Genomic DNA, 51,422 nt, shown 5'->3' on the forward strand with positions numbered 1-51,422 from the left:
GCCTATCCCTAATCCAGCCGCATACGGTCCACTGGTATTCGACATCACCCGTGGAGGGACCTGCGGTTACGTCGGGATGTGATCGTGTCGTGGCGGGCGGAAGGCTCCTGCAGAGTCGATGAACTCCTGGTTCATGCTCTTCACCCTCCGCCACGGCCGCTGAACAGTTGCGACGCTTATGACCGGACCTCGCTGACAAGCATCTCCGCGATTCTCCGGTCCACCTCGGATTCCACCCTCCGCTGGAGCCCACGCACCCCGTCTCCGGCTGCGTCTTCCTGAACCAACTGCTCCAGCTCCGCCCACCGAAACACAGCAGGTTCCGCCTCAGCCGGCACACCAGTCCACCGTGACGGCAGCACAGCCACCGGCGATACCGGACCGCCACGCCTGACGACGTTCACCAACACGAACGCGCCCAGCACCCAGCCGCAGCCCGCGAGCCCACCGACAATGATCGCCCACTCACGACCGAGCACTTCTGCCAATGCAGTCAGCACCACCACCGACACAAATCCGCCGACCAAACCGCGCACAGCCTCGCGCACAAGCACCGCCGGCCGATACCGCCGAACCACCTGAAGGCGCCCGGTATGCGTCTCTTCGACAGACAGCTCTGTCTCCATCGTTCGCATCCGCATGAAATCCATCGCCAGTCCTCCCGTTCCTTCAGAACACGATCGAGGCGATCGCCAGAGTCCACCCGAACAGCAGCAGCAGCGTCGCGACCGCGAACACCAGCCGCCCGCGATGCCCCCTCAGGAACATCGGCAGGCTCTCGTCCGCGTCATCCTCAGCCGGAATGTTCTTATCCACGTACTTCCGCCACGCGTCGTGTGCCCGCGCCTTCCGCCGCCCGAACCAACCCCGGCGACGCAGCGAATCGTCGTCTTCGTCGACCCAGACCTCGACAGCTTCGTCCGGTGCATCGATCGGCATGTCCTCGTCTGCCCGCTTGCTCATCACTGACCCCTCTCCTTCGTGTTCGCCCGCTCCGCTTCGATCACACCGAAGGCCACACTCAGCAGCGCTCGCGTCGTGGCCAGGTACTGGCGGCTCGTGTCGTACGTCCACCCGGTCTTCTTCATCACGTGCTCGACAGGTACGTCATCGATCCGTCCCGGCCACGTCACGACCGCCTCACCCATCTGCCGCGTCCACGACCCGGCAACCCCCGGCTCTGGCAGGCAGTCGACGACATCCGACAACCGCGTCGCCCCCGTCAGCGCCCGGCCCTTCTCCAGCGCCCGGTTGATGACCTGCGCGTAGAGCTCCAGCGATCGTTTGTGCTCCCGCACCCGAGCCTCCGAGATGCCCAGCACCCGGGAGGCAGCCTTCACGTCGCAGTCGAACAGCATGTGCGTGTGCAGCCCGTGCACGAACGCCGTGGGGTCCATCACCCGCGCCGCGGTGAACATGATCGGCCGCAGCCATTCCTCGATCGCCAGCCGCTCAGCCACCGTCTCCGCCACATCAGCCACGTGGTCACTGCGATCACCCTCAGCGCGCGCCAGCTGCTCCTCGACTGACAGCCCATCCCCGTCACGCTCCGCCAAGAGGTCGCCGTTGCGCTTCGACTCCGCTTCGACTCGATCCGCGCTCCGGTACTGAGCGATCCGGTTCACCCAGCTCTGCAGCGCCCCCAGACTCGGGTCGAACCGCTCACGGGACTTCCACGCCGACAACGCCACCTCACCGGCAACGTCATCAGCCCACCGGACGAGCCCCACACTGCGCAGCTTCGGAATGATCACTCGCCCACGGGCCTGGTCGACAGCCGCCATCAGTTCTTCCCCGGTGAACGGCGACTCGTCACCGCCCGCCCTCATCATCTGGTCCTCTGCCTCTTGCATCGCCAGCACTCCCCCACGCGTCCGCCCGCTCAGGCGGTCGCCCTCTCGTCGTCGCCGACCACGACACCCGCGCGCAGCGCTCGTTCCTGCACCGCACCCTCGAGCTGTTCGAACACGCTCCGGCTGATCACCGCGGGGAAGGGGTCGTCCCAGATCCCCCGGCACGCCGGGCAGTTCACCTTCAGCAGACCCTCCTCCGCGTGCTCCGGGATCGGGCACGGCGGCGACTTCTTCCGCTGCACACCGGCCGACCCCTCGGCAGTGGCCGGGCTCGTCCCGAAGCGGGCCAGCAGCTCGGCTCGGGTGCCCGCCGGATCGTTGTTGATCGCGGTGCGAACGAAGCTCGCCGGCCGCCCGACCTGGCGACGTGACCGCGCGAGGATCGCGTCGACCAGCCACACCAGCTCGTCACGTCCGCACTCCAGGCCGGTGGCTTCGACCACCTGCACACCCAGTGCGTCGAGGTCGACCCCCCGCCACGAGCTCGGCTCCGAGCGTTCCTCGTCGGCGGCACCCGGCGCGGTGCCGTGGACGGTTGGGTTCGACCGCGAGAAGCACTGATCGTCGTCTTCGTCGACGGCGGCTCCTGCCGCCGTCTCGCCCGCGGAAGACGAAGAAGAAGATGATGATTCACTATGACGATTAAGACGCGCGCGCGTCCTCCTATCCGCGCGCGTGGAAAGTGCCACTGTGTCCCCTCCGAGGGGACATGGTGTCCCCTCGGGACTCGAGGGGACATGGTGTCCCCTCTTGGGATCATGCGGATCGTGGAGGTCATGGGACATGGTGTCCCCTCCTGCAAGCACAGGAGGTGCCACTGTGTCCCCTCCTGCAATCTCAAGGGAGGACATGGTGTCCCCTCCTGCGAATCCAGGCCCCGAATTCAGCCCTTCTGCAGCGTCAACGGCATCATCCACGGTCCTCGTGATCGGCTCCGAGACCACTTCCGGGTGGAACACGTACCCGTTGCCGGCGATGAATCCCGAGGACCGCTTGCGCCGCTCCGTGCTGATCAACCCCAGTTCGAGCAGGCGGCTGATCGCACGCTTCACAGTCCGCTCCGAGAGCCCGGACTCCCGCGCCAGCGTCTTCTGGAACGGGAAAGCGTACCAACGGCCCGTCTCCTCATCCCAGGACGAGTTATCGGCCAGCAACAGCAGCACGAACCGCTCCGAGCTCGACAGGTTCATCGGCTCGAACACCTGCCGTCTCGCCCACGTCAGCATGTCAGTCGACACGACCGGTCCTCCCCTCTTCCTTCTCATCCCGTGTGCGCTTCTCCGCGCAGTCCCCGCTGTCCTGCTTCGGCCGCTGGGCCTCAGCCAGCGCCCGCAGCTCGTCGAACAGGTCGAGCTGTCCGTCGATCATCACGACTCCCTATGCCCTGTCCCGGCCGCTCCGTCGTCGGCCGGGGCTTCGGTGAACACGTCCGGGCGTTCCTCGCGCAGCTTCGCGAGCCGACGACGCCCGGTCTTGTCGCTGAACCCGAACTCGCGCGCCAGGTCCGCCCCGCTTGTCTCCTCACCACGCGTCGTGCGCTCGGCGACGAACGCGGCCAACTCGTCGAGGTCGTCGCCCGATGTGCCCGCCGAACGCCCACCGCTGGGCTCGGTCGAGGACGTGGCACCATGTGTCTCCTGCGCAGCCACCAGGTGCAGAGAACGAGACGCGGTGGGCAGTTCGAACTGCCCCTCAGCGGCCATCACCGAGGCTCGTTCGACCTGCGCGTCGCGCTGTGCCCGCAGCATCGCCAGCCTCGTCTGGTGCTCCTCACGCGCGATCTCGGCTTCCTGCTCCGCGTGCTCCCGCTGAGCTTCCATCTCCAGCCGGTTGCGTTCGCGATCGGCCTGCTCGGCATGCCACTCCGCCTCAGCCTGCAGCTCCCGTCGCCTGGAGATCGGATCTTCCACCGCCACACGGGACAACTGCTCGGTCGCGGTGAACACCGCCACCGGCACCATGCCCGCGATCACCGCACCGATGATCGGCTGCCACGACTCTCCGGTCGTGTCGCCGTACGCAAGTGCATGAGCGGTGTTCGCCACGATCGACAGGCCCGTGAACACCCCGAGCATCAGCCACGACGGCCACGTCCTCTCCCCTCGGGCCTTGTGGATCAGCACCGATCCGGCGTACACGAGGATGCCGGTATCCATGAACGCAGGGACTGACCAGTACATCCATTCCGGCAGCCCCAGCCACGCCGCGACCTCCATCAGCGCGACGAAGCTGATTGCGAAAGCGACCAGCCCAGCGAAGGCGACACCAGCGGTGATCGTGCGGATGAACCGTGGATCATCCGGGTTGATCCGGGAGGTCTTCGTTATCCGCAGTGACGACGGCACTCGTTCTCCGGTAGCGTTGCCCGTACCGTGATCGGTGATCGAAATACCTCTTGCATCGCCCGTTCCGGTAGTGGTGGCCTCGCTCCTCCCCGGGAGCGGGGCCACCGTGCTTCCTCGGCCGTCATCGGCCTGCGGGATGGATACAGGCTCGCCCGCCCCGGTGGTCTGTTCGCTGCTCACCCAGCGAGTCGTTTCTGCGGTCACTGCTCGTCACCTCGCCTTGTCTCGCGCGTGGTCATCGGGTGGGGCCAATCGTCGGACCCTCGGGCATCGCGGCCGCACTGATCGCGGCCACACGCGCTGCTCGTTCCGTGTCCGAGATCGAGTTCCAGTCGTGTCGGAACACCTCGTTTCGCACCTTCTGTCGGCTCACGCGGATGACTCGCGTCGGTGCTTCCGACAGGGCCGGTGCCGCCTCGTCGCGGCCGGTCTTTGGCTTCTTGGGCGTGTTGTTCGTGCTCATGCTCGTGCCCTCCTGGCGTTACCGTGCGTGACTGCGCTGAGGTTCGTGGCCGTCTTCTCGACAGACCCGAGAGTGTCCGGGTTGCCCAACGCAGCGGTCACCTGACCGGACTCGTGTCCGGCCATGACCGCCAACAGGTCGGACAGGACCGCCATCGTGTCCGCGACCTCGACCGCGAGGTCATCCAGCCGGTCAGTGTCGAGTCCGGCCGGATCGACGTGACCGGACGACAGCGCCAGCTCCAGCGTCTTGGCGCGCTTCTTCGCGACCGGCAAGGGCGCCGATCCGCTCGTGTGCAGCTCCGTGATCAGGCGGTTGATCTGGTCTCGGCTCAGTCCCTGGTGACCGGTCAGGTCCACTGTGACCGGCTCGATCCCGAGGTCGCCGGCCAGGCGGTCACCCCCGGTCAGCTGACCGTTGGACGTGTCCGGTTCCTCGATGATCTCCGCGTCGAGGATCTCCGGCTCAGCATCAGGAGTTCTCGAAGGGCCCGAGGACCGCTCCTGAATGCTCGCCGGGTAGTGCTTGCCGTCGACTCCGACCACCGGCTCACTTGCCTCAGCTGTCTCATTTGCGACACCTGCGGACTGCAGCCGCCTGTGAACGGTGTCCTTGCTCAGCTCAGTCGCCGCCGCGATTCCTCGGGTGCTCATTCCCGCGGCCCGCAGCTCCGCGACCACCTGCTCCTCAAGTTCCTTCGGAGGTCGTAACGTCACGTCGACAAACTCAGCATCGAGGTAGTCCTGCCAGGACGCGTATCCCAGGGCAGTCCATATGCGACCGCGCCACGCCGCGTCGATCTTCGAGCGGAGCGCTCCGTAATCACTCTTGAGCTCTTCCGTAAACTCCCGGGCTTCGGCCGCGGTGAACGAGCTGACCAGTGCAGTACTCATCGCACGACCTCCACAGGGTGCAGCTCGTCGGCACCATCAAAGCCTTCAACCAGGCGGGAGAACGGCACCCCCAACCACAGGGCGAGCTTGATCAGCTCATCCACCTTGAACGAACCGCGCCCATGCAGCTTGGCCGAGAAGCTAGCTCTGCTTAGTTGAAGTGCCTCCGCCGCATCTTTCTGGTGAAGACCGCGCCGCCCTAACTCTGCCCCGATGTTTGCTCGCAACATCTCCAAGTAAGTCATACCCTCACACTATTTGCGTGAGACACACAACGCAAGCATCACGTTAGCCACAGGCAAACTGCAATACAGAAATCATTGCCTCCATATGTCTAGAGGCATAGTGTGTACACATGACAACCATGCATGAACCAGCATCCGCGACAAACGTAGGAGACGTGAACCAGCGCGTCTCCAGTGAAGTCCGGGCTTGGCTTGGTCGACGCCAGTTGACGCAGCGAGCCCTCGCTCAGCAGCTCGGCATCAGCGCTACGAGCTTGTCCTTTCGCATGAAGGGAAAGACGCCTTGGAGCATCGCCGAGCTTGTCGCAGTCTCGTCGTGGCTGCAGATCTCTCTCGCGCAACTGCTGGGCGACGAGCTCGTGAATGAGAAGAACCCCCAGCCAGTGGCTGAGGGTTCCTCCGTGGTGGCGGGGGGAGGATTTGAACCTCCGACCTCCGGGTTATGAGCCCGGCGAGCTACCGAACTGCTCCACCCCGCGTTGCGAGACCCACTCTACGTGAACTCCAGGTGGCCACCAAATCGACAGCGGGTGATGCCTGACACATAAGCCCCGCTGGCGACCGTGCCGCCCCGTCATCGCGCCGGGGACGACCGCGGGGCCGGAGGGGATGATCCCGTCCGGCCCCGCGGTCGTGCTGATCCGACCGGGTCAGGACCCGTCGTCGGCCGCCGCATCCGGTGCGGCCGCATCCGGGCTCGTCTCCGGATCCGCCGCTGCGGCGTCACCGCCCTCGGCCTCGATCGCGTCCTCGAGTGCCCGACGCAGACGCTCCTGGGCCTCGCCGTAGGCGCCGAAGTCGCCGTTGCTGAGCGCCTCGTCCGCCTCCTGCATCGCCTCGTTCGCCCGGGTGAGTGCATCGTCCAGGCTGGCCGCCTGGTCATCGCCCTCACCGCCGGCGCCCGTGCCGCCGGTGGCCGCATCGTCGCCTTCACTCGCAGCGTCCGAGTCGCCGGCCTCGGCGCCGGAGTCGCCGCCGAAGACCTGGTCGAGCGCCTCGTCCAACGTGGGCGCGAAGCCGATCTGCTCGCCGAAGGCGACGAGCACGCGCTGCAGCACCGGGTAGGACGTCTCGCCCGCGGACCGGACGTAGACGGGCTGGACGTACAGCAGTCCGTCCGCCACCGGCAGCGTCAGGAGGTTGCCGTTCTCCACCCGCGACTCGCCCTGACGCAGCAGGTTGAGGCTGGTCTGGACCGTGGGCTCGGTGTTGAAGTTGTTCTGCGCCTGGCCCGGGCCGGGGAACGTCGTGTTCCTGGGCAGCTGCAGCAGTCGCAGCGTGCCGTACTCCTCATCCACGACACCGGCCTCATCCCCCGCGTCCGCGTTCGCCGCGAGGAAGCCCGTGAGGTTGTTGCGGGTCTGCCCCTGACTGGGGCGCGGGATGAACGAGGAGGTCAGCGAGAACGCCGGCTGCTCCTGACCCGGCATCTGCAGGGTGAGGAAGTAGGGCGGCTGCACCAGCTGGCGGTCCTGATCCGTGGTCGGATCGATCGGCAGCGTCCAGAAGTCCTGGCCCGAGTAGTACTCGCTGCCGTTCGACACGTGGTACTGGGTCAGCAGGGAGCGCTGGACCTTGAACAGGTCCTCCGGGTAGCGGATATGGCTCATGAGTTCGCTGGAGATCTCCGACGCCGGCTTGATGAGGTCCGGGAAGACGTTCATCCAGGCGTCCAGGACGGGGTCGTCCTGATCCCACTCGTACATGTCGACGGAGCCGTCGTACGCGTCCACCGTCACCTTCACGGAGTTGCGGATGTAGTTGACCTGCTCATCCGGCAGGGCCACGACCGCATTGCTGTCGGCCGTTGTCGAGTCCGTCGTCGCCTCCTGCAGCACCGACGGGCGCGAGTACGGGTACTGGTCCGACGTCGTGTACCCGTCGAGGATCCACTTGACCCGACCGTCCACCACGGCGGGGTACGGATCGCCGTCGACCTCGAGGAACGGAGCCAGCTTCGCCACGCGCTCGCGCGGTGTGCGGTCGTAGAGGATCTGCGACTCGTCGTTCAGCGTGTCCGCCAGCACGATCTGCTCGTCCTGGAACTTGATCGCGTACAGCAGTCGGTTGAAGAAGTTGCCCACGCTGGGACCGCCGTCGCCGGAGAACGTGTAGTTCACCTGGCCGGAGCCCTCCTGCTCGTCGGCCGGGTAGTCCAACTCGATCGGATCCGCGCCCTCCGGCGCGCCCACGATCGAGTACTGGGTCGAGCGCTCACCGAAGTAGATGCGCGGCTCGTACTCGCTCTGGTCCGTCAGCACACCGCTCGCCGGGATCGACGCCTCGAAGAACGCGGGCTCTCCGTCCGGGCCGCGCTTGCTGCCGTGGGCGGCGACGACGCCGAATCCGTGCGTGTAGACCGTCGCCTGGTTGACCCAGGTGTTGTCCGACAGCGCATTGGGATCGAGCTCGCGCAGCGCGATGACCGTGTCCTCGCTGACGCCGTCGATGTCGTAGCGATCGACGTCCAGCTGCTCCGGGAACGCGTAGTACGAACGGGTCTGCTGCAGCTGGCGGAACGTGTCCGACACGAGGTTGGGATCCAGCAGGCGGACGCTCGCAGCCGTGACCGCGTCCTGTCGCAGCGCGCCGGACTCGCCCTCCGTGGACGGCGTGTACGGGATGACCTCGACGTCGTCGATGCCGTACGCGGTCCGCGTGGCCTCGAGGTGCCGGTCGATGTACTCCGACTCGAGGCTCTGCTCCGAGGGATTGACCTGGAACTGCTGCATCGCGGCCGGGAAGCCGATGATCGCGACGGCGCCCAGCACCACCAGCATGCCCAGCGAGATCGCCGTCAGCCGGAACGTCTTGACGAATGCGGTGGAGAACACGAGCACCGCCACCAGCAGAGCGGCGATCGACACGATGAGGATCGCCGGCAGTGCGGCGTTCGCATCCGTGTAGGTCGCACCCGTCACCAGACCGCTGTTGTCCGTCAGCTTGCTGAAGCGCCAGAGGAACAGGCGGACCGCCTGGACCAGCACGAGGGCGCTCAGCGCCACCGCCAGGTGGATGCGCGCGCTGCGGGTCAGGTCGAACCCGCGGGTCTCACGGGGCCGCAGTCCGCCGAACAGGTAGTGGGCCACGAGGCCTGCGACGACGGCCAGCAGGGCCACCATGCCCAGGAAGTCGACGACCGTCGTGATGATCGGCAGCTGGAAGATGTAGAAGCCGATGTCGTTCTGGTACTGCGGGTCGGCCTGGCCGAACGATTCGGAGTTGAGGAACAGCAGCGCCTGCTGCCACGAGGCTGTCAGCGCGATGCCCCCCAGCAGTCCCAGCACCGCGGGGATCGCGTAGGTGAGCGTGCGGCGCAGCGGCTCGACGGCCTCGCGATAGCGGTCCAGGTTCTCCTCGCGCGGGCTGGTGGGCAGGCTCGTGGGCCGGCCGCGGTGCGCGGACCACAGCATGTACCAGACCGGCACCGCCATGAGGAGGAAGCCCAGCGCGAACAGTGCCGCACGTGCGACCCATTGGGTCGCGAACACGTCAACGCGGTCCAGCTGCTGGAACCACAGGACCTCGGTGAAGATCTGTGCGAAGACCACGAAGAGCGCGACGAGCGCGAGAACCGCGATGAGGGTGAGGAGCAGCGGCGACGGACGCCGGCTTCCCGAACTGGGGGGTGTCTGCGGGGGTCTGGCGGTGAAGCTCACAGTCGCCCTTTCCTGTCTGTGGTGCGGCTGTGGGTGTCCAGCCGGTCTGCCTGGTGGTCCGCGCCGCGGGCGCGGGTGGTTCGTGCGGGCCTTGTCACGGGGCGTCCGTGCAGGACGGCAGGTCGCTCGTGTCGCCTGCTGCGATGTCCGTGACGGCCCGGTGCGCGCCGGACAGGTCGTCCACGCGCACGACGGTCAGGTCGTCGACGCCGCGGGCTCCCAGCACTTCGGCGCAGTTGTCGGCCGGCGACAGGAACCAGTCCGCTCCCGAGGCCGCGGCCGCCGCGACCTTCTGCCGCGCCCCGCCGATGGGAGACACCTGGCCGGCGGCGTCGATGGCCCCCGTTCCCGCGATGGCCTCCCCGCCCGTCAGATCGCCCTCGGTCAGCAGGTCGATGATGGTGAGCGCGAAGATCGTGCCGGCGGACGGCCCGCCGATCCCCTCGACGGCGAACTCGACATCGAAGGGGAAGCTGTAGGCGCGGGACATGACGACGCCGATCGACCGCGCCCCGTCCGTCTCGACCGGTTCGACGGTCTCCACGACGGTCTCTCCGTCGCGCTCGAGGGTGAACTCGACGGCACCGGTGGAGTCGAGCACGGTCTGGCGGACGCCGCTCATGCCCTCGTCCGTTCCGGGCACGTCCTCCCCGTCGACGGAGAGGATGTGGTCGCCCGGCTGCAGGATGCCCTGGGCCGGGGATCCTTCGACGATCTGGCTGACGCCGATGACGGAGTCGTAGTCGATGTCCAGCTCCGTGAGCGCGGCGGCCGTCGCCTCGTCCTGCGAGGAGATCATCTCCGTGCTGTTGGCGGTCTCGACCTCGTCGCGCGTCGTGCTGAGCGGGTAGTACGCCTCGGAGGGCACGACGGTCTCCACGCCGTTGACCAGTGAGGTGACCGCCTGTGCGGCGAAGATGTCGCGGCCCGGTCCCCCGGCGACCGCGACGGTCAGCATGTCGAGGGTGCCCTCCGCCTCATACGTCTCCGTCCCGCTGATCGTGACGAGGTCGACGCCCTCGTAGGGCTCCAGCGTGTTGACGACCGGACCCGGCGTCTGCAGGAGGTACGGGACGGGGGTGAGCGCCAGCACGAAGACCAGTGCGTAGAGGACGACCCCGGAGAGTCCGGACGACCGCAGGAACCGCGCTCCTCCGCGTCCGGCGTCGGTGACGGACCGGCCTCCGTCTGCGGGCGCGGGATCGCTCACGTGGGGGTCCTCCAGAGTGTTCGAGTCCCGATCAGTGTAGTCGAGCGATGTGCGGCTCAGAAATCGGAGGCCGCCCCCGGACGACCCCGGATCGAGCTGGGAACACGATCCGGACCGGCGTGACGGGAAGGATTCGCACAGCGCCGAACGTTAGGGTTGCCGGAACGACTGCGCGACGACCCACGAGGAACAGCCATGAGCGACAAGAACGACGACCGGACGCCTGACGACGACGACCAGGGCCAGAACCCGTTCGAGCAGATGTTCGGGATGATGTTCGGCTCCGGCGGCCAGGGCTTCCCGGCGGCCGGCGGGCAGGCCGGTGGCATGCCCTTGGATCCCTCGATGCTCCAGGGCATGCTGGGGCAGCTGCAGGGACTGCTGTCCGGCGGTGACTCCTCCGCCGCGGCGCAGAAGGTGATCGATCAGTCCGTCCCCACCCCGGACCCCACGATCAGCCCGGACCTGGAGCGGAACTCCACGGACGCCTTCCGACTGGCCGAGCTGTGGCTGGAGCGGGTCATCGACCCGGTGGCCGGGACGGGAGAGCCGCGCGCGCTCAACCGCGCGGCCTGGGCCAAGGGGTCCCTGGACGAGTGGCGCAGGCTGGCGGACCCGATCCGCAAGAACATGTCCGACTCGATGGTCGAGAACCTGAAGGAGCAGGCGCCGCCGGAGATGGCCCAACTCATGGCGGGGGCGGGTCAGATGCTGTCGTCGATGAGCCAGTCGATGTTCTCCGTGCAGATCGGCGAGGCCGTCGCCTCCCTGTCCGGCGCGGTCCTGAGCGGGACGGAGTTCGGTCTGCCCCTCTTCGGCACGACCCCGGTCCTCGTCGAGGCGAACCTGCCCGGCGCGGCGGCGGAGATGGACGTCGACGCCACGCAGCTGCGCATCTGGCTGGCCACCCGCGAGCTGGCCCACCTGTGGCTGTTCGCGAAGTACCCGTGGCTGCGCGGCCACGTGGAGACCGCGCTCGCGAAGTACGCCTCCGGTGTCGAGGTCGATCTGAGCCGCGTCCAGGACCTCTCCACCGGCACCGATCCAGCGGAGATGCAGCGGATGGCGGAGGAGCTGCGCTCCGGCATGCTCGCCCCGGCGACCACCGACGAGCAGAAGGAGGCGCTCACCACGCTGGAGAACCTGCTGTCCGTCATCGCCGGCTGGTCCGACATCGTCGTCCACCGCGCCTGCGAGGCACTCGAGGATCGCGATGCGATCCGCGAGGCTCTGCGCGGCCGTCACGCCTCCGAGTCCGAGGCCGAGGCCGCCTTCGCCTCCCACATCGGCTTCTCGCTGCGGCCGCGCCGGCTGCGCGACGCGGCCGCACTCTTCACGTTCCTCGAGCAGAAGTCCGGCCCCGAGGCCCGGGACGCGGTGTTCGACCACCCGGACACCCTGCCCACCACCCAGGACCTGGACGACCCGCTGGGGTACGACGAGCGTCGGCAGGAGACCTGGGCGGCGGACTCCTCGCTGGACGAGGCCCTGGAGCGGATCCTCCGCGAAGCCGACTCCGGCGATTCCTCCCGCACGGATGAGCCGCACGGAGACGACGAAGGTCGCAGTGACGAGCGCGGGGACGACGGACTCGGCGACTCCTCCCCGCGGTGACGACTGAGCCGCTGCGCGGGCTGCTGCAGGGCCTGGACCCGGACCGTGTCCGCCGGTCCGCCGGAGACGCGGATGCGGCGGTGTCCGCGACCGCGCAGGACGATCTGCGCTCGGGCGCCCTCACGCCGCTGCGAGCGGACGGTGTCCGGCATCTGACCGTCAGCTGCCTCCTGGTCGCCGGCGACTCCGGGGAGCCCAGCGTGGCCCTGGGCCTCCATAGGAAGTCCGGTGAGTGGCGACAGGTGGGCGGCCACCTCGAAGCGGGCGACGGAAGCCTGCTGGCAGCCGCCCTCCGTGAGCTGCGCGAGGAGTCCGGCGTCGCCGCGGTGGTCGAGTCCGCGGCGGGCGGCTCAGCGGGCGACCGGAAGGAGAGCGAGGGGACATCGAGCAACCGGGACGGGGACGATCGAAGGGCGCCGCACGCGGGCGCCGTCCTCCTCCACGCACCCGTCGCCGTCCGCGAGTTCCCGGTGGGCGGTCGCGACTGCGCGTCCCACGTCGACGTGCTGTTCGCCGCTCGCGTCCCAGAGCGCGTGACACTGCAGACGCACGATGCGGGGATCGCACGCATCGAGTGGTGGTCCGTCTCCGCCCTGCCGGAGGGCACCGCGCCGGACCTCCGCCGGGACCTGCCGCAGCTGCTGCGCAGGGTCGCGAGAAGCAGTGCGCCCGCGGTCGTCAGCCCTCCCCCGCGCGCTGACCGTAGCTGAAGCCCTCGAGGAAGACGTCCGCCTTCGCGGTGTGCGGATAGCGCTGGGTCAGGGCGTGGAACTCCCGTGAGTGGTCCGGTCGACGCAGATGCGCCAGTTCGTGGACCAGCACGGAGTCCAGGACCCAGTCCGGCACGCGCGCGATGCGCGACGAGACCCGGATCGTCCGGCTGGACGAGGTCGTGGAGGCGTAGCGCGAGTTCTGATTGTCGACCCAGGTGACGGACGCCGGTTCGATCCCGTCCGCGAAGTACTGCGCGTTGAGCGACAGCGCCCGCTGCAGCAGCTGCGCATCGCTGGCCGGGACGCGGGCCGCCCGCGCCTCCGCCCGAGTGAGCAGTGAGGCGATCATGTCCGCGTGCTGCGCGGGCCGGAAGTTCTGCGGCACCGCGAGCACCCACCTCTCCCCCTCCCGCGTGACCGCGACCGTCTTGCGCCTGCGCGCCGACCGGCGGAGGACCACGGAGCCGTCCGCGATCTCCTCCAACACCTGCGCGGCGGTGCGCGTGACGGGCCGTCCGGTCTGCTGCGCGTCCGATGTCTTCATGGGTCACACGGTAGCGACACCCACGGACACGTCCGCGCGCCGGACGGATCCGGAAATTCTTCGACACATTTCCGATCATGCCCACGTCCACAGCAGGATCCGCTCACTTCCGCGGGTGCGCGTCGCCTGCCGCACACCCCGTCCACACGCGAGCACACAGCCCACCGCGTGTCGTCAACACGTTATCCACAGTCACATGCGCGTAAGTGTGAACGCCTGCGTTGACGCGCCGGTCCGCGACTTCTAGGTTTGTGTGTCATACCCCCGGAAAACCCGGGGTTCGTGGGCTGGGGGAAGGCTCACGGGCTCCGCGCGAGGCTGGGGGTCAGACGCACCGGAAGGTGCGCGGCCGCGATCGCCCTGTGCAGTCGCATCCCGCCGCGCTCACCTTCCGGTGCGCTGTTTCCACAGGCTTGTCCACAGCGCCGCCCGGGGGCTCCCGCACGCGCGGTCCACTCCGTACCGTGGCCGTGAGGAGGAGCCCATGCTGCAGTTCCACAGAAGCGTCGCACTGGTGCGCAGGACGGAGTCGAGCGTCCAGTTCGGAGTCGACGATCCGGTCCTCATCGACGGACTCACGGACGGGGACTTCGCTCTCATCGACCGTCTGTGCCGCGGCTGCGAACCGGATGACTACCTGGAGGCCGCGCACCGGCGCGGCGTCAACCGCACCCGCGCACTCTCCCTGCTGGATCTGCTGACGGAGGCCGGGGTGCTCGCGCCGCCCGAGGCGGCGGCCGGCGGTCCGGTGGTCCGCGACCACGTCGAGCCGTTCGCGGCCCTCCACGGCCTGGGACCCGTCGAGGCCGCTCGGGCGGTGGGTGAGCGTCCGGTCTTCGTGCTGGGGACGGACGCCGCGGTCATCGCGGACGCGCTGACTGCCGTGGGTTTCACCCCGCGGCCGGTCGCGGACGTCGACGCGGCATTGGCACAGGGTGCAGTCCAGTCGACGACCGTCCTGGTCGACCGCTGGACGGCGAACGTGGGGGACGCCTCACGCCTGTTCGCGGAGGAGGCCGCCCACCTCTCCGTGCGGATCGGCGACCAGCAGGCGGACCTCACCCCGGTGCGCCCGGGCGTCACGCCGTGCCTCACCTGCGCCGTGCTGCACACCCGTGACGAGGACGAGGGCTGGTTCACCGGCTGGCGGCAGCTGTCCGCCCGATCGCCGCACGCGCTCGTCGACCCCCTGCTGCTGCTCTCTGCGGCGACGGAGACGGCCCGTGCTCTGCGGGCGTGGGCGACGGGACTGGCGGAGTTCGGTCCGCTGCTGCGCATCAGCGCCCGCACGGGCGAGCGATCGCAGTCACCGGCGCGGTTCCATCCGGAGTGCGACTGCAGGATCCCGCTCAGCCCGAGCGGTGAGCCCGGATCAGTGCCAGCAGCTCGTGTCCGAACTGCTCCAGTTTGATGGGGCCCATGCCGCTCACCCGACCCAGGTCGTCGAGCGAATCCGGCACCCGCTCCGCGATCTCCCGCATCGTGGGCATGCTGAGGACCAGGAAGACCGGCATGTTCAGCTGCGTCGACCTGTCACCGCGCCAGTGGATGAGCGCTTCGAGGACCGCCCCGTCCACGTCCGCGGGGCACTGCGCGCAGCGTCCCCGGTTCCGGTCCGCCCGTGTCAGGAGCAGGGACGAGCACACCCGGCAGCGCACGGGAGCCGCGGCGACCGCGGTGCGGGCCGGGGCCTCGGGCCTGGCGGGGCGGCCCGCCTGGACCTCGCCCACGAACCGGGACGGCCGTCTGCCCTTCGCCGGGCTGCCCCGGCGTCCCTTCGACCAGCTGAGCGACAGCGCGGTGCGGGCGCGGGTGACGGCCACGTAGAAGAGTCGCCGCTCCTCGTCGATCGCCTCGGCCGTCTCCGCATATCCGATGGGCAGCAGCCCCTCGGAGACCCCGGCCAGGTGGACGCTCTCCCATTCGAGGCCCTTCGCGGCGTGCACGGAGGCAAGTGTCACGCCGTCGATCGTGGGGGCGAACTGGTGCTCCGCACGATCGTCCAGATCCGCGATGAAGGCGGCCAGCGGCACCGGCAGCTGCGACTCCGCCTGGCTGTCGTGGGCGAGCCCCACCAGGGCGGACAGCGACTCCCACCGCTCGCGCACCGCACCCTGGGCCTGCGGCGCGGTGGGCGACCAACCGATCGAGGAGAGAATGTCCTTCACCTGGACGTCCAGGGGATCGGATCCCTCGCGGTGCGAGCTGGCGCGCATGACGGCCAGGGCCTCCTTCACCTCGCGACGGGCGAAGAAGCGCTCACCGCCGCGCACCACGTAGGAGACGCCACGATCACCCAGCGCCTCCTCGAAGGCGCGGCTCTGCGAATTGGTCCGGAACAGGACCGCGATGTCCGCGGGGCGCCGTCCCGATTCGATCTCACCGGCGATGCGGGCGGCGATCGCCTCCGCCTCCGCCGCGTCGTCGGCGTACTCGGTGAAGGACGCGGGCGGTCCTGAGCGCTGCGTCCCGATCAGCTGGATCGGGGTGCGTCCGGTGCGGCGCAGCACCGCGTTTGCGATGCCGATGACGGGCTCCGCCGAACGGTAGTTGCGGACCAGCCGCACCTCCTGCGACGACGGGAAGTCGACGGACATCCGCCGCAGGAATCGATCCGTGGCACCCGCGAACGTGTAGATGGTCTGCGCGGGGTCGCCCACGACGCACAGGTCCTCGCGCCGGCCCAGCCAGCGCATGAGCAGATCGTGCTGGAGCGGGCTCACGTCCTGGAACTCGTCGACGACGAAGCTGCGGTACTGGCTGTGCACCTGCGCGGCGATGTCCTCGTGCGCCCCCAGGGCCCCCACGAGCACCAGCAGCACGTCCTCGAAGTCGAGGACCCGCCGCTCCGTCTTGAGATCCCCGTAGCGCTGCATGATCTGCGCCATCGCGTCCAGGTCGATCCCGTCCGGCAGCGGGCGCGCACCTGCGCGCTCCACGTAGTCCTCGACCCCCAGGAGTGAAACCGCTGCGTGCTCGATCTCTGCGGCGACGTCGCGGATCGTCTCCCGCTCCGGGGCGATCCCCACCGCCTGCATCGCGTGTCCCACGAGGGTCGCCTTCTGCGGCAGGAGCTCCGGGAACGGGCCGTCGGAGATCCGCGGCCAGAAGAAGCGCAGCTGCCGCAGCGCCGCGGAGTGGAAGGTCCGCGCCTGCACCGTGGGTGTGCCCAGCGACCGCAGCCGTGACCGCATCTCTCCGGCCGCCTTGGTCGTGAAGGTCAGCGCCAGGACGTGGCGGGGGTCCGTCGCGCCGATCGCGGCCTGATGGGCGATGCGGTGCGTGATGGCGCGGGTCTTGCCCGTGCCCGCACCTGCGAGCACGACGAGGGGTCCGCCCGTGTGCGTCGCGACCGCCCGCTGCTCGGGGTCGAGGCCCTCCAGAAGGGGATGCTCCGCACCGGTCACAGTCGATCGGACGGTGCGTCGGAGTCGTTGGCCAACCAGCTGTAGAGGATCTGTCCCGCGATCGACACGGTCGTGGGCACGGCGACCTCCCGTGCCGCGATCGCGTCCCGCAGCTCTGAGCGGGTGAACCAGCGCAGTGCGGTGATCTCGTCGTCGTCCGCGCTGGCGGCCATCGACTCCGCCTCCGCGGTGAAGCCCAGCATGAGTGACGCCGGGAACGGCCACGGCTGCGAGCCCAGGTACCGCGGTGCGCGGACCGTGATGCCCGCCTCCTCCTGCACCTCGCGGATGACCGCGGATTCCAGGGTCTCCCCCGGTTCCACGAAGCCCGCCAGCAGCGAGTACCGATCCGCCGGCCACATCGCGTTGGAGCCCAGCAGCAGGCGCTCCTCGCCCTGCTCGTCCGTGTGGACCACGGCCATGATGACCGCGGGGTCCGTCCGCGGGAAGTGCTCGCTGCCGGCTTCCGGATCACGGCGGACCCACCCGGACAGCACGGGTTCCGTGGGCTGCCCGTTGCGCGGCGAGTGCGTGTGCGCGAAGTGCCAGTTGGCCAGGGCGGTGAGCGAGGTCGCCAGGGCGACGTCGCGGTCGTCCAGCTGCTCCCCCAGATCGCGCAGCGACATCCACGTGGGCTCCGTCGCATCGAGTCCGCCGATCGGATCGGTCAGCCACGCCTCCGCGTCCCGGGCCTGCTGGGCACCCACCCACCGGTCCAGTTCCGCGCGGCCCTCGTCCAGCAGCGCCGCGCCGACGAAGTGGTCGCCCGCCGCATCCGTGCCCAGGTAGAAGAGGAGCGCGTTCTGGGGCACCTGCTCGCGCGTGAGCAGGTGCAGTCCGCCGCGCGAGATGAGGAGGTTTCCCCGGTGCCCCACGACCGCATGCGCGCGGCCGGTCTCCCACACCGCGTCGATGCCCGCGGAGCGCAGGCTGTGGTTCCGATCGAGGGCGGTCCGGGACAGGCTTGCAGGCGGCAGCATGGGCAACGGTCTCATGGGCGTCACGATACCGAAGACCGCGGACACACCCGGCGGGCTCGGGGCCCGCGCGAAGGCCAGCGGGTAAGTTGGGGATGTGGACACCGCAGGGATGAGGATCACCGCCGTCGCAGCCACCATGCTGGACGATTTCGAGCCGAGCTCATGGACGCGCCTGCCCGATTCCGACACGGACCGGATCCTCATGACCGACGGCGACCGCAGCCTCATCGTCACGCTCGCAGCGCACGACCGGGCGGCCGCCGCCCATGCCGAGCACATCGCCGCGAACACCCTGGCCCCGCTGCTGCCGGCGGACGCACCCGCGATCCCCCGGATCCTCGCCGCACGGACGGTCGACGGCGAGGCCGTGGGCCGGGACACGGATGTCACGCTCACGATCGCCGACCCCATGCCGGGCATCCCCCTGTCCACCGCGATGTTCGAGGAGCACCCCGCACTCGTCGAGTCCCTGGCGCGCACGGTCGCCGTCCTCCACTCCGCGGACCCCGGCCCCATCGCGGATGCGGGTCTGACGGTCGAGGAGTCGGCGGAGACCCGCGATCGGCTCCTGGCGGATCTGGATTCCGCGGCGGCGACCGGTCGCGTGCCCTCTCTCCTGCTGAGCCGCTGGGAGGCCGCGCTCGAGGAGGTCACTGCGTGGCGCTTCCTCCCCGTCCCCATCCACGCGAGCCTGGGGCCCGACGCACTGTGGACGATCGACGGCGATGTCGTGGCCGTGTCGGATCTGGCCCGCCTGCGCGTGGGGGATCCCGCCGCGGACCTGGCCGCCGTGTCCTCGATGCTGAGTCCGGAGGACTTCGAGCGCTTCTTCCGCTCGTACCGCGCCCACCGCGATCCGGACGACCCCGGTCTGCGACGTCGCGTGGGCTTCCACGCGGAGATCACGGTCCTCGAGTGGCTGCTGGCGGCGGTCGCCGCACAGGACGACGCAGCGATCGACGACGCCGCGGACCTGCTGCAGGCCCTCGCGGAGGTCACCGAGGATGCGGGCGACTCCGACCAGGACGAGTCCGACGGATCGGCAGATCAGGACTGGCTCGGGGAACCGGCCGACCAGAACGAGTCCGAGGAGCCGGCCGACCAGGTCGCGTCCGAGGAGCCGCCGGCGGAGCCCGTCGCACCCGGGGCAGACGACGCCGAGGCCGCACGCACCTCTCCGTCCACCCGCACCTCACCGTCCACCCCCGCCGCTCCGGATCCGGACGTGTTCCGGCCGTCGGCTCGGATCGAGGCTGGCGTGGACGAGGACGGGATCTCGACCGAACGTCTGGACACCTCCGAGCTCCACGCGCTGGATCCCCGCGAGGACGAGGAGCCCGACCGCGGCTGACTCAGCCCGCAGTCGACTGGGTCGACGCGAGCCAGTCGACGATCCTCGTCTCGTCGGGCAGTTCCTGCGGACGCCAGACGTCGTTCGATCCCACGAAGAAGAACTCCGCCTCGATGCGCGGTGCGCGCGCGTACTGCGGCATCTTGGCGATCGCCAGGCGGTACATGGCCAGCTGGACCGCCATCGCGTCGAGTCGCTCGCGGTCCTGGGGCAACCGTCCCGTCTTCCAGTCGACGACCACCAGCCCCCCGTCCTCCTCCTGGAAGACCGCGTCGATCTTGCCCGGCACGTGCACCGCGGTGCCCGGCCGGTCGGCGGTCGACTCCCCCACCTCCAGCACCAGTTCGAACGACAGCTCGACGGCTGCGGGTGATTGCAGGGCGTACCGGGAGTCCAGGAACGTCCGCTGGAGCTCCTCCATCCGCTGGGCCAGTGCAGGACCCCCGCGGAATCCGGACGTCTCCGGTTCGACGTCCAGCAGTGCCGACTGGCCGTAGTGCTGTTCGACCCAGGCGTGGAAGGCAGTGCCCAGATCCGCGGCGGTGCTGGGCGGCTGGGGCATGGGGCGCCGCAGTCCGTTCCACCAGTCGTCGGCGTCCGCGCGCAGCCCCACGAGGGACGTCGCGGAGAGCCTGCCGGGCAGTCGCCGGTCCTCGAGACCTCCCGTCGTCACCTCCGTCAGGTGCAGGGCACGTCGCGCCAGCGCGCGCACCAGGGGATCCGCGGTCGTGGCGACGATGTCGTCCAGCCGCGGTTCCGCGTGCAGCTGGTCGGTGACCGCCCGGATGAGCTCTGCGCGGCGGCTCACCACCTGCTCCGGATCGACGACCGGCCACTGGGCCCGGTCCTGACGACTCGTGTCCAGCTCGTCGACCTGGGGCAGCTCCGGCAGCTCGATGCCCCGCTGCTGGGCGACCTCCGTGAGGAAGGGTCCCGTCGTGACGGGCTTCTTCCGTGTGAGGGTGAACCGGGAGGCGGAGACGAAGAGGTGCGAGCGCGCCCGGGTCAGCGCGACGTAGGCCAGGCGGCGCTCCGCGTCGAGGTGGTGGCGATCCAGCGCGGTCGCCAGCGGACCGCCCGTCTTCACGCGCTCGTCGAAGTCCTTGGGTCCCTCCAGATCCATGTCGCGCAGGTCGTAGGCGGGCAGCCCGGACCGATCGCCGCGCAGCGCGTGGGGCAGACCGCCCTGTGCCAGCCACCCCTCGCCGGGCGTGCGCTTGCTGGGCAGGCCCTCCTCGTGGAGGAACGGCACGGCGACGGCGTCGAACTCGAGTCCCTTGGACGCGTGGACGGTCATGATCGTGACCGCACCCGGGACCGGGTCGATCGGCACGTCGTCGATCTCCGCGGACTCTTCCAGCACGCGGGCCCACCGCAGGAACTCCCGCGGTCCGTCCGCGGGCGCCTCACCGGCGAAGCGGGCGACCAGCGACAGGAGGCTGTCGAGTGCACGGGTGTGGATGTCCGCGTACGCGGGTGCCAGTGCGGCGACCTCCGTGTCGATGCCGGCTTCGCGGATGACGGCCCGCACCAGGCCCGGCAGAGTGAGCGTGCTGCTCCGGAGCCGGCGCAGTGTCCGGGCCAGCAGTGCGATCCGGCGCCGCCCCTCATCCGTGAGGGACGTCAGCGCGCTCGCCTGCTGGGTGGTTGCGGCGGCGGGCGTCCCCGCGGGCACGTCCCCGGCCTGTCGAGCGCCGTCGCCCTGGGTGAGCGTCAGCAGCTCGTCCAGTCCCTCGACGATGCCGATCCGCTCCTCGCGGAACCCGTCCGGCTCCTGCGCGTCCGGCAGACGGATCGCGCTGGCGCGCACGAAAGCGGAGAACGCGGTGAGGTCCGCCGCTCCCAGGCGGATGGTCCGACCCGACAGCAGGCGCATGAGGACATCGCCCGCGTCCGGATCCTCCAGCACCTCGAGGATCGCCAGCGCGTCTGCGACGAACGGGTCATCCAGCAGTCCGTGGGACCCAGCGACCTCGACGGGGAGGTCCGCGTCCTGGAGTGCCGCCGCGATCGGCCCGAATCCGGACCGCGCCCGGCACAGGACTGCGAACGTGGGCAGTGGAGACGGGCGGGGCGGTCGCTGCCCCGAGGCCCGGGCGGCCTCCCTCTTCGCCTCCTCCTTCCGACTGTGCCGGTCGAACAGCTCGTCCCGCGCGTGGAGCATCCAGGCGACCAGCTCCGGCAGCTGCGCGCGTTCCTCCGGGTGGGCGGGGTCCGGCAGGGCGCTGTGGGTGAGTGACACGGCGACGGAGCCCTCCGGGGCTCCGGGTCTGGTCTGCAGCCCCACGCGTTCGTCGACGGTGGGCAGGCCGCCGGCGATGCGGTTCGCCGCGTCCAGGATCGCGGAGTCGTTGCGCCAGGAGACGGTGAGGCCGAATTTCCGAGCGGCCTCGTCGTGCGGTCCGCGGAACGCCGCGGGGAACGACTCGATGTTGTCCGCGCTGGCGCCGCGCCAGCCGTAGATGGCCTGGCGCGGATCACCCACCGCCATGACCGCGTGGCGACCGAAGATCTGCTGGAGCATGAGGAACTGCGCGTAGGACGTGTCCTGGAATTCGTCCAGGAGGACGACGTCCCAGCGCGCCCGCTCCGCCTGGAGCGCGGCGGGACTGGACGCCATGATCCGATGGGCGAGCGCCACCTGATCGGAGAACTCGACGCCGCCGCGCTCCGCCTTCGCCTCCGCGTACTGCCGTGCCAGACCCACCAGGCGGCGCTTGGCCAGCAGCCGGTGGGCGACGGGATCGTGCTCTTCGAGGAGAGGTCGGATCTGCGGGTGCAGGGCGGTGCGCTCCGCGCGGTCGGCCGCGTCGTATTCGTCCGCCAGTGCGCGCAGCTGCTCGACGACCATCGTCTTGTACGCCTTGTCCGCGAAGGCACCGGACCGCTTGCGGACCAGGGTTCCCGCGAGCCCCCGCACGTAGGGTCCGGTGCACAGCGCGTCGAGGCATTCGTCCAGATGCGACTCGACCTGTTCGAACGAGACCAGATGGTCGCCCATCTCAGACAGGAGACCCGACACCCACGTCGCCATCGTGGACCGGCTCTTGTCGAGGACCTCGTCCGGTGCCGCGCTGTCGAGGATGCGCTCGATGAGTTCGGCGCGCGCGGCCGCGTCGAGGACCTCCTCGCTGCCCTCCAGACCTATCCCGATCCCGTGGTCGCCCACCAGCGCCGCGGCGTACGAGTTGTACGTCGCGACGCTGGGCAGGTCGAGGCCGGGCAGGCCCTCCTCCCGGACGTGCGCGCGTCCCTGCGGGGTGCGCCGGTACCGCCCCAGGTAGTCGCGCACGCGGCTGTTGAGCTCTCCCACCGCCTTGCGGGTGAAGGTGAGACCCAGGATGCGGTCGGCGTCCACCAGCCCGTTGGCCACGAGCCAGACGACGCGCAGGGAGATGACCGCGGTCTTGCCGGAGCCGGCACCCGCGATGACAGCGGCGGACCGGTCGTGCGGACTCTCGATGATCCGCACCTGCTCGTCAGTGGGCGGATCGACCCCCAGCAGGGCGGCGAGATCGAGGGCACTCAGATGCGAGGCTGTCACAGGGAGGCTCCTTCCGGTGCCACCGCGGCGACCGCGGGGCACGAGGCGCGGACAGGGCAGAACGTGCAGTGCGGGCCGGTGACCGCGGTGAACGCGGACTGTCGCATGCCCTGGGCGGTCGTCTCCACCAGCTCTGCGGCCAGGCGGTGCGCCGGGTCCCCGGACTCCATCGCCGGCTGCTGCCGGAGGTAGCCCGGGACGCCGCCTCGCACCTGGGTCGATCCGCGCAGCTTGACGATCTGGGCGCCCGCGGAGGACAGCGGCGGCAGCGGGTCGTCCGAGTCCTCCGTCATGAGCCGGCCGTCCGTGACCGCCAGCTGGTAGACGAGCAGCTGCGGGTCCTGGGCGATCTCCGCGGCGGTGGGCACGACCCGGCCGGTCTTGAAGTCGACGGTCCGCGCCGTGTCGCCCAGCACCTCCAGGCGGTCGATGCGGCCGGTGACGGTCCACGGTCCACCCGGGGACCCCGGCGGTGAAGACGCGCGCACGCGCACCTCCCGCAGGACCCGGGTGTCGTGGCCGGCCGCGGTGAGGGCGTCGAGTTCGTCCCGACTGGCGGCGAGGTAGGCGCAGAGCGTGTCGATCATGCCCTCGACGTCCCGCAGCAGCGCCTCCCTCTCCCAGGCGGACGGCACCTGCTCCAGGTCGAAGGTGTCGAGGAATTCCTTCATCATCGCCGCGCGGTCGGGAACCGTGTGGTGCTCTGCGATCGCGTGGACGGCGGTGCCCATCGTCGCCGCGGTGGTGTCGCCGCGGGCGCCGCCCGCGTCGACCAGGAACCACTGGAGCGGGCAGGTCGCGAAGCGCTCGACCTGCGAGGGACGGATGCGGACGGGCTCCTCCGGGTCGTGGGCCGGCGCGTCGGAGGAGACCCGGAACCAGGTGCTCCACGTGCGCGGGTGGGCCTCACGCAGGCCCAGTCCGGCCAGCGCCGCGACGAGACGGGCCCAGTCCGCGGGGTCCTCCGCCTCGAGCAGCTGCCGACGGGCCAGTCCCACGACGTCGCGCAGGCGGGCCGGCAGCTCGCCGTCCGGTTCCTCGGCGTCCTGTGCTGCGATCCCCGCCTGTGTGTCGGGTCCCTGCGCGTGCGGGTCCTCGTCCTGAGCAGCCACGAGCGCGGTGTCGAAGTCACGGCACAGATGGTGCAGGGCGCTGGGGCTGGAATCCCCGTCGTCGACCGCGCAGACGACCAGCTCGTCGCGCGCCCGGCTGGCGGCGGCCAGGAACAGGCTCGCCTCGTCGCGGATCGTGCGCCGCCGCCTGCGCCGGGTGTCCTCACCCGCGGCGTCGACGGTCGCAGCGGCCTGCGGGTCCAGCAGCTCCGTCAGGAGCTCGTCGGGGTGGAAGGCGTTGCGGCGGATGCGGGGGTTGGGCCAGCGGCCTTCGTCCACGTCGACGACGATGACGCGGGAGAAGTCTCGATGCGCGGTCCCGGCCGGGGAGTCGACGGTGACGAGAGGCAGCGAGTCCCGCACGCCCAGCGAATCCTGTGCGTACACCTGGTCGAGGACGCGCTGGGCGAATGCGGACGCGCTCAGCCCCTGCGAATCCTCCGTCTTCATCGCCAGGGCGAAGAGGCGCACGACCGCATCGAGCCTTTCGCGCAGGGGCGAGCGCGGGTCCCGCAGGACATCGTCGCGCCAGGCGGTCGCGACCCCCGTGGCCTCCCAGAGCGTCCACAGCGCGCCATGCGCGCTGTCGTCCCGCAGGGTCGCACCGTGCTCCAGCAGCGTGGCGGCACGGGCCAGCGGTGCGGGCAGGTCCTGGACCGCAGTCCTCTCGATCCATGCGACCAGAGGATCCGCTGCCGGGCTGTCCTGGACCGCGGCGGACGGGTCGAGAGACTCGTGCACCGTCGTCGGGTCGTCCTGTGCGACGGCCTGCAGAGTCTCTGACCGCAGGGCCTGGCGCTCGAGGCCGCGCAGTGCCAGGGCGTCGATATCGCCGTACACGCCGGTGAGCAGGTCCCGCAGCAAGGAGGAGCGCAGGTCCGGGTCGCCCAGGTCACCCGTCAGGAGGGTGAGGAGGGGCAGAGTGGCCGGGTCCGCGGACAGGGGCAGGTCCGTCGACTCGACCGGCAGACCCAGCGCGCCCAGCTCCGCGCGCAGCGCGACCGCGGTGCCGCTGGTCCGGGCGATCACCGCGATGTCGTCGAACGCGACCCCTTCATCGTGGTGCCACCCGCGCACGATCGAGGCCACGTGCCGCGACCGGTCCGCGGCGGATCGGTGTGTGAGCACGCGGACGCGGGAGCTGTGCTCCCCCTCCTGCCTGTCCGCGCTGCGGACGCGGCCCTCACCCCGGCGATCCCGCGAGTCATGGGACTGTTCCGGGGCGTGGTGTGACGGTGCCGCCTCGTCATGGGACTGTGCCCCGTCGTCGTGGGGCTGCGCCGCCTCGTCGTGGCGCGGGATGTGGCCCAACTCCAGGTGGGCGGAGATCCTGCGCGACAGCGCGAGCGACAGGTCGCGCGCCGCACCGGTCCCCCGCGCCTGCGCGGACCGGGCCGGCAGCACGAAGAGTCCCGTGCCCGCCTGGGACGCGCGGACGGAGGCCGCCCAGTCCGCGACGAGGCCGCCCCCGGCCCCGCGGAACCCCTGCGTCGACGAATCGGGGCTGCCGAAGACCGCGACCCCGCAGCCCAGTGACCTGAGCCCCTCCAGCAGTCCCAGCGCAGCGTCCGAGACATCCTGCGCCGCATCCACCAGCACGCAGCGGGGCACCGGATCCGGAGCGAACGACCAGGCGCCCCCGGCCACCGTGCCCGCCGCCCGCTCGTCCCGGATGAGGTCCAGCGCCGCGTCGAGGACCCCGGACGTGTCGATGCCGCCGTAGCCGGCGAAGGACCGCGTCACATCCCGATAGTCCTGCAGGATGCGGGCGAGCGCCGCCCACTCCGGCCGACCCACCCGCGTCGCCGCCGCGTCGATGTCCGTGGGCTCCGCTCCGCGCTCCAGCACCCGGTCGAGGGCATCGCGCAGCTGATCGCGGAACGCGACGGTCCCGGTCATCGCCGGGGTGAACGACTCCGGCCACCCGGGATCCGGCGCCCGCCCCGTCGCGTACCCCTCCAGCAGGGAGGCGAGCACCGCGTCCTGGTCCGCGCCGGACAGGAAGCGCAGCGGCTCGCCCAGCCGCACGGCACTGTCCGCCGCGACGAGGCCGAACGCGAACGACTGGACGCTGCGGGCACCGGCCCCGCCCACGCGCACCGCGCTGGTGCCCGCGGAGAGCCGATCTCGCAGCACGTCCGCATGCGCACGCGTGGGCGTGAGGACGAGCACGTCCGAGGGCGCGAGTCCGTGCGTCGTGAGCAGCCGGCCCTGCGCCTCGACGAGCGAGCGGGTGAGACCGGCTCCCGGCGCGGCCACGACCGAGACGGCCCGGCCCTCCGCCAGCAGGCGCGCCGCCTCGTGTGCGACGGACTCGTGCGCCCGCGCCCTCTGCGCCCCCGCATCCTGTGCGCCGGTCCCCGGTGCGACGGCGCCCTGTCCGTCCGCATCCGCTCCACGTGTCATCCGGTTCTCCCTTCGCCGCTGCCCCGCCGTCCCGTCCTCCCACATTCGATCACGCGCCACGGACGCAGTCACGATTCGCGCCCGCGCGGTCCGGGACTAGGCTGAGACCGACCTGTCCCGACTCACGCTCAGGAGTGCACTATGGAGATCAAGATCGGCATGCGCCAGACCAACCGGGAGATCGTGCTCGAGTCCGAGCAGACCCGGGACGACATCACCGCCGCCGTGTCGAAGGCACTGGGCGACGGCGGTGCGCTCACCCTCGACGATGAGAAGGGCCGTCGGGTCATCGTGCCCGTCGACGCGCTCGCATACGTCGAGGTGGGCGAGGAGACCGTCCGCCGAGTGGGCTTCGGCATCGCCTGACCCGCCGCCCGGAATCGGGCACTGCCGCCGCGTGCGTGTATCATCGTCACCAGGCTGCGGCAGTGCCCGCACGGTTCCTTCCGCCCGGACACGCTTCCGGGTCAGGCCCCTCCCTCCCGATCGGTCCGCCCGGTCGTGGGAACGGATGAGCGGCCCGTGTGCGGTCGACTGCGGCCCCGAGCAGCGCCTGTGAGCGCCGCTCTCCCGCCCACGAGCGCGACCCGATCCTTCACTGAATCCTTCGGGCACGCCGGTGGCGCACATGATTCGGAGGTGCTCTTCACGGGGCGCCGTGAGGAGAACCAGTGACCGACACCCAGCAGACCTTCGCCGATTTCGGCGTCGCAGACCCCATCGTCGAGGCCCTGTCCGACGCGGGGATCACCAGCCCCTTCCCCATCCAGGCCATGACCCTGCCCGTCGCCCTGAGCGGCGCGGACATCATCGGCCAGGCCAAGACCGGCACCGGCAAGACGCTGGGCTTCGGCATCCCGCTGCTGCAGCGCGTCATCGCGCCCGGCGAGCCGGATGCGCCCCAGCCGCAGGGCCGCGCACCCCAAGCGCTCGTCGTCGTCCCCACCCGGGAACTGGCGCAGCAGGTCGCCGAGGACCTCATCATCGCCAGCCGGAAGCGTCCGGGCCTGTCGATCATCACGATCTACGGCGGCAAGGCCTTCGAACCCCAGATCGACGCGCTGGCCGCCGGCGTCGACGTCGTCGTGGGCACGCCCGGTCGACTCCTGGACCTCTACGGCCGTCGCGTGCTGCGCCTGAACGACGTGCGCACCGCCGTCTTCGACGAGGCGGACGAGATGCTGGACCTGGGCTTCCTGCCCGATGTCGAGCGCATCGTCGCCGCCCTGCCCACCACGCGCCAGACCATGCTGTTCTCCGCGACGATGCCCGGTGCCGTCATCGCCCTGGCCCGCCGCTACATGTCGCGGCCCACGCACATCCGCGCACACGACCCGTCCGATGAGTCGCAGCTGAACGCGTCGACCCGCCAGTTCGTGTTCCGCGCGCACGCGATGGACAAGTCGGAGATGGTCGCGCGCATCCTCCAGGCGGAGGGCCGTGGGCAGACGATCATCTTCGCCCGCACCAAGCGCACGGCCGACCGGCTGGGCGAGGAGCTGCGCGACCGCGGCTTCGAGGCGCGCGCGCTGCACGGCGACCTCAACCAGCAGATGCGCGAGAAGGCGCTGGCCTCCTTCCGCGACGGCCGCACGACCGTCCTCGTCGCCACGGACGTCGCAGCGCGCGGCATCGACATCGACGACATCACCCACGTCATCAACTACCAGTGCCCGGACGACGAGAAGACCTACGTCCACCGGATCGGCCGCACCGGGCGTGCCGGCCGCACCGGCACCGCGATCACGCTGATCGACTGGGACGATCTGCCCCGCTGGAGCCTCATCGACCGCGCGCTCAACCTGGAGCTGGGCGAGCCGGAGGAGACCTACTCGACCTCCCCGCACCTGTTCGAGGCCCTGGGCATCCCGAAGGGGACGAAGGGCCGCCTCAAGCGCCGTCGCCCCGCAGCGGGCGAGGAGGCCCAGGACACCGGCGCCTCGGACCGTCGCAACCGCTCCGGTCGCGACGGCGACTCCTCCCGCGGCGGCGACCGCGAGCGCTCCGGCGGTCGCAGCCGCTCCCGTCGCCGCACGCGCGGCGGCCGCGACGAGCAGAGCACCGCGCAGGACGGTTCCTCGAGCGGCGGCCCGTCCACCGGCACTGACGCGAACAGCAGTGCGGACTCGCACGACTCCTCGTCGAACGGCACCGTCTCGAACGGCGAGGGACGTCCGCGCCGCAGGCGTCGTCGTCGCGGCGGCAGTGGGCGCGGGAACCAGGAGTCCGGTGCTCCGGCCTCGGCGGTCCAGTCCGGCGACGCCCGCGCCGCGGGCACCGCTGCGGAGTGACCTCCCCGGTCACGCACGGCTGACACGCACGCACGGCTGGCAGCGCACCGACCGCTGACGACGGCGCCCGTCGGGATCCCTTCCGGAGATCCCGACGGGCGCCGTTCGCGTCGGCTCAGGAGATCACTCCGCGCAGGAGGTCCCGCCGCGCGCAGATCCCGTCCGGTCAGCCGAACCCTTCCCGTCAGTCAACCCCGACGGGCGCCGTTCCGGTCGTGCGGTCCAGCAGTGCCATCAGCTGCGAGCGCTCCGTCGTGTTCTCGCCCAGTCGGTTGGGCTTGCCCGTCCCGTGGTAGTCGCTGGAGCCGGTCGTCAGCAGTCCGTGGCGGGCGGCCAGCACCCGCAGGCGCTCTCGGCCGGCCGGCGGGTTGTCGCGATGGTCGATCTCCAGCCCGTCCAGGCCCGCATCGATGATCGCGCGCATGCCCGCGTCCGGCACGACCCGGCCCCGCGCGGCCGCCAACGGATGCGCGAAGACAGCGGCTCCTCCGGCGTCGTGGATCATCCGGATCGCCTCGACGGGCGAGACGACCGGCAGCGCGACGTAGTAGGGGCCGCTGCCGGCCAGCAGCCGCACGAACGCCTCCGACCGGTCCTCGACGACCCCGGCGGCCACGAGCGCGTCCGCGATGTGCGGGCGCCCGATCGTCGCGTCCGGCCCCGCGATCCGCTGGACGTCCTCCCACATGACGGGGAAGTCCTCCGCCAGCCGGTCGACCATGATGCGGCTGCGGGTGAGCCGGTCGTCGCGCGCCTGCTCGACGGTGTGCGTGATCTCCGCCCCCACCGGATCGTGCAGGTAGCAGAGGATGTGGACGCTGATCCCGTCCCAGCGGCAGGAGACCTCCATGCCGCGCACCAGTCCCACGGACGCCCGCTGTGCGGCGTCGACCGCCTCCGGCCACCCGCGCGTCGTGTCGTGGTCCGTCAGGGCGATGACGTCCAGGCCCACGGCCGCGGCCTCGGCCATCAGCTCCGCAGGGGTCTGCGTCCCGTCGGAGAAGCGAGTGTGGGTGTGCAGGTCAGCGCGCATGCCCCCATCGTAGAGCCCGCCGCCGCCCCGGGGCCCGGCCGCCCGCCGCGGCTAGGATGGCGGCATGAGCTCCGATGCAGATGCAGACCTGTCCGACCGCGTCAACAACCGCTCCCATCGCCCCTCGTCGACGGCCTTCCGGGACTTCGTCGCCTCCGGCTGGGATCGCACGCCGCTCACGAACGTCGCTCCCCTGCCGGCCGCCGCGTGGACGCCGGCCCGTCGCGCAGCGGTCTCCCGTCGCTTCCCCGGCGAGCGCGTCGTCGTGCCGGCCGGTCCCCTCAAGGTCCGCTCGAACGACACGGACTACCGCTTCCGCGCCCACTCCGCGTTCATCCACCTGACCGGCCTGGAGACGGAGTCGGAGCCGGATGCGCTGCTGGTCTTCGAACCGGACACCGCCGCCGGCGCACCGGAGTCCGAGGGCCACTCCGTCACCCTGTGGTTCCGTCCGCGGGCGGGTGCGGACACGGAGGAGTTCTTCTCCGACGCCCGCTACGGCGAGTACTGGGTGGGGCCCCGCGACGACCTCGACACGATGAGTGTGCGCACGGGGATCCGCACCGCTGACTCCTCGACCGCAGTGGACGCGATCACGAAGGACCTGGGCTCCGTGTCCGTGCGCGTGGTCCGGGGCGCGGATCAGTCCGTCGAGCAGGCGATCGACGCGGCCCGCGCCCAGGTGGGTGCGGACCAGGACGCCTCGCTGGCCGGCGACGACGAGCTCGCCGAGTTCCTCTCCGAGCTGCGCCTCATCAAGGACGATCACGAGGTGGGCCAGCTGCGCCGGGCGATCGAGATCACCCGCGCGGGCTTCGATCGCGCCGTCGCCTCCCTGCAGGACGCCGTCGCGCACCCCCGCGGCGAGCGCGTCATCGAGACGAGCTTCGAATCCGCCGCCCGCCTGGACGGCTACGGGGTGGGCTACGACACGATCGCGGCGGCCGGCGACCACGCGTGCACACTGCACTGGATCCGCAACGACGGCACTGTCCGTCGCGGCGACCTCGTCCTCCTGGACGCGGGCGCGGAGGCGGACTCCCTCTACACGGCGGACATCACCCGCACCCTGCCCGTCGACGGCGTCTTCACCCCCGTCCAGGGCCGCATCTACGACGCCGTGCTCGAGGCCGCGGACGCCGCCTTCGCGACGGCAGCATCCCACGTCCACGGCCCCGTCCGGTTCCGCGACGTCCACGCCGCCGCGATGGAGGTCATCGCGCAGCGGCTGCACGACTTCGGCCTGCTGCCGGTGAGCGTCGAGGAGTCCCTGTCGGACGCCGGCCAGCAGCACCGGCGGTGGATGGTCCACGGCACCAGCCACCACCTGGGTCTCGACGTCCACGACTGCGCGCAGGCCCGCCGCGACATGTACCTGGACGGTCTGCTGGAGCCCGGCATGGTCTTCACGATCGAGCCCGGCCTCTACTTCAAGGCGGCGGACCGGCTGGTCCCGGAGGAGTTCCGCGGGATCGGCATCCGCATCGAGGACGACGTCCTCGTGACCGAGGACGGGGTGGAGAACCTGTCCGCCGGGTTCCCCCGCACCCGCGCCGAGGTCGAGGCCTGGACCCAGCGCCTGGCACCGGGACGGGCCCACTGATGGGGGCCTCGCCGGCGGTGGACCCGGCCCGACCGGGACCGTTCCGGGAGCCGTTCGGCCGCCTGGTGCCGGGCGGCTCGGTCGTGAGCGTGCCCGGCGTGCGAGTGGGCGCGGCGCAGGCGGTGACGGACGGCTGGCTCACCGGCACGACCGTCCTCCTGCCGCCGGCGGGGACGGTCACGGGCGTCGACGTGCGCGGCGGCGGGCCCGCCGGGCACGAGACGGACGTGCTGGCACCGGGCACGCACTCCCCCGGCGCGGACGCGGTCGTCCTGACCGGCGGCAGCGCGTGGGGGCTGTCCGCCGCGCTGGGCGTCCAGCAGGGTCTGGCCGCGGACGGACGCGGGTTCCCAGCACCGCAGCTGCCCGGCGCCCACGTCCCGATCGTGCCCACGGCCGCGGTGTACGACCTGGGCCGCGGCGACGGGACGCTCAAGCACCCGGGCCCGGAGATGGGGCTCGCGGCCTACCGCAGCGTCCGCGACGAGGGCGGCGACCGTGCCGGCGTCCTGGGTGGCAGGGCACCGGTGCGCGGCAGCGTGGGCGGCGGCACCGGGGCCTTCACCGGTCGCGGTCTGCTGCGCGGCGGCCTGGGATCTGTGTGCCTGCGCACTCGCGGCGGGCACCTGGTCGCGGCGCTCGTCGTCGCGAACCCCATGGGGGATGTGCTGGCACCCTCCGGCCGCCCGCACGCGGACAGCGTGCTGGAGCGCGTGGGACTCGCGGTGCCGCCGGCGCCGGCGGACTGGCTCGAGCGGGCGCTGGCCCTCGACGGCACGGCCCGGGACGCGGTCCTCTCGCCGGCGAACACGACGATCGCCGCGATCGTGACGGATGCCCGGCTGGACGCGGCGCAGACGACCCGGGTGGCGCAGTCCGCGCAGGCCGGCCTGGCGCGGGCGATCCACCCCTCGCACACGCTCTACGACGGGGACACCGTGTTCGCGCTGGCGACCGGGGGCGCACAGCCGGCCCCGGACCCGCAGGAGCTCACGGCGATCAACGCGGCCGCAGCGGATGCGCTGTCGCTCGCGATCGTCGACGCGGTCGCCGCGGCGGCCGCCCACCCGCGCGGTGCGCACGCGCCTGCGGGACGCGATGCGGGAACCGCACCGGAAAGCGGCGCAGCAGCGCCCCGACCTGCGGCGCTGCGCGAGGTCGCCCCGGATCTGGTGGACGCATGGGAGGCGCTGACCACCGCGCCCTGACACGTACGATGGGGTCCATGAGCGTCGCCACCGATCGGATCTTCATCGCGCGCCTGGCCGGGACGAACGTCCTCGATCCCCTGGGGGATCAGGTGGGCCGAGTGCGCGACGCCGTCGTCGTGTACCGCAGCACGCTCAGACGCCCGCCCAAGGTCATCGGCTTCGTCGTCGAAGTGCCCGGACGTCGGCGTGTCTTCGTCCCGATCGGACGGGTCACCAGCATCGATGCGGGCGCCGTCATCACGACGGGCCTGGTGAACATGCGCCGGTTCGTCAAGCGGGCCTCGGAGACGCTCGTCGTGGGCGACCTCCTGGACCAGCGGCTGCTCGCGGGTCCGGACCGCTCCCCCGTCGTCATCGAGGACGTCGCGATCGAGCAGCAGCGCAACCGCGACTGGGAGGTCACACGCCTGTTCGTGCGGAGGGTCAAGGAGCAGCGCACCCCGTTCGACGCCCTGCGCCGCCGCGGGGAGACGATGCAGGTCGACTGGTCGGAGGTCGAGTTCCCGGCGGACTCCTCGACCCTCCAGCGTGCGACCCAGCTCATCGCCGCCTACCACGGCACGAAGCCCGCGGACCTGGCGGACATGCTGCGCGAGCTGGACCTCAAGCGCCGCCTCGAGGTCGTGCGCGAGCTGTCGGACGAGCGGCTGGCCGACGTGCTCGAGGAGCTGCCGGAGGACGACGCGATCGAGATCCTCGACGCGGTGGGCATCGAGCGCTCGGCGATCCTGCTGGAGACCATGCAGCCGGACGACGCGGCGGACCTCCTGGGCGAGCTGTCCGAGGACCGCGCGGAGCGCCTCCTCCAGGCGATGGACGACGAGGAGGCGGAGGACGTCCGCACCCTGCTGTCCTACGACGAGGACACCGCTGGCGGCCTCATGACGACGGAGCCGGTCGTCCTGTCGCCGGAGACCTCGATCGCCGAGGCCCTGGCCCACGTCCGCCGCTCCGAGCTGCCGGCCGCGCTGGCCGCCGCCGTCTTCGTGTGCCGGCAGCCGCTGGAGCCGCCCACCGGCAAGTACCTGGGGCTCGTCCACATCCAGGAGATGCTGCGGCACCCGCCGCACGAGTCCGTGGGCGCGCTCCTGGACACGGAGGTGGAGCCCCTGCCGCCGGAGGCCCCGACCGGTGAGGTCGCGGCCCTGCTGGCGGCCTACAATCTGGTGTCCGTCCCGATCGCGGACGAGGCGGACCGGCTGGTGGGCGTCGTGACGGTCGACGACGTTCTGGACGCGCTGCTGCCGGAGGACTGGCGCGAGCAGCGCGACGAACCACGGGAGGAGGCGGCCGATGGCACGCTCTGACAGACCGGGACTCGACACCCCCCGCAGCGCCCGCAGGCGCCTCCCGCAGGTGGGCATGCCTCCGGACTCGTTCGGGCGGATCGCCGAGGGCATCGCCCGCTTCATGGGCACCCCCATGTTCCTCGTGTGGATGACGGTCATCTGCGCCGTGTGGCTCGCGTGGAACACGCTGGCCCCGGTCGAGATGCAGTTCGACCCGCGCGAGCTCAACTTCACGCTGCTCACCCTCATCCTCTCGCTGCAGGCGTCCTACGCCGCTCCCCTGCTGCTGCTGGCGGACAACCGGTCCGCAGACCGCGATCGCGTCGAGTTCGAGGCCGACCGCCAGCGCGCGGAGCGCAATCTGGCGGACACGGAGTTCCTGGCCCGCGAGGTCGCCAGCCTGCGCGTGGCGATGCGTGAGGTCGCGACCCGTGACTTCATCCGCTCCGAGCTCAAGTCGCTGCTGGAGGAGATGGAGGAGGCGAAGGACGCCGAGGCCCGCCGGACGCACGTGGAGCAGGAGACCGCCGCTGCGGACCGGTCCGTCCCGGTCGACCAGGAGGAGAGGAGCCGCGGATGACCGCCCCGCAGGAGCACGAGTCGCAGGAGAACCGCACTCCGGCCGCCGGCGCACCCGCTGACGGCGCACCAGCGGCCGACACCGTGGACTCCGCGCTGTGGACCGCTCTCGAACGAGTCATCGACCCGGAGCTGCGGCGCCCCATCACGGAGCTGGGCATGGTCGACGCGGCACGCATCGATCCGGACGGGACCGCTCGCGTGCGCGTCCTCCTCACGATCGCGGGCTGCCCCATGCGGCAGACGATCAGCGGCGACGTCCAGGACGCGGCACGTCGGGTCCCGGGCGTCACGGACGTCGACCTGGACCTGGGGGTCATGACCCCGGACCAGCGGAAGGCGCTGCGCGAGCGGCTGCGCGGCGACGGGCATGTGAACCCGTTCGTGCAGCCGGGGAACCTGACCCGGGTGCTGGCCGTGGCCTCGGGCAAGGGCGGTGTGGGCAAGTCCTCCGTGACGGCCAACCTGGCCGCCGCCCTGCACGCGCGGGGCTTGAGCGTGGGCATCCTCGACGCGGACATCCACGGCTTCTCGATCCCGCCCATGCTGGGCGTGGGCGGGAAGCCCACGAAACTCGAGGACATGATCCTCCCCCAGCCCGGCCACGGCGTCGCCGTCATGAGCATCGGCATGTTCGTCGACCCCGGCCAGGCAGTCGTGTGGCGCGGCCCCATGCTCCACCGCGCCATCGAGCAGTTCCTCACGGACGTGTTCTGGGGCGACCTGGACGTGCTGCTGCTGGATCTGCCCCCGGGCACCGGCGACGTCGCGATCTCCGTGGGGCAGCTGCTGCCGGACTCGGAGCTGCTGATCGTCACGACCCCGCAGCACGCTGCCGCGCAGGTGGCTGAACGGGCCGGGGCGCTGGCCACGAGCACCAAGCAGCGGATCGCAGGCGTCATCGAGAACATGTCGTGGATGGTCATGCCGGACGGCAGCCACAACCCGATCTTCGGCGAGGGCGGCGGACGGCAGGTCGCGGAGCGGCTCTCCGACCGGCTGGCCGCCGCCGGCGATCAGACCCACGTCCCGCTGCTGGGGCAGATCCCCCTCGACCCGGTCGTGCGGGCCGGTGCGGATGCGGGCGTCCCGGCCGTGCTGTCGCATCCGGACCAGCCGGGACCGGCCGCGCTGCGGACGATCGCGGACTCGCTGGTGCAGAGCCGCCAGTCGCTGGTGGGACGCAACCTGGGGCTCAGCCCGCAGGGATGACGGCCGGGGGTCAGGTGGCTTCCGGGTCGAAGGGTGCGGGGCCGCCCTTCTGACGCAGCGCCACCTGCGTGCGGTGGCGCTCCAGCGGGGTGAGCCCCGGCAGGTCCTCGACGCTGGGCATCGCCGACGCCCCACCGGCTGCGGCGGTCGCACCGGCCGCGGTGGCGGCAGCACCGGTTCCGGACGATCCCGAGGTCGTGGTGCCGGTGGTGCCGGAGCGACGGCGCTCCTCGCGGATCGCGCGGTCCTCCTCTGCGAGGGCCTCACGGACGATGCGGCGCGGGTCGTACTGGCGCGGGTCCAGGGACTTCCAGTCGTACCCGTCGAGGTCCGCCCCGAAGTCCTTCTTGACGGTCTCCTTCGCCCCCTCCGCCTTGCGTCGGAAGCTGCGGACGAAGTCCCGCAGCATCGCGGCGTACTCCGGCAGACGCTGGGGGCCGATGACGAAGAGGGCAACAATGATGAGGATGACCATCTCGAATCCATTGATGCCGAACATGCACTCGATCCTACCAATCGGGAGTGCGCCTCCCGGCCCCCACCACGGGTGCATGAGAGGATGCGGCGCATGGACGAGTTGCAGGTGGAGCGCGTGCTGCGCGCCGTCGAGTCCATTCCCGCCGGCGAGGCGCTGCCGTACGGGCGGGTGGGCCGCGCGGCCGGTGCGTCCGCACGCTTCGTGGGGCGCGTCATGAGCGTCCACGGGGCGACCGTGGCCTGGTGGCGGGTGCCGAACGCCCGCGGGGAGTTCCCTCCCCCGCTGCGAGCGCGCGCCCTGCCGCACCTGCGGGAGGAGGACACGCCCCTGCGGGCGGACGGCCGGATCGACCTGCGTCTCGCCGCGCCGCACCCGGACGACTACGCCCGCAGCGTCGACATGGCGCTCGCGGACCTGGAGGGCTCCGGTCCGGCGGATCCGAACGACGCGCCCCGGGGCACGGCCGCGGATCCCGACGACACGGTCGACGATCCGGAGGACGCAGTCGCTGATCCGGAGGACGCGACCGGGCAGAGCGCGGACCGGACCGCCGGCCGGGACTAGACTGACCGCACCGAGAGGAGTCACGCATGTCCCGCGATTGGGCCGCCAATGCGCGGATGGCAGAGCAGTACAACGGCACCGACGCCGTGGACGACGCCGCGCGCTCGATCGCGCAGGAGCACCGGCGCCGGCCGCTGCCGCCCACCTCCAGCGCGACGCTCACGTTCCTCACCTCCCTGCTGAACCCCGCCGCCGCGATCGAGGTGGGCACCGGCACGGGCGCGGGCACCCTTGCGCTGCTGCGCGGGATGAGCCGCTCCGGCATCCTCACGTCGATCGACACGGACGCGGAGGCGCAGGCGGTCGCCCGGGAGCTCATCGTCCACGCGGATCTGGCCGGTCACCGGGTGCGGATGATCACGGGGCGCGCGGAGGACGTGCTGGCACGACTGTCAGTGGCCGCCTACGACCTCGTCCACGTCGACGCGGGTCCCCTCCACGCACCGGCCGTCGTGCCGCTGGCCCTCGAGCGGCTGGAGCCCGGTGGCGTCCTCATCCTCGATCAGGCTCTGCTGGGCGGCGCGGTCGCGGACCCGACGGTCCGCACGCCCCGCGTCCGCGCGCTGCGGGAGCTGCTGCAGGGGCTGGCCCGGCGGGGCGACCTCACCCGTCTGCTCCTGCCCATCGACGACGGGATGCTGGTGCTTCGGAAGCACTGACCCCGCCGCAGACGACACCGGCCCCCGCTCGCTCACGCGTGCGGGGGCCGGGATGCGCCTGGGCCGTGGGGCTCAGTCCCCGAGCGCCTCTGCGAGGGTGTCGCGGAGCGCCGTCGCCTCATCCGGGCTGATCTCGATGACGAGACGTCCGCCTCCTTCGACGGGCAGCCGCAGCACCATGCTGCGGCCCTCCTTGGTCACCTCGAGAGGTCCATCGCCCGTGCGGGGCTTCTGTGCTGCCATGGGAGCATCCCTTCACATCGAAAAGCTGTCAGACACGATTATCCACCATCCGCACGGAATCCGCCTGTTCCGCCGTCATCCGAGCGCGTCACGGCGGCAGATCGCCGGGCGGGGTGAAGTGCCACAGCCACCCCACCCAGACGACCTGGAGGACGGCGAAGGCGCTCAGCACGAAGGTCCGGGCCGCCCAGGACCGCGAGACCGCGAGCGCCAGGGCCAGCGGGAACAGGGGCAGCAGGAGCCGCAGCGTCGAGGTCTGCGGGGTGAAGAAGAGGAGCAGATAGATCCCGTAGCCCCAGCAGAACTGCTGCATCGTCGACCCCATCGTCCGCCCGGCCGGCGACACGAGCAGCGCGATCATCCCGGCCACCAGGACGAGGAGGCCCACGACGCTGAGCGGACCCAGCCACCGCTCCCCGGCGGTCACCCACTGGGTGAGGATGTGCGTCTCCCCGGTGTGCCACGCCGCCTCCGTGTCCGTGTACGCGGTGAGCGACCCGGTCCGGATCCAGGCGTGGAGGGGGTGGGCGAGCGCGGCGACGCAGGAGAGGACGCCCAGGGTCCACGACGTGAGGACCTCGCGGAGCGGATAGGGCTCCGTTCCCCTGCGGCGGAAGCGGCTGATGAGGTGGATGAGGAGGAAGAACGCGACGGCCACGCCGATCGGCCGTGACAGCGCCAGGAGGAACACAGGGCCGATCGCCCAGAGGTACTGGCGGCGCACGATCAGCAGGAGGACCACCGCCTGCAGCAGCAGCGCCAGGGATTCCGCGTACGCGGTGCTGAGGATGGGCGAGGCCGGGAAGAAGAGGACGAGCGCCAGCCCCATGAGCGCACGGCCGTGGGTCGTGACGGAGCGGAAGAGGATGAGGATCACGATCGCCGCCGCCGCGGCCATGACGGTCGAGAGGACGGGGGCGACCGTGTCGAAGTCCGCTCCGGTCAGGGCGGACAGGTCGCGGACCATGAGGGGGTGCAGAGGGTAGAACGCCCACTGGTTCTGCGCGATCTCGCCGGTCTCGTACACCGGCAGCGCGGTCGGGTAGCCCTCCTCTGCGATCCGCCTGTACCAGCCGCCGTCCCAGAAGTTGAGGAAGTCGTTGAGTGAGGTCCGCGTGCCGGTCGTCCACGGCGAGTCCGGCTGCGTGCGCACGACCATCGCCATGATGCCCAGCGCCATGAGGCGGGACACGAGGTAGACCGCCAGCGCCTGCAGCCACACCGGCAGGGTGAGGACGGCGCGCGCGGCGCGGACCAGGTGCGTGCGGTCGAAGAGGCGCGGCAGCACGACCGGTGCGACCTCACCCGGCGGCAGCGGGGGCTCCCGGCGGCCGGACCGGTGCGCCCGCATCGACGCGGCCGCGGTCACGAGTCGGTGCGCGGGCCGGGTGCGGTGTCAGGGCCGGGTGCGGCCTGCGCGCCGGGTGCGGAATCCGCCGAGGTGCGCGGAGCCGCCGACGTGTGCGGAGCCGCCGACGTGTGCGGAGCCGCCGACGTGCGGGGTGCCGCGTCCTCGAGCTCCGCGATGCGGGCCGTCAGGACCTCCATCGCCCGGTCGACCTCTGCAGGGCGGTATCCCCACAGGACCGGGGTGAAGCGGATCGCCCGCAGATCCGCCGCGCCGGCGTCCGCGGGCGCACGGTCCACTCGCGGGAGGTCGGGCTCGTCCTGCTCCATCGCGCCGTCGAAGACTCCGCGGGAACCCGCGACCGCCACGACGAGGACGAAGACAGCTGCACACACTCCGAGGATGATCCACACCGGCATGGGTTCATCGTCTCACAGCGCGCGGTGCCGTCAGCGCAGGCCGCGCACGCTGCGCATCGGCTCCGCCTCGCCGGTGATGGCCCCGATCATGCGGATCGTGTCGACGGTCTCCGCGACATCGTGCGCGCGGATGACGGAGACGCCGTGCTCGACCGCGTACGCCGTCGCCGCCAGGGTCGCCGGCAGACGGGCGGCCGGTGTCGTCGCATCGACGGACTCGCCGATGAAGTCCTTCCGCGAGATCGCCAGCAGCACCGGCATCCCCTGTCCGGCGAAGCGCGCGATGCTCCGCAGCAGCAGGAGCGACTGGCGGGTGTTCTTCCCGAAGTCAGGTGTGGGGTCCAGGAGGATCCGTTCCGCCGGGATGCCCGCCTCCCGCGCGCGCCGGGCCAGCGTGAGGACGCCGCTCAGAGCATGATCCACCACGTCGTCCGGCAGCAGGCCGTAGCGGTTCCGGTGGGCGTCCGTCCGCGGGTCCAGCCCGCCGGTGTGCGAGCAGACCAGGCCGGCCCCGGCCTCGGCGGCGACGGTCGGCAGCTCCGGGTCCGCACCCGCCCACGTGTCGTTCACGATGCGGGCGCCCGCGGCGACCGCGGCCCGGGCGACCGGTGCGCGGTACGTGTCCGCGGAGATGACGAGGCCCGGCAGCTGGGAGTGGATCGCCTCGATGATGGGGCAGACGAGGTCGATCTCCTCCTCCACGCCCACGTGGGGGCCGCGGCCGGCGCGCACGCCTCCGATGTCGACGATCGCGGCGCCCGCCTCCTGCGCGTGGGCTGCGGCGCGGACCGCCGAGCCCGCGGTGGGCTCGGAGACGTGGAAGGAGTCGACGGACCGGTTGATGACCGCCATGACGACGGGTCGGCCCGCCCGCGCCTCCAGCGGCCCGATCCGCAGCGGCCCGGGCCGCCCGGCCGCCGGAGAGCTCATGCAGCGGTCTCCGGCGGCAGGCAGTCGCCCAGTGCGGCGAGGGCCTCTTCCGCCGTGTCGACGACGGTGAAGAGATCGACGTCCGCGGGCGCGATGACCCCGCGCTCCACGAGCGTCGTGCGGATCCACTCGACGAGTCCGCCCCAGAACCCACTGCCCACGAGGACGATAGGGAACCGGGTGATCGTGCCCGTCTGGACGAGCGTGAGCGCCTCGAAGAGCTCGTCGAGCGTGCCGAAGCCGCCGGGCATGACGACGAAGCCGCGCGAGTACTTGACGAACATCGTCTTGCGGACGAAGAAGTAGCGGAACTCGATGCCCAGATTCACGTGGTCGTTGAGACCGGCCTCGAACGGCAGCTCGATGCCCAGGCCCACGGACACGCCGTCGGCCTGGGCCGCACCCCGGTTGCCGGCCTCCATGATGCCCGGTCCCCCACCGGTGATGACGCCCACGCCGCGGGACGCGATCCCCCGGGCGATCTCGACGGCGAGTGCGTGCTCGTCCGTCCCCTCCCCCAGCCGGGCGGAGCCGAACACCGCGACGGCGGGCCCCAGCTCGGCGAGGGTGCCGAAGCCCTCAACGAACTCCGCCTGGATCCGCAGGACCCGCCACGGGTCCGAGTGCGCCCAGTCCGTGCCGGTGTCGCGGTTCAGCAGCCGCTGGTCCGACGTCCAGTCCGGGACCTGCGCCCCGCGCAGCGTGACAGCGCCCTTGATGCGGCTGCGCTCCGTCATCCCGCGCTCCCCGCCGCAGCCGGCTGCAGGAAGGCGAGGAGGGCGCGGGTGGCGGCCACGACCTCGGCGGTGGGGACGTGCTCGTCCGCGCGGTGCGCGAACAGCGGGTCGCCGGGACCGAAGTTGAGGGCGGGGATGCCCAGCGCACTGAAGCGGGCGACGTCCGTCCACCCCAGCTTGGGGGCGACCGTCCCGCCCACCGCGGCCGCGAACTGGGCGGCGATGGGGCGGTCGAGGCCGGGGCGGGCGCCCTCGGACAGGTCGACGACGCGCAGCCCGTGGCCGGGGAAGAGGCCGCGCAGGTGCTCCTCCGCCTGCCGGCCCGTGGTCGAGGGGGCGAAGCGGTAGTTGACGAGGACGGTGCACTCGTCCGGGACGACGTTGCCGGCGACTCCCCCGCTGATGCCCACGGCGGACAGCGACTCGCGGTAGTCGAGGCCGTCGACCGTGACCGTCTGCGGCTCGTACTCCGCGAGCGTGCTGAGGATGGGAGCGGCGGCGTGGATCGCGTTGACGCCCATGAAGGCGCGGGCGGAGTGGGCGCGGACGCCGGTCGTCGTGACCTCGACGCGGATCGTGCCGTTGCAGCCGCCCTCGATGCCCGCGTTGGACGGCTCGCCCAGGATCGCGAGGTCCGCGGCCAGCAGCTCCGGGTGGTTCCGAGCCAGGCGGCCCAGCCCGTTGAGCGACGCGTCGACCTCTTCATGGTCGTAGAACACCCAGGTGACGTCGCGGGAGGGTTCCCGCAGCGCGTGCGCGACGGCCAGCTGCATCGCGACACCGGCCTTCATGTCGCAGGCACCGCGGCCCCACACGACCTCGCGTCCGTCCACCATGCGGCGGCGGGAGGGCACGTTGTCCTCGATCGGGACCGTGTCGAGGTGCCCGGCGACGAGGACCCGCTCGTCCCGGCCCAGCTCCGTGCGCGCGATGAGCGCATCGCCGTCGCGCACGATCGTGAGTGCGGGCCCGTCGCCTGAGGAGATCGACCGGAGGACGGCCTCGACCGCGTCCGCGATGCGACGCTCGTCACCGGAGACGGACGGCAGGTCGCACAGCCGGGCGGTCAGTTCGACGGGGTCGTCGCAGGCGGCCAGCAGGCCCGCCGCATCCTGGTCAGCGATCGAGGGGGTGGAGGTCATGCCGCCAGCCTACCGGGGGCGCCCCGCCCGGTAGGCTGGGACGCATGACAGCACGATTCGCAGCAGGCGTGGGCCTGCGCACGACCCATGGCAGCGACGTCCTCTCCGTCTGGTACCCGGCACCGGTCCTGGGCACCTCCGCCGAGGCCGCCCAGACCTCCGCGCAGAGCGCGCTCAGCACCGCTGACCTCGAGGCTCTGGCGGGCGCGGACGAGGCGCGCGGCACCGCGACGGACGTCGTCACGACCGTCATCGACCTGGACGAGGCCCCGGCGGACGCCGCGGACGGCTACCTGCGCCTCCACGCGCTCTCGCACCGCCTCGTCACCCCCAACTCGATCAGCCTCGACGGCCTGTTCGGGAAGCTCACGAACGTCGTGTGGACGTCCTCGGGCGCGTGCGCGGTCGAGGGCTTCGACGTCGTGCGCGCGAAGCTGATGGCCCGCGACGGCCAGGTCGCCGTGTACGGGGTCGACAAGTTCCCCCGCATGACGGACTTCGTCGTCCCCTCCGGTGTGCGGATCGGCGACGCGGACCGCGTGCGCCTGGGCGCGCACCTGGCCGAGGGGACCGTCGTCATGCACGAGGGCTTCGTGAACTTCAACGCGGGCACCCTGGGCTCGGCGATGATCGAGGGGCGCATCTCGCAGGGCGTCGTCGTGGGCGACGGCACGGACGTGGGCGGCGGCGCCTCGATCATGGGCACCCTGTCCGGCGGCAACTCGCTGCGCATCACGGTGGGCGCGGGCACCCTGCTGGGCGCGAACTCCGGCATCGGCATCTCGCTGGGCGACAACTGCATCGTCGAGGCGGGCCTCTACGTGACCGCCGGGACCCCGGTGGCACTGGTCGAGGAGCGCGGACGCGTCGTCAAGGCGATCGAGCTGTCCGGCGCGGACGGCGTCCTGCTGCGCCGCAACGGCCGCACCGGCGGTGTCGAGGCGCTGGCGCGCACGGACCGCGGCATCGAGCTCAACCCCGACCTGCACTGAGTCGGTGAGGGGCGGTGGGGGCGTTCGTGCGCTGAGCGTCGTGCGCGGAGCGTCCCGCGCCCCGTTCCCGCGTGAGACGGTGGGTCCATGAGTACGGACCCGCCCTCTCACGCGTCTGCACCCACTCATTCTGTGCCGCCCGCGCATGGTGTGCCACCTGCGCAGCAGCCGCCGCGGCCTGGCCCACCTGCTCAGCAGCCGCAGCCCGGCCCGCCTGCACCGCCCGCGCAACCGCTCCCCCGCGCGCTGGCCCCGGACCTGGCCCGGGGCTTCATGCTCCTCCTCATCGCGATCGCGAATGTCTCGTGGCACCTGTGGGGCCACCCCACCGGCCTCATGTCCGCGCATCCCACGGACGGCGGGCCGCTCGACACCGCGCTGGCCGCAGTCTCACTCGTCTTCATCGACGGGCGCATCTACCCCATGTTCGCGTTCCTCTTCGGCTACGGCATGGTCCAGTTCGCCCGGTCCCGGGGCACCCGCGGCTTCCCGGACCGCATCGTCGACCGGATGCTGCTGCGGCGGCACCTCTGGCTGCTGGTGTTCGGGTTCGTGCACGCGCTGCTGCTGTTCAACGGAGACATCCTGGGCGCGTACGGACTCACGGGGCTCATCCTGGGGGCAGCACTCTTCCGGCGCTCCGACAAGGCACTGCGCATCACGTCGTGGGTGCTGGCCGGCGCCCTCCTGCTCTTCGCGCTGGGCGGCCTCGTCATCGGGCTCCTCATGCTCCTCCTGCCCGCGGAGGTGCAGGAGGAGATCTCCCGGTCGACGGAGGCGGGCGGATCGATCACGGACATGATCTCCGGACAGTCGAACTACGCACTGGCCGCCCTCATCCGTGCGGGGATGTGGATCGGGACGACGATCGGCAGCGTCCTCATGCTCACGATCCCGCTGGCCATGGTGCTGGGATGGATCGCCGCCCGGCGCGGTCTGCTGGACGATCCCGCCGCGCACCGGCGCACGCTGGTCCGCATCGCCGTCTGGGGCATCGCGATCGGAGCCCTGGGCGGACTGCCCACCGCGCTCGCGTTCACGGGCGTCCTGCCCGTGCCGGCCATGAACAGCTGGATGCTCTCCGGCTTCGATCAGCTCACGGGTGTGGCCGGCGGCGCCGGGTACGCCGCGGCTTTCGGCCTGCTCGCGCTGCGGATCGGCTCGCGGCCCGGTCGCATCACCGCAGCCGTCGCCGGCGTGGGCCGCCGGTCGCTCAGCTTCTACCTGCTCCAGTCCGTCCTCTTCGCCCCGCTGCTGACGGCGTGGGGCTTCGGCCTGGGACAGCACGTGGGGACGGCGATCGCCTTCGCGATCGCGGTGGGCGTGTGGCTGCTGTCCGTGGTCATCGCGGCCGTGATGGACGCACGGAACGCCCGCGGACCGGCGGAGAGGCTGCTGCGCCGCCTCACATACGGACCCCACGACCCGGCACGGTGACACGTCCCCGCGAGGACGCGGAACGGCCGATGCCAGTGTGAGTCCGGTCCGGCCACCCGCACACTCTCATCCACGCACCTGCGCTCTCCCATCCGACCAATCGCGCCTCCACTGCGTTGAGGTGTACGTACAGGCCTCATTCCAAGCGAATTCGGGGCGTGGACGTACACCTCAACGAGTTGTGGGACGCCGCGCGTCCCCGTGGGACGCGTCAGGAGTCGCCCGCAACCGCATTCCCGGCTCTGCACAGCGTGCCGCGATTCAGGTTGCGTTTCACAGACCGATTCGGTCTGTGAAACGCAACGTGAGTCGCGGGGCGGACACTCGTGTCGGCGTGTGTGGCCTTCAGGCCACCCCTCGCGTCCCCGCGGGGACGTGCGGTACGTGACACTCGTCCGCGCGGGGACGTGCGGTACGTGACACTCGTCCGCGCGGGGACGTGCGGTACGGCCCTGGATCCCCACGTGGGTGGGAGTCCAGGGCCGTTCGTGCGTTGGGACCGCGTCGTGCGATGGGACCACGGCGTGCGGTCAGACCGCGGCGGTCAGCGCGTCAGCACGTCTCTGCCGGCGCGGAGCGCCCAGGCGCTTGCGCGGTGAGCCTCAGCGCTTGTCGGCGGGCACGTACGAGCGCGCGGCGGAACCGGTGTAGATCTGGCGCGGACGGCCGATCTTCGTCTCCGGGTCCTTCGCGGCCTCGCGCCACTGGGCGATCCAGCCCGGCAGGCGACCCACGGCGAACAGCACGGTGAACATGTTCGTGGGGAAGCCCAGCGCCTTGTAGATGAGGCCGGTGTAGAAGTCGACGTTCGGATACAGCTTCCGCTCGACGAAGTAGTCGTCGGCCAGCGCGATCTCCTCGAGGCTCTTGGCCAGCTCGAGCATCTCGTCGTTGCCGCCCAGCTTCTCCAGGACCTCGTCCGCCGTCTTCTTGATGATCGTAGCGCGCGGATCGTAGTTCTTGTAGACGCGGTGACCGAAGCCCATGAGGCGGACGCCGTCCTCCTTGTTCTTCACCCGCTCCATGAACTTCGCGGGGCCATCGTCCGACCGCTGGATCTCCTCGAGCATCTCGAGGACCGCGGAGTTGGCGCCGCCGTGCAGCGGACCTGCCAGCGCGTTGATGCCGGCGGAGATCGACTGGTAGAGGTTCGCCTGCGACGAGCCCACGAGGCGGACGGTCGAGGTCGAGCAGTTCTGCTCGTGGTCCGCGTGCAGGATGAAGAGCTGGTCGAGCGCGCGCAGCGCCAGCGGGTCGATCTCGTACGGCTCCGAGGGGAAGCCGAAGTTCACGCGGAGGAAGTTCTCCACGAGGCCCAGGTCGTTGTCCGGGAACACGACCGGCAGGCCCTCCGAGTGGCGGTGCGCGAACGCCGCGATCGTGGGCATCTTCGCCAGGAGGCGCGCGGTCGAGATGTCGATCTGCTCCTCGTCCGTGACGGAGAGGCTGCCCTGGTAGAAGGTCGACAGCGCGGCGATCGCGGACGACACCATGGGCATGGGGTGCGCGTCGTAGGGGAAGGCCTGGAAGAACCGGCGCATGTCCTCGTGCAGCAGCGTGTGCTCGCGCAGCGTCGAATCGAAGTCCGCCAGCTGCTGCGGTGTGGGCAGCTCGCCGTAGATGAGCAGGTAGGACACCTCGACGAACGACGACTTCTCCGTCAACTCCGCGATGTCGTAGCCGCGGTAGCGGAGGATGCCCTCATCCCCGTCGATGTACGTGATCGCCGACGACAGCGACGCGGTGTTCGCGAAACCGGGATCGTAGGTGACCTGACCCGTCGAGCTCAGCAGCGAGTTGATCCGCAGACCGTCGTTGCCCTCCACGGCCTCGACGAGGTCGAGTTCCAGCTCCTGGTCGCTCGTGCGAAGCACAGCATCCTTCGTCATGCGGGTACCTCTCATCTTCGTGTCCCGGCGGTGGCCGGGCTTGGATGTTCCCCAGCAGAAGCTGAGTATGGATTCAAAGTCTTCTGCAGACTAGCCGAACTGTCCGCACGGCACGAAATCACCGGGCGAGGGTGTATAATACGCCAATCGCGCCCGGCGACCCGCTGCCGCGTCAGCCGCGCAGGCGGTCCGCCGCCTCCCGGATCACGTCGTCCGACGCCGTGAGGGCGATGCGCACGTGGCGCGCGCCGGCCTCGCCGTAGAACGCACCGGGACCGGCGATGATCCCCCGCTGCGCGAGGGCCTCGATCGTGTCCCAGCAGTCCTCGTCCCGGGTCGCCCACAGGTAGAGACCCGCCTCCGAATGATCGATGCGCACGCCGAAGGCCTCGACCGCCGGACGCAGCACCGCGCGCCGGGCGCGGTAGTGCTCCTTCTGCTCCCGGACATGCTCTTCGTCCTGCAGCGCCGCGATCGCGGCGGCCTGCACGGGCCCCGGCATGATCATCCCCGCGTGCTTGCGCGCAGTGGTGAGCGGCCCCACGAGAGCCGGGTCGCCTGCGAGGAACGCGGCGCGGTAGCCGGCCAGATTGGACTGCTTCGACAGGGAGTACACGGACAGCACGCCCGTGTGGTCCTCGCCCACGACGCGGGGGTCGAGGATGCCGGGTGCGGTCTCCTCGCCCTCCCAACCCAGGCGCGCGTAGCACTCGTCCGAGGCGAGGACGACGCCGGCCTCCCGCGTCCGCTGGACGACCGCCCGCAGCGTCGCGGGGTCGAGCACGCGGCCGGTGGGATTGCCCGGCGAGTTGATCCACAGAAGACCCACGCCCTCCAGGGACGCTCCGGCCACGATGTCGTCGACGTCCAGCACCCGCGCCTCGACACCGGCGAGCGTCGCCCCCATCGCGTAGGTGGGGTACGCCGCGGCCGGATGCGCGACCGCCAGACCCCGACCGGCCAGACCCAGGAGGGTGGGCAGCCAGGCGACGGCCTCCTTCGAGCCCACGAGCGGCAGCACCTGCGTCGCGGGATCGAGGGTCGCACCGAAGACCCGGGCGTACCAGTCCGCGATCGCACCGCGCAGCTGCGGGGTGCCCGCGGTCGCGGGGTAGCCGGGCCAGTCCGCGGCGGCGGCCAGCGCCTCGCGGATGACGGGCGGGGTGGGATCGACGGGCGTGCCGATCGACAGGTCGCAGACGCCGCCGGGGTGCGCGTCCGCGGTCGCGCGGTAGGGCGCGAGGGTGTCCCACGGGTAGTCGGGCAGGGACAGGCCGAATCCCGTCTGCGTCACGGGGCTCAGTCCTGGTTCTGCGGGGGCAGGGCTGCGATGATCGGGTGATCGGTCCCCGTGTTGCCCACCTTCGCGGCGCCGCCGGGCGAGCCCAGATCGTCGAAGAAGTCCACGTTGGCGGTGTAGTACTCCGCCCACTCCTCCGGCACATCGTCCTCGTAGTAGATCGCCTCGACCGGGCAGACCGGCTCGCAGGCCCCGCAGTCCACGCACTCATCGGGGTGGATGTAGAGCATCCGCTCGCCCTCGTAGATGCAGTCCACGGGACATTCGTCGATGCACGCCTTGTCCTTGAGGTCCACACACGGCTGCGCGATGACGTATGTCACTGTCACTTCTCCTATGGCTCCGGATCCACTCCTCACCAGGGTACTCCCCTAGAGTGGAGTGGCCCCACCCCCGTCGCGCACCGCGACGAACAGTCGAAGCAGAGGTCAGTCCATGGAGCTGCGTCCCGGAATCCGCGTCGTCCTGAGGTACCGCAGTGGCGACGGGGCGACGGACGCGCTGGGACTCGTCGACGACGTGACGGAACTCACCGTCACGGTGCGGACGAAGCGCGGACCGGTCGTCGTCGACCGGGAGTCGATCCTCGTCGCCCACGAGGTCCCGCCCGCACCGGTCCGCACGGGACAACCGCACCGGACCCTGTCCGCCGTCGACCTGCGCCGCATCTCCGCCGCCGCCTGGCTCCCCCCGCAGAGCACGTGGCTCCACGCGGACAACGTGCGCGCGGAGGCGGAGGGGTCGACCGACTTCGTCCAGACCGGCTGGCTGCTGCGGGCGGAAGCGGACTCGCCCTCGCGCCGGGCGTCCTCCGCCCTGCCGCTCGACGCGCCGGGGATGCCCGCCGCACAGGCCCTCGACGCCGTCGAGGCCTGGTATGCCGCGCGCGGGCTGAGCCCTCAGATCCAGATCTACTCCGCGGATGCGGGTGCCGCGCTCGACCCCGCCTGCGCGGAGCTGGGGCCGCTGCTGCGCGAGCGCGGGTTCACCCCCTCGGCTCCGGTCCTCCTGCTGACGGGGGCCACGCGCGAGGCCGCCGCCGGTGCGACCCGTGCGACGGACGCGGCGCTGCCCGGCCTCACGATCCACGTGGAGGACGAGCCGTCGGAGGATCTCGTGACAGCTCTGGGGCGCGATCCGCAGGCGCCCGACCGCGCGGCGTTCACCCGCCTGCTCACCTCCGGCGAGCAGGTCCAGTTCGTGTCCGCGTGGGCGCATCATCCGGACGGCTCGCGCAGCCCGGTCGCCGCGTGCCGACTGGCGGAGGTGAATCGCTGGGCGGTCGTGACGAACCTCGTCACGCACCCCCGGCTGCGCCGTCGCGGTGCCGGCCGCGCGACCGTGCGCGCCGCGCTCGCGACCGCCGCCGCCGGGGCGTGCGCTCCTACCTCGTCGATGTGGAGGCGGACAACACGGCGTCCCTGGCCCTCTTCGAGTCTGTGGGCGCGACGGTCGCCCAGCGCAGCTGGTACGCCCGCCGCTGACGATCGCCCAGTCAGTCCTCGCAGACGACGCGGTTGACCGGCCGGTAGACGGTCGTGAAGTCGTCCTCCTGCACGACGTCCCCGCTGTCCGCGTCGCGGATCGTGCGATAGATCGTGATGGACCAGCCCTCCCCCGGTGACTGCGGGGTGCAGGACGGGCCGGATTCCCGCACCGTGCCCGGCGAGGTGTAGGCGAAGCGGTCGGAGGCGCCGGCCTCGACCTCGACCGTCTTGACGCCCAGCACGCGGGCGTGGACTTCGCCCCCGGACAGGCTCATGTCCAGCACGACCGGCTCGTCGGAGGTGTTCGTGAACTTGAGGTCGATCGACGTCCAGTCGATCGTCGTCTCGCGGCCCTCCGGATAGCGGGAGATGTAGCGCGAGTGCGCTCGGTGCTCGTCCAGGTCGAAGCCCGCGAAGAACGCGGCGTTGAACAGAGTCGTCGACACCTGCGAGATCCCGCCGCCGTAGTCCTCCTTCATCTGGCCGTCCATGATGACGCCCGCCGGCTTGTAGCCGTTCGCGGCGGTCCGCTGACCCAGCGTCTCGTTGAGGGAGAACTGCTCACCGGGCAGCAGCACGGTGCCCCTCACCCGGTCCGTCGACACGCGCAGGTTCGTGTCACGGTTGGGGTCGGAGTCGTACGAGGTGGAGAACTCCGCGATCGTGTCGGAGAAGTCCGCGTCCTCCGCGTCCTCCGTCGTGAACTCCGGCTCCTCCTCCGTCAGCTCGATCTCCCCACTGCGGTCGTCCGCGGTCATCGCCTCTGCGACCGCATCCGCCACCGCGTCCTCCTCCGCGCCCAGACCACTGGAGGCCGGCACGACCGTGAGGTCGTCGCCGTCGATGTCGAAGCTCGCGTCCGTGGGGGCCTGGCCCACGTCCGGGTTCGCCTCGAAGACCGCCTCCGTGAGAGCGCCGGCGTCGAGAACCGGGGCGAGCGTCCCGTCCTGCGGCTCGAACGACAGGAGACCGGCGATCGTCTGCGCGGGCACCTCCATCTCCTGCGTCTCCCCGTCCGGGTCCGTCGCCTCGAGGGTCACGGCGTCGGAGACCGCGGGCTCGGCCACATCCGACCGCACCCGCTCCGCCTCCTCCGTCGTGATGTCCGGCTCCGTGGCGACCGGATCGACGGTCACCTCGTCCGCGCGCAGCCACTGCTGCTCGATCGCCTCGCGCAGGGCGGCATCCGCTACGACGATCCCGTCCTCGCCCTTCGTCACGATCGCGGCCCGGTCCTCGTCGTACTCGAGCTGCGCGTCGACGGGCTCCAGGGTGAGGTCCTCCGCCGTCGACTCCAGCACGGGCCCCAGCGCGTCCTCGTCGATGTCGAGGACCGGCGCGATCTCCTCGTCCTCGAAGAGGCGCGACCAGACGACGCGGGGGTCCAGGGAGAATCCCAGGGCGGAGTCGACGGTCGCGTCGATGTCGACGCCCAGTCCCGCGTCCTCCGGGTCGAAGGTCGCGGACGATTCGCCCGCGACGACGGCCACCTCCTGCTGCGGGGTCTCCCCCAGACCGTCGGTCAGCGCGGTCGCCGCCTGCTCACGGTCCATCCCGCCGATGTCGACGCCCATCGACTGCGCACCGGACGGGGCCGCGGTGGACTGCCACGCGGCCAGCAGCACGTACGCGCCGGCCAGCAGGACGGCGACGGCCGAGCCGATGATGAGCCACCACGGCCTCGTCCTGCCTGCGGTCTCCTGTGTCATGCGCGGCGTCCTGCACTTCCCGATCCGGTGCCAGCGGCGGGCACCGCTGGAGATCACGAGAAATGTACTACACGCGCCGCCGCGCGGGACGCACGAAGACGATGACGGCCGCCAGCAGCATGGGGGCGAAGAGCCACGTGAGCGAACGCAGCGAGCCGGTCACGATGAGGTCCTGCCCCGGCCACAGCTGCGGCTGGGCGAACGCGAAGCTCACGATCGACACGACCGCGGCGAGGGTGACGGTCACGATCGTCGACCGGTAGAGCGCGGTGATGTGCCACAGCGCGGCGATCGTCAGCAGCAGCGACAATCCCAGCCCCCACGGGAGGATGACCGGCTGGCCCGCGATCGCGACGGCGGTCGCGTTGAGGTGCTGGAGGGATCCCAGCAGGCCGACGACGAGGCCGATGACGAGCGCGTGGAGGCACCCGCCCAGCGTCGCCGTCCAGCTCTCGTCCGTCTTCTTCCGCCGAGGCCGCAGTCGCTGACCGTCCCCCTCGCCCCCCGCTGCGGTGGGGTCCGGGTCCCCCG

At 71.2% G+C, this 51,422-nt stretch carries 45 protein-coding genes, 1 tRNA gene and 1 pseudogene; 17 read left to right on the top strand and 30 right to left on the bottom strand.

The window, feature by feature from the left end; genetic code table 11:
* Window positions 1–176: 176 nt before the first annotated feature.
* Genes HGBR_RS14050 through HGBR_RS20335 form a run of 9 tightly spaced genes read right to left on the bottom strand, consistent with a single transcriptional unit; the run spans window position 177 to window position 5,799 of the window.
* On the bottom strand, window positions 177–650 hold the full coding sequence (locus tag HGBR_RS14050; protein WP_019159984.1) for a hypothetical protein: 474 nt from the start codon (window positions 648–650) through the stop codon (window positions 177–179).
* A 19-nt stretch (window positions 651–669) separates the two neighbouring features.
* Entirely contained in the window at window positions 670–963 is a 294-nt protein-coding gene (locus HGBR_RS14055; RefSeq protein ID WP_019159985.1) for a hypothetical protein, read from the bottom strand.
* Entirely contained in the window at window positions 963–1,853 is an 891-nt protein-coding gene (locus HGBR_RS14060) for a sigma factor (protein WP_147522525.1), read from the bottom strand. Before HGBR_RS14060 ends, HGBR_RS14055 begins: the two co-directional genes overlap by 1 nt.
* 29 nt (window positions 1,854–1,882) lie before the next feature.
* Window positions 1,883–3,091 carry a helix-turn-helix domain-containing protein gene (locus tag HGBR_RS19645; protein ID WP_218915980.1) on the bottom strand — a complete coding sequence of 403 codons (1,209 nt, stop codon included), beginning with the start codon at window positions 3,089–3,091 and terminating at the stop codon, window positions 1,883–1,885.
* On the bottom strand, window positions 3,081–3,221 hold the full coding sequence (locus tag HGBR_RS20005; protein WP_019159988.1) for a hypothetical protein: 141 nt from the start codon (window positions 3,219–3,221) through the stop codon (window positions 3,081–3,083). Before HGBR_RS20005 ends, HGBR_RS19645 begins: the two co-directional genes overlap by 11 nt.
* Window positions 3,221–4,402 (bottom strand): DUF2637 domain-containing protein, encoded by a 1,182-nt coding sequence (locus HGBR_RS14075; protein ID WP_245533355.1) that lies wholly within the window; start codon window positions 4,400–4,402, stop codon window positions 3,221–3,223. Before HGBR_RS14075 ends, HGBR_RS20005 begins: the two co-directional genes overlap by 1 nt.
* Window positions 4,403–4,433: 31 nt before the next feature.
* Window positions 4,434–4,661 carry a hypothetical protein gene (locus HGBR_RS14080; RefSeq protein ID WP_019159990.1) on the bottom strand — a complete coding sequence of 76 codons (228 nt, stop codon included), beginning with the start codon at window positions 4,659–4,661 and terminating at the stop codon, window positions 4,434–4,436.
* A complete protein-coding gene (locus HGBR_RS20010; RefSeq protein ID WP_147522526.1) occupies window positions 4,658–5,554 on the bottom strand; it encodes a recombinase family protein in 897 nt (298 codons plus the stop codon). Before HGBR_RS20010 ends, HGBR_RS14080 begins: the two co-directional genes overlap by 4 nt.
* Complete coding sequence (locus tag HGBR_RS20335; protein WP_019159992.1) at window positions 5,551–5,799, bottom strand: helix-turn-helix domain-containing protein; 249 nt, start codon at window positions 5,797–5,799, stop codon at window positions 5,551–5,553. Before HGBR_RS20335 ends, HGBR_RS20010 begins: the two co-directional genes overlap by 4 nt.
* Before the next feature lie 119 nt (window positions 5,800–5,918).
* On the opposite strand from HGBR_RS20335, the gene HGBR_RS21180 reads away from it, so the two are divergent.
* Entirely contained in the window at window positions 5,919–6,245 is a 327-nt protein-coding gene (locus HGBR_RS21180) for a helix-turn-helix domain-containing protein (protein WP_390620768.1), read from the top strand.
* On the opposite strand, the gene HGBR_RS14100 is transcribed toward HGBR_RS21180, so the two are convergent.
* The 3 genes from HGBR_RS14100 to HGBR_RS14110 form a co-directional block, all read right to left on the bottom strand.
* Window positions 6,202–6,278: transfer RNA gene (locus HGBR_RS14100), tRNA-Met, on the bottom strand. The genes HGBR_RS21180 and HGBR_RS14100 overlap by 44 nt on opposite strands.
* A 171-nt stretch (window positions 6,279–6,449) precedes the next feature.
* Window positions 6,450–9,458 (bottom strand): UPF0182 family membrane protein, encoded by a 3,009-nt coding sequence (locus HGBR_RS14105; RefSeq protein ID WP_019159993.1) that lies wholly within the window; start codon window positions 9,456–9,458, stop codon window positions 6,450–6,452.
* A gap of 94 nt (window positions 9,459–9,552) precedes the next feature.
* The gene (locus tag HGBR_RS14110; RefSeq protein WP_019159994.1) at window positions 9,553–10,668 is read right to left on the bottom strand and encodes a YlbL family protein; all 1,116 of its coding nucleotides are present in this window, start codon (window positions 10,666–10,668) and stop codon (window positions 9,553–9,555) included.
* Window positions 10,669–10,863: 195 nt separating this feature from the next.
* On the opposite strand from HGBR_RS14110, the gene HGBR_RS18190 reads away from it, so the two are divergent.
* Both HGBR_RS18190 and HGBR_RS19075 read left to right on the top strand, forming a co-directional pair.
* The gene (locus tag HGBR_RS18190; RefSeq protein WP_019159995.1) at window positions 10,864–12,282 is read left to right on the top strand and encodes a zinc-dependent metalloprotease; all 1,419 of its coding nucleotides are present in this window, start codon (window positions 10,864–10,866) and stop codon (window positions 12,280–12,282) included.
* Complete coding sequence (locus HGBR_RS19075; protein WP_019159996.1) at window positions 12,279–12,992, top strand: NUDIX domain-containing protein; 714 nt, start codon at window positions 12,279–12,281, stop codon at window positions 12,990–12,992. The genes HGBR_RS18190 and HGBR_RS19075 overlap by 4 nt, the downstream gene beginning before the upstream one ends.
* Here the strand turns inward: HGBR_RS19075 and HGBR_RS14125 are convergent.
* The gene (locus HGBR_RS14125) at window positions 12,961–13,539 is read right to left on the bottom strand and encodes a M48 family metallopeptidase (protein ID WP_019159997.1); all 579 of its coding nucleotides are present in this window, start codon (window positions 13,537–13,539) and stop codon (window positions 12,961–12,963) included. The two genes, HGBR_RS19075 and HGBR_RS14125, sit on opposite strands and share 32 nt — an antisense overlap.
* A gap of 484 nt (window positions 13,540–14,023) precedes the next feature.
* On the opposite strand from HGBR_RS14125, the gene HGBR_RS14130 reads away from it, so the two are divergent.
* Entirely contained in the window at window positions 14,024–14,950 is a 927-nt protein-coding gene (locus HGBR_RS14130) for a hypothetical protein (protein WP_019159998.1), read from the top strand.
* On the opposite strand, the gene HGBR_RS14135 is transcribed toward HGBR_RS14130, so the two are convergent.
* Entirely contained in the window at window positions 14,889–16,946 is a 2,058-nt protein-coding gene (locus tag HGBR_RS14135; RefSeq protein ID WP_019159999.1) for an ATP-dependent DNA helicase UvrD2, read from the bottom strand. The genes HGBR_RS14130 and HGBR_RS14135 overlap by 62 nt on opposite strands.
* Entirely contained in the window at window positions 16,943–17,941 is a 999-nt protein-coding gene (gene nudC / locus HGBR_RS14140) for an NAD(+) diphosphatase (RefSeq protein WP_040365189.1), read from the bottom strand. The genes HGBR_RS14135 and nudC overlap by 4 nt, the downstream gene beginning before the upstream one ends.
* Before the next feature lie 94 nt (window positions 17,942–18,035).
* On the opposite strand from nudC, the gene HGBR_RS18200 reads away from it, so the two are divergent.
* Window positions 18,036–19,277 (top strand): phosphotransferase, encoded by a 1,242-nt coding sequence (locus HGBR_RS18200; protein WP_019160001.1) that lies wholly within the window; start codon window positions 18,036–18,038, stop codon window positions 19,275–19,277.
* 1 nt (window position 19,278) lies between these two features.
* On the opposite strand, the gene HGBR_RS14150 is transcribed toward HGBR_RS18200, so the two are convergent.
* Entirely contained in the window at window positions 19,279–22,821 is a 3,543-nt protein-coding gene (locus HGBR_RS14150) for an ATP-dependent DNA helicase (RefSeq protein WP_019160002.1), read from the bottom strand.
* Window positions 22,818–26,339 (bottom strand): PD-(D/E)XK nuclease family protein, encoded by a 3,522-nt coding sequence (locus HGBR_RS18205; RefSeq protein WP_019160003.1) that lies wholly within the window; start codon window positions 26,337–26,339, stop codon window positions 22,818–22,820. The genes HGBR_RS14150 and HGBR_RS18205 overlap by 4 nt, the downstream gene beginning before the upstream one ends.
* 141 nt (window positions 26,340–26,480) lie before the next feature.
* On the opposite strand from HGBR_RS18205, the gene HGBR_RS14160 reads away from it, so the two are divergent.
* Window positions 26,481–26,705, top strand: a complete 225-nt coding sequence (locus HGBR_RS14160; protein ID WP_019160004.1) for a DUF3107 domain-containing protein — start codon at window positions 26,481–26,483, stop codon at window positions 26,703–26,705.
* A gap of 305 nt (window positions 26,706–27,010) precedes the next feature.
* Window positions 27,011–28,630, top strand: a complete 1,620-nt coding sequence (locus tag HGBR_RS14165; RefSeq protein WP_019160005.1) for a DEAD/DEAH box helicase — start codon at window positions 27,011–27,013, stop codon at window positions 28,628–28,630.
* A gap of 184 nt (window positions 28,631–28,814) precedes the next feature.
* Here HGBR_RS14165 and HGBR_RS14170 read toward each other — a convergent pair whose 3' ends face one another.
* Window positions 28,815–29,663: a PHP domain-containing protein gene (locus HGBR_RS14170; RefSeq protein ID WP_019160006.1), complete on the bottom strand. Its 849-nt coding sequence runs from the start codon at window positions 29,661–29,663 to the stop codon at window positions 28,815–28,817.
* A gap of 64 nt (window positions 29,664–29,727) precedes the next feature.
* Between HGBR_RS14170 and HGBR_RS14175 the strand changes: the two genes are divergently transcribed.
* Genes HGBR_RS14175 through HGBR_RS14195 form a run of 5 tightly spaced genes read left to right on the top strand, consistent with a single transcriptional unit; the run spans window position 29,728 to window position 35,557 of the window.
* A complete protein-coding gene (locus tag HGBR_RS14175) occupies window positions 29,728–31,266 on the top strand; it encodes an aminopeptidase P family protein (protein ID WP_019160007.1) in 1,539 nt (512 codons plus the stop codon).
* Complete coding sequence (locus tag HGBR_RS18215; RefSeq protein WP_019160008.1) at window positions 31,266–32,474, top strand: P1 family peptidase; 1,209 nt, start codon at window positions 31,266–31,268, stop codon at window positions 32,472–32,474. Before HGBR_RS14175 ends, HGBR_RS18215 begins: the two co-directional genes overlap by 1 nt.
* A 17-nt stretch (window positions 32,475–32,491) precedes the next feature.
* Window positions 32,492–33,784, top strand: coding sequence for a magnesium transporter MgtE N-terminal domain-containing protein (locus HGBR_RS14185; RefSeq protein ID WP_019160009.1), 1,293 nt, complete (start codon window positions 32,492–32,494; stop codon window positions 33,782–33,784).
* Window positions 33,771–34,346 carry a DUF1003 domain-containing protein gene (locus HGBR_RS18220; RefSeq protein WP_019160010.1) on the top strand — a complete coding sequence of 192 codons (576 nt, stop codon included), beginning with the start codon at window positions 33,771–33,773 and terminating at the stop codon, window positions 34,344–34,346. Before HGBR_RS14185 ends, HGBR_RS18220 begins: the two co-directional genes overlap by 14 nt.
* Entirely contained in the window at window positions 34,343–35,557 is a 1,215-nt protein-coding gene (locus tag HGBR_RS14195) for an Mrp/NBP35 family ATP-binding protein (protein WP_019160011.1), read from the top strand. The genes HGBR_RS18220 and HGBR_RS14195 overlap by 4 nt, the downstream gene beginning before the upstream one ends.
* 10 nt (window positions 35,558–35,567) lie before the next feature.
* On the opposite strand, the gene HGBR_RS14200 is transcribed toward HGBR_RS14195, so the two are convergent.
* Window positions 35,568–36,056 (bottom strand): twin-arginine translocase TatA/TatE family subunit, encoded by a 489-nt coding sequence (locus tag HGBR_RS14200; protein ID WP_019160012.1) that lies wholly within the window; start codon window positions 36,054–36,056, stop codon window positions 35,568–35,570.
* A gap of 69 nt (window positions 36,057–36,125) precedes the next feature.
* On the opposite strand from HGBR_RS14200, the gene HGBR_RS19080 reads away from it, so the two are divergent.
* Together HGBR_RS19080 and HGBR_RS14210 are read left to right on the top strand one after the other, a co-directional pair.
* Window positions 36,126–36,599, top strand: coding sequence for an MGMT family protein (locus tag HGBR_RS19080; RefSeq protein ID WP_019160013.1), 474 nt, complete (start codon window positions 36,126–36,128; stop codon window positions 36,597–36,599).
* Window positions 36,600–36,625: 26 nt separating this feature from the next.
* A complete protein-coding gene (locus tag HGBR_RS14210; protein WP_019160014.1) occupies window positions 36,626–37,258 on the top strand; it encodes an O-methyltransferase in 633 nt (210 codons plus the stop codon).
* A 72-nt stretch (window positions 37,259–37,330) separates the two neighbouring features.
* Here HGBR_RS14210 and HGBR_RS19655 read toward each other — a convergent pair whose 3' ends face one another.
* The 6 genes from HGBR_RS19655 to dapE form a co-directional block, all read right to left on the bottom strand.
* Window positions 37,331–37,501: a DUF3117 domain-containing protein gene (locus HGBR_RS19655; RefSeq protein WP_019160015.1), complete on the bottom strand. Its 171-nt coding sequence runs from the start codon at window positions 37,499–37,501 to the stop codon at window positions 37,331–37,333.
* Between the two features lie 88 nt (window positions 37,502–37,589).
* Window positions 37,590–38,870 carry a hypothetical protein gene (locus HGBR_RS14220; protein WP_019160016.1) on the bottom strand — a complete coding sequence of 427 codons (1,281 nt, stop codon included), beginning with the start codon at window positions 38,868–38,870 and terminating at the stop codon, window positions 37,590–37,592.
* Complete coding sequence (locus tag HGBR_RS19085) at window positions 38,867–39,268, bottom strand: DivIVA domain-containing protein (protein ID WP_019160017.1); 402 nt, start codon at window positions 39,266–39,268, stop codon at window positions 38,867–38,869. The genes HGBR_RS14220 and HGBR_RS19085 overlap by 4 nt, the downstream gene beginning before the upstream one ends.
* Window positions 39,269–39,298: 30 nt before the next feature.
* Complete coding sequence (folP, locus tag HGBR_RS14230; RefSeq protein WP_019160018.1) at window positions 39,299–40,198, bottom strand: dihydropteroate synthase; 900 nt, start codon at window positions 40,196–40,198, stop codon at window positions 39,299–39,301.
* On the bottom strand, window positions 40,195–40,935 hold the full coding sequence (locus HGBR_RS14235; RefSeq protein WP_019160019.1) for an LOG family protein: 741 nt from the start codon (window positions 40,933–40,935) through the stop codon (window positions 40,195–40,197). The genes folP and HGBR_RS14235 overlap by 4 nt, the downstream gene beginning before the upstream one ends.
* Window positions 40,932–42,077 carry a succinyl-diaminopimelate desuccinylase gene (gene dapE, locus HGBR_RS14240; RefSeq protein WP_019160020.1) on the bottom strand — a complete coding sequence of 382 codons (1,146 nt, stop codon included), beginning with the start codon at window positions 42,075–42,077 and terminating at the stop codon, window positions 40,932–40,934. The genes HGBR_RS14235 and dapE overlap by 4 nt, the downstream gene beginning before the upstream one ends.
* Before the next feature lie 44 nt (window positions 42,078–42,121).
* Here dapE and dapD point away from each other — a divergent pair, with 44 nt between their 5' ends.
* Both dapD and HGBR_RS18235 read left to right on the top strand, forming a co-directional pair.
* On the top strand, window positions 42,122–43,069 hold the full coding sequence (gene dapD / locus HGBR_RS14245) for a 2,3,4,5-tetrahydropyridine-2,6-dicarboxylate N-succinyltransferase (RefSeq protein WP_026077617.1): 948 nt from the start codon (window positions 42,122–42,124) through the stop codon (window positions 43,067–43,069).
* Between the two features lie 273 nt (window positions 43,070–43,342).
* Window positions 43,343–44,506, top strand: coding sequence for a DUF418 domain-containing protein (locus HGBR_RS18235; RefSeq protein WP_019160022.1), 1,164 nt, complete (start codon window positions 43,343–43,345; stop codon window positions 44,504–44,506).
* 602 nt (window positions 44,507–45,108) lie between these two features.
* On the opposite strand, the gene HGBR_RS14255 is transcribed toward HGBR_RS18235, so the two are convergent.
* From HGBR_RS14255 to fdxA, 3 genes are all read right to left on the bottom strand, one after another.
* Window positions 45,109–46,395 (bottom strand): citrate synthase, encoded by a 1,287-nt coding sequence (locus HGBR_RS14255; RefSeq protein WP_019160023.1) that lies wholly within the window; start codon window positions 46,393–46,395, stop codon window positions 45,109–45,111.
* Window positions 46,396–46,567: 172 nt separating this feature from the next.
* Window positions 46,568–47,689, bottom strand: a complete 1,122-nt coding sequence (dapC, locus tag HGBR_RS14260; RefSeq protein WP_019160024.1) for a succinyldiaminopimelate transaminase — start codon at window positions 47,687–47,689, stop codon at window positions 46,568–46,570.
* A 5-nt stretch (window positions 47,690–47,694) separates the two neighbouring features.
* Entirely contained in the window at window positions 47,695–48,018 is a 324-nt protein-coding gene (gene fdxA / locus HGBR_RS14265) for a ferredoxin (RefSeq protein ID WP_019160025.1), read from the bottom strand.
* A gap of 112 nt (window positions 48,019–48,130) precedes the next feature.
* Here fdxA and HGBR_RS14270 point away from each other — a divergent pair, with 112 nt between their 5' ends.
* Window positions 48,131–49,216, top strand: a complete 1,086-nt coding sequence (locus tag HGBR_RS14270; RefSeq protein ID WP_026077618.1) for a hypothetical protein — start codon at window positions 48,131–48,133, stop codon at window positions 49,214–49,216.
* On the opposite strand, the gene HGBR_RS14275 is transcribed toward HGBR_RS14270, so the two are convergent.
* Window positions 49,191–50,891, bottom strand: coding sequence for a VanW family protein (locus tag HGBR_RS14275; RefSeq protein WP_019160026.1), 1,701 nt, complete (start codon window positions 50,889–50,891; stop codon window positions 49,191–49,193). The genes HGBR_RS14270 and HGBR_RS14275 overlap by 26 nt on opposite strands.
* Window positions 50,892–50,958: 67 nt before the next feature.
* A pseudogene (locus tag HGBR_RS20270) lies at window positions 50,959–51,422 on the bottom strand (hypothetical protein); the annotation flags it as partial.

The organism is Brevibacterium senegalense (assembly GCF_000285835.1).
GTDB lineage: Bacteria > Actinomycetota > Actinomycetes > Actinomycetales > Brevibacteriaceae > Brevibacterium > Brevibacterium senegalense.

Bases quoted from the DNA above. Each gene is read 5' to 3' on its own strand.
- HGBR_RS14050 (WP_019159984.1), bottom strand. From the start codon at position 650: ATGGATTTCATGCGGATGCGAACGATGGAGACAGAGCTGTCTGTCGAA.
- HGBR_RS14055 (WP_019159985.1), bottom strand. From the start codon at position 963: ATGAGCAAGCGGGCAGACGAGGACATGCCGATCGATGCACCGGACGAA.
- HGBR_RS14060 (WP_147522525.1), bottom strand. From the start codon at position 1,853: ATGCAAGAGGCAGAGGACCAGATGATGAGGGCGGGCGGTGACGAGTCG.
- HGBR_RS20005 (WP_019159988.1), bottom strand. From the start codon at position 3,221: ATGATCGACGGACAGCTCGACCTGTTCGACGAGCTGCGGGCGCTGGCT.
- HGBR_RS14080 (WP_019159990.1), bottom strand. From the start codon at position 4,661: ATGAGCACGAACAACACGCCCAAGAAGCCAAAGACCGGCCGCGACGAG.
- HGBR_RS20010 (WP_147522526.1), bottom strand. From the start codon at position 5,554: ATGAGTACTGCACTGGTCAGCTCGTTCACCGCGGCCGAAGCCCGGGAG.
- HGBR_RS20335 (WP_019159992.1), bottom strand. From the start codon at position 5,799: ATGACTTACTTGGAGATGTTGCGAGCAAACATCGGGGCAGAGTTAGGG.
- HGBR_RS21180 (WP_390620768.1), top strand. From the start codon at position 5,919: ATGCATGAACCAGCATCCGCGACAAACGTAGGAGACGTGAACCAGCGC.
- HGBR_RS18190 (WP_019159995.1), top strand. From the start codon at position 10,864: ATGAGCGACAAGAACGACGACCGGACGCCTGACGACGACGACCAGGGC.
- HGBR_RS14125 (WP_019159997.1), bottom strand. From the start codon at position 13,539: ATGAAGACATCGGACGCGCAGCAGACCGGACGGCCCGTCACGCGCACC.
- HGBR_RS14130 (WP_019159998.1), top strand. From the start codon at position 14,024: ATGCTGCAGTTCCACAGAAGCGTCGCACTGGTGCGCAGGACGGAGTCG.
- nudC (WP_040365189.1), bottom strand. From the start codon at position 17,941: ATGAGACCGTTGCCCATGCTGCCGCCTGCAAGCCTGTCCCGGACCGCC.
- HGBR_RS18200 (WP_019160001.1), top strand. From the start codon at position 18,036: ATGAGGATCACCGCCGTCGCAGCCACCATGCTGGACGATTTCGAGCCG.
- HGBR_RS18205 (WP_019160003.1), bottom strand. From the start codon at position 26,339: ATGACACGTGGAGCGGATGCGGACGGACAGGGCGCCGTCGCACCGGGG.
- HGBR_RS14160 (WP_019160004.1), top strand. From the start codon at position 26,481: ATGGAGATCAAGATCGGCATGCGCCAGACCAACCGGGAGATCGTGCTC.
- HGBR_RS14170 (WP_019160006.1), bottom strand. From the start codon at position 29,663: ATGCGCGCTGACCTGCACACCCACACTCGCTTCTCCGACGGGACGCAG.
- HGBR_RS14175 (WP_019160007.1), top strand. From the start codon at position 29,728: ATGAGCTCCGATGCAGATGCAGACCTGTCCGACCGCGTCAACAACCGC.
- HGBR_RS18215 (WP_019160008.1), top strand. From the start codon at position 31,266: ATGGGGGCCTCGCCGGCGGTGGACCCGGCCCGACCGGGACCGTTCCGG.
- HGBR_RS14185 (WP_019160009.1), top strand. From the start codon at position 32,492: ATGAGCGTCGCCACCGATCGGATCTTCATCGCGCGCCTGGCCGGGACG.
- HGBR_RS18220 (WP_019160010.1), top strand. From the start codon at position 33,771: ATGGCACGCTCTGACAGACCGGGACTCGACACCCCCCGCAGCGCCCGC.
- HGBR_RS14195 (WP_019160011.1), top strand. From the start codon at position 34,343: ATGACCGCCCCGCAGGAGCACGAGTCGCAGGAGAACCGCACTCCGGCC.
- HGBR_RS14200 (WP_019160012.1), bottom strand. From the start codon at position 36,056: ATGTTCGGCATCAATGGATTCGAGATGGTCATCCTCATCATTGTTGCC.
- HGBR_RS19080 (WP_019160013.1), top strand. From the start codon at position 36,126: ATGGACGAGTTGCAGGTGGAGCGCGTGCTGCGCGCCGTCGAGTCCATT.
- HGBR_RS14210 (WP_019160014.1), top strand. From the start codon at position 36,626: ATGTCCCGCGATTGGGCCGCCAATGCGCGGATGGCAGAGCAGTACAAC.
- HGBR_RS19655 (WP_019160015.1), bottom strand. From the start codon at position 37,501: ATGGCAGCACAGAAGCCCCGCACGGGCGATGGACCTCTCGAGGTGACC.
- HGBR_RS19085 (WP_019160017.1), bottom strand. From the start codon at position 39,268: ATGCCGGTGTGGATCATCCTCGGAGTGTGTGCAGCTGTCTTCGTCCTC.
- folP (WP_019160018.1), bottom strand. From the start codon at position 40,198: ATGAGCTCTCCGGCGGCCGGGCGGCCCGGGCCGCTGCGGATCGGGCCG.
- HGBR_RS14235 (WP_019160019.1), bottom strand. From the start codon at position 40,935: ATGACGGAGCGCAGCCGCATCAAGGGCGCTGTCACGCTGCGCGGGGCG.
- dapE (WP_019160020.1), bottom strand. From the start codon at position 42,077: ATGACCTCCACCCCCTCGATCGCTGACCAGGATGCGGCGGGCCTGCTG.
- dapD (WP_026077617.1), top strand. From the start codon at position 42,122: ATGACAGCACGATTCGCAGCAGGCGTGGGCCTGCGCACGACCCATGGC.
- HGBR_RS18235 (WP_019160022.1), top strand. From the start codon at position 43,343: ATGCTCCTCCTCATCGCGATCGCGAATGTCTCGTGGCACCTGTGGGGC.
- HGBR_RS14255 (WP_019160023.1), bottom strand. From the start codon at position 46,395: ATGACGAAGGATGCTGTGCTTCGCACGAGCGACCAGGAGCTGGAACTC.
- HGBR_RS14270 (WP_026077618.1), top strand. From the start codon at position 48,131: ATGGAGCTGCGTCCCGGAATCCGCGTCGTCCTGAGGTACCGCAGTGGC.
- HGBR_RS14275 (WP_019160026.1), bottom strand. From the start codon at position 50,891: ATGACACAGGAGACCGCAGGCAGGACGAGGCCGTGGTGGCTCATCATC.